Source organism: Allobosea sp. GW821-FHT03A12, assembly GCF_058986765.1.
In genome coordinates this window covers 1-57,671 of the sequence record NZ_JBYSVZ010000001.1, presented here as the reverse complement: position 1 = coordinate 57,671, position 57,671 = coordinate 1, and the positions used below count along the sequence as shown (strand labels likewise).

The 57,671-nt window shown below is 66.5% G+C and carries 50 protein-coding genes, 1 tRNA gene and 1 pseudogene (1 of these 52 running past the window's edge); 37 read left to right on the top strand and 15 right to left on the bottom strand.

Features of this window, described 5'->3' with window-relative positions:
• The 5 genes from AC3WLC_RS00260 to AC3WLC_RS00240 form a co-directional block, all read right to left on the bottom strand.
• A protein-coding gene (locus AC3WLC_RS00260; protein WP_493681952.1) for an efflux RND transporter permease subunit crosses the window boundary here: on the bottom strand, positions 1–1,998 show its 5' portion. The gene continues 1,077 nt to the left of window position 1, outside the view; 1,998 of the gene's 3,075 nt are visible here — the first part of the coding sequence; the start codon lies at positions 1,996–1,998; its stop codon lies beyond the left edge, outside the window.
• The gene (locus AC3WLC_RS00255) at positions 1,995–3,095 is read right to left on the bottom strand and encodes an efflux RND transporter periplasmic adaptor subunit (RefSeq protein WP_493681951.1); all 1,101 of its coding nucleotides are present in this window, start codon (positions 3,093–3,095) and stop codon (positions 1,995–1,997) included. Before AC3WLC_RS00255 ends, AC3WLC_RS00260 begins: the two co-directional genes overlap by 4 nt.
• Positions 3,096–3,301: 206 nt before the next feature.
• Entirely contained in the window at positions 3,302–4,516 is a 1,215-nt protein-coding gene (locus tag AC3WLC_RS00250) for an MFS transporter (protein ID WP_493681950.1), read from the bottom strand.
• A 79-nt stretch (positions 4,517–4,595) separates the two neighbouring features.
• Entirely contained in the window at positions 4,596–5,540 is a 945-nt protein-coding gene (locus AC3WLC_RS00245; protein WP_493681949.1) for a helix-turn-helix transcriptional regulator, read from the bottom strand.
• Between the two features lie 234 nt (positions 5,541–5,774).
• Entirely contained in the window at positions 5,775–6,944 is a 1,170-nt protein-coding gene (locus tag AC3WLC_RS00240; RefSeq protein ID WP_493681948.1) for an alpha/beta hydrolase, read from the bottom strand.
• A gap of 353 nt (positions 6,945–7,297) precedes the next feature.
• On the opposite strand from AC3WLC_RS00240, the gene AC3WLC_RS00235 reads away from it, so the two are divergent.
• Together AC3WLC_RS00235 and AC3WLC_RS00230 are read left to right on the top strand one after the other, a co-directional pair.
• Positions 7,298–8,731: a metal-dependent hydrolase family protein gene (locus AC3WLC_RS00235; RefSeq protein ID WP_493681947.1), complete on the top strand. Its 1,434-nt coding sequence runs from the start codon at positions 7,298–7,300 to the stop codon at positions 8,729–8,731.
• Between the two features lie 45 nt (positions 8,732–8,776).
• Positions 8,777–9,124 carry a hypothetical protein gene (locus AC3WLC_RS00230; RefSeq protein ID WP_493681946.1) on the top strand — a complete coding sequence of 116 codons (348 nt, stop codon included), beginning with the start codon at positions 8,777–8,779 and terminating at the stop codon, positions 9,122–9,124.
• A gap of 61 nt (positions 9,125–9,185) precedes the next feature.
• On the opposite strand, the gene AC3WLC_RS00225 is transcribed toward AC3WLC_RS00230, so the two are convergent.
• The 4 genes from AC3WLC_RS00225 to AC3WLC_RS00210 form a co-directional block, all read right to left on the bottom strand.
• A complete protein-coding gene (locus AC3WLC_RS00225; RefSeq protein WP_493681945.1) occupies positions 9,186–10,211 on the bottom strand; it encodes an amino acid ABC transporter substrate-binding protein in 1,026 nt (341 codons plus the stop codon).
• 44 nt (positions 10,212–10,255) lie between these two features.
• On the bottom strand, positions 10,256–10,894 hold the full coding sequence (locus AC3WLC_RS00220) for a L,D-transpeptidase (RefSeq protein ID WP_493681944.1): 639 nt from the start codon (positions 10,892–10,894) through the stop codon (positions 10,256–10,258).
• A gap of 14 nt (positions 10,895–10,908) precedes the next feature.
• Positions 10,909–11,415, bottom strand: coding sequence for a hypothetical protein (locus AC3WLC_RS00215; protein ID WP_493681943.1), 507 nt, complete (start codon positions 11,413–11,415; stop codon positions 10,909–10,911).
• A 380-nt stretch (positions 11,416–11,795) separates the two neighbouring features.
• A complete protein-coding gene (locus AC3WLC_RS00210; RefSeq protein ID WP_493681942.1) occupies positions 11,796–12,062 on the bottom strand; it encodes a YMGG-like glycine zipper-containing protein in 267 nt (88 codons plus the stop codon).
• An 898-nt stretch (positions 12,063–12,960) separates the two neighbouring features.
• On the opposite strand from AC3WLC_RS00210, the gene AC3WLC_RS00205 reads away from it, so the two are divergent.
• From AC3WLC_RS00205 to AC3WLC_RS00150, 12 genes are all read left to right on the top strand, one after another.
• Positions 12,961–14,388 (top strand): FAD-binding oxidoreductase, encoded by a 1,428-nt coding sequence (locus AC3WLC_RS00205; RefSeq protein WP_493681941.1) that lies wholly within the window; start codon positions 12,961–12,963, stop codon positions 14,386–14,388.
• Positions 14,389–14,456: 68 nt separating this feature from the next.
• On the top strand, positions 14,457–15,839 hold the full coding sequence (locus tag AC3WLC_RS00200) for an L-serine ammonia-lyase (RefSeq protein WP_493681940.1): 1,383 nt from the start codon (positions 14,457–14,459) through the stop codon (positions 15,837–15,839).
• 88 nt (positions 15,840–15,927) lie between these two features.
• Positions 15,928–16,947: an ABC transporter substrate-binding protein gene (locus tag AC3WLC_RS00195; protein WP_493681939.1), complete on the top strand. Its 1,020-nt coding sequence runs from the start codon at positions 15,928–15,930 to the stop codon at positions 16,945–16,947.
• A complete protein-coding gene (locus AC3WLC_RS00190) occupies positions 16,947–17,750 on the top strand; it encodes an ABC transporter ATP-binding protein (protein WP_493681938.1) in 804 nt (267 codons plus the stop codon). The genes AC3WLC_RS00195 and AC3WLC_RS00190 overlap by 1 nt, the downstream gene beginning before the upstream one ends.
• A gap of 1 nt (position 17,751) precedes the next feature.
• Positions 17,752–18,567, top strand: coding sequence for an ABC transporter permease (locus tag AC3WLC_RS00185; protein WP_493681937.1), 816 nt, complete (start codon positions 17,752–17,754; stop codon positions 18,565–18,567).
• A gap of 13 nt (positions 18,568–18,580) precedes the next feature.
• Positions 18,581–19,300: a GntR family transcriptional regulator gene (locus AC3WLC_RS00180; protein ID WP_493681936.1), complete on the top strand. Its 720-nt coding sequence runs from the start codon at positions 18,581–18,583 to the stop codon at positions 19,298–19,300.
• Positions 19,297–20,211: an Ldh family oxidoreductase gene (locus tag AC3WLC_RS00175; protein WP_493681935.1), complete on the top strand. Its 915-nt coding sequence runs from the start codon at positions 19,297–19,299 to the stop codon at positions 20,209–20,211. The genes AC3WLC_RS00180 and AC3WLC_RS00175 overlap by 4 nt, the downstream gene beginning before the upstream one ends.
• Before the next feature lie 20 nt (positions 20,212–20,231).
• A complete protein-coding gene (locus tag AC3WLC_RS00170; RefSeq protein ID WP_493681934.1) occupies positions 20,232–21,542 on the top strand; it encodes an acyl-CoA thioesterase/BAAT N-terminal domain-containing protein in 1,311 nt (436 codons plus the stop codon).
• Positions 21,543–21,591: 49 nt separating this feature from the next.
• Positions 21,592–22,482, top strand: a complete 891-nt coding sequence (locus tag AC3WLC_RS00165) for a DUF1684 domain-containing protein (RefSeq protein ID WP_493681933.1) — start codon at positions 21,592–21,594, stop codon at positions 22,480–22,482.
• Positions 22,483–22,662: 180 nt separating this feature from the next.
• Positions 22,663–23,469, top strand: coding sequence for a YggS family pyridoxal phosphate-dependent enzyme (locus AC3WLC_RS00160; protein ID WP_493681932.1), 807 nt, complete (start codon positions 22,663–22,665; stop codon positions 23,467–23,469).
• Positions 23,470–23,595: 126 nt separating this feature from the next.
• Positions 23,596–23,727, top strand: a complete 132-nt coding sequence (locus AC3WLC_RS00155; protein ID WP_493681931.1) for a hypothetical protein — start codon at positions 23,596–23,598, stop codon at positions 23,725–23,727.
• Between the two features lie 7 nt (positions 23,728–23,734).
• Positions 23,735–23,938, top strand: coding sequence for a hypothetical protein (locus tag AC3WLC_RS00150; protein ID WP_493681930.1), 204 nt, complete (start codon positions 23,735–23,737; stop codon positions 23,936–23,938).
• Between the two features lie 6 nt (positions 23,939–23,944).
• Here the strand turns inward: AC3WLC_RS00150 and AC3WLC_RS00145 are convergent, their stop codons facing one another.
• Entirely contained in the window at positions 23,945–25,246 is a 1,302-nt protein-coding gene (locus AC3WLC_RS00145; protein WP_493681929.1) for a class I SAM-dependent methyltransferase, read from the bottom strand.
• Positions 25,247–25,489: 243 nt separating this feature from the next.
• Here AC3WLC_RS00145 and AC3WLC_RS00140 point away from each other — a divergent pair, with 243 nt between their 5' ends.
• Positions 25,490–27,004: a methyl-accepting chemotaxis protein gene (locus tag AC3WLC_RS00140; RefSeq protein ID WP_493681928.1), complete on the top strand. Its 1,515-nt coding sequence runs from the start codon at positions 25,490–25,492 to the stop codon at positions 27,002–27,004.
• 128 nt (positions 27,005–27,132) lie between these two features.
• On the opposite strand, the gene AC3WLC_RS00135 is transcribed toward AC3WLC_RS00140, so the two are convergent.
• Positions 27,133–27,354: a DUF1674 domain-containing protein gene (locus tag AC3WLC_RS00135; protein ID WP_493683106.1), complete on the bottom strand. Its 222-nt coding sequence runs from the start codon at positions 27,352–27,354 to the stop codon at positions 27,133–27,135.
• Between the two features lie 233 nt (positions 27,355–27,587).
• Between AC3WLC_RS00135 and htpX the strand changes: the two genes are divergently transcribed.
• The 6 genes from htpX (at position 27,588) to AC3WLC_RS00105 (ending at position 34,133) form a co-directional block, all read left to right on the top strand.
• Positions 27,588–28,511, top strand: a complete 924-nt coding sequence (gene htpX / locus AC3WLC_RS00130; RefSeq protein ID WP_493681927.1) for a zinc metalloprotease HtpX — start codon at positions 27,588–27,590, stop codon at positions 28,509–28,511.
• Position 28,512: 1 nt separating this feature from the next.
• Entirely contained in the window at positions 28,513–29,844 is a 1,332-nt protein-coding gene (locus tag AC3WLC_RS00125) for an RsmB/NOP family class I SAM-dependent RNA methyltransferase (RefSeq protein ID WP_493681926.1), read from the top strand.
• Positions 29,845–29,902: 58 nt separating this feature from the next.
• Positions 29,903–31,645: a heparinase II/III family protein gene (locus tag AC3WLC_RS00120; protein ID WP_493681925.1), complete on the top strand. Its 1,743-nt coding sequence runs from the start codon at positions 29,903–29,905 to the stop codon at positions 31,643–31,645.
• Between the two features lie 116 nt (positions 31,646–31,761).
• Positions 31,762–33,354 carry a bifunctional phosphoribosylaminoimidazolecarboxamide formyltransferase/IMP cyclohydrolase gene (gene purH, locus AC3WLC_RS00115; RefSeq protein WP_493681924.1) on the top strand — a complete coding sequence of 531 codons (1,593 nt, stop codon included), beginning with the start codon at positions 31,762–31,764 and terminating at the stop codon, positions 33,352–33,354.
• An 18-nt stretch (positions 33,355–33,372) separates the two neighbouring features.
• Positions 33,373–33,651 (top strand): hypothetical protein, encoded by a 279-nt coding sequence (locus AC3WLC_RS00110; RefSeq protein WP_493681923.1) that lies wholly within the window; start codon positions 33,373–33,375, stop codon positions 33,649–33,651.
• Positions 33,648–34,133 carry a YbaK/EbsC family protein gene (locus AC3WLC_RS00105; RefSeq protein WP_493681922.1) on the top strand — a complete coding sequence of 162 codons (486 nt, stop codon included), beginning with the start codon at positions 33,648–33,650 and terminating at the stop codon, positions 34,131–34,133. Before AC3WLC_RS00110 ends, AC3WLC_RS00105 begins: the two co-directional genes overlap by 4 nt.
• Before the next feature lie 3 nt (positions 34,134–34,136).
• Here AC3WLC_RS00105 and AC3WLC_RS00100 read toward each other — a convergent pair whose 3' ends face one another.
• From AC3WLC_RS00100 to AC3WLC_RS00090, 3 genes are all read right to left on the bottom strand, one after another.
• Positions 34,137–34,940, bottom strand: coding sequence for a DUF72 domain-containing protein (locus AC3WLC_RS00100; protein ID WP_493681921.1), 804 nt, complete (start codon positions 34,938–34,940; stop codon positions 34,137–34,139).
• Positions 34,941–35,126: 186 nt separating this feature from the next.
• Positions 35,127–38,252, bottom strand: a complete 3,126-nt coding sequence (locus AC3WLC_RS00095; RefSeq protein WP_493681920.1) for an efflux RND transporter permease subunit — start codon at positions 38,250–38,252, stop codon at positions 35,127–35,129.
• Positions 38,249–39,382, bottom strand: a complete 1,134-nt coding sequence (locus tag AC3WLC_RS00090) for an efflux RND transporter periplasmic adaptor subunit (RefSeq protein WP_493681919.1) — start codon at positions 39,380–39,382, stop codon at positions 38,249–38,251. Before AC3WLC_RS00090 ends, AC3WLC_RS00095 begins: the two co-directional genes overlap by 4 nt.
• 440 nt (positions 39,383–39,822) lie before the next feature.
• On the opposite strand from AC3WLC_RS00090, the gene AC3WLC_RS00085 reads away from it, so the two are divergent.
• The 16 genes and pseudogenes from AC3WLC_RS00085 to AC3WLC_RS00010 all read left to right on the top strand — a co-directional run bounded on the left by AC3WLC_RS00085 (position 39,823) and on the right by AC3WLC_RS00010 (position 57,237).
• On the top strand, positions 39,823–40,224 hold the full coding sequence (locus tag AC3WLC_RS00085; RefSeq protein ID WP_493681918.1) for a helix-turn-helix domain-containing protein: 402 nt from the start codon (positions 39,823–39,825) through the stop codon (positions 40,222–40,224).
• A gap of 84 nt (positions 40,225–40,308) precedes the next feature.
• A pseudogene (locus AC3WLC_RS00080) lies at positions 40,309–40,585 on the top strand (IS630 family transposase); the annotation flags it as partial.
• Between the two features lie 137 nt (positions 40,586–40,722).
• Positions 40,723–41,115 carry a helix-turn-helix domain-containing protein gene (locus tag AC3WLC_RS00075; protein ID WP_493681917.1) on the top strand — a complete coding sequence of 131 codons (393 nt, stop codon included), beginning with the start codon at positions 40,723–40,725 and terminating at the stop codon, positions 41,113–41,115.
• A 681-nt stretch (positions 41,116–41,796) separates the two neighbouring features.
• Entirely contained in the window at positions 41,797–42,951 is a 1,155-nt protein-coding gene (locus AC3WLC_RS00070; protein ID WP_493681916.1) for a transporter substrate-binding domain-containing protein, read from the top strand.
• A 17-nt stretch (positions 42,952–42,968) separates the two neighbouring features.
• The gene (locus AC3WLC_RS00065; protein WP_493681915.1) at positions 42,969–43,658 is read left to right on the top strand and encodes an ANTAR domain-containing response regulator; all 690 of its coding nucleotides are present in this window, start codon (positions 42,969–42,971) and stop codon (positions 43,656–43,658) included.
• A gap of 237 nt (positions 43,659–43,895) precedes the next feature.
• On the top strand, positions 43,896–45,143 hold the full coding sequence (locus tag AC3WLC_RS00060; RefSeq protein ID WP_493681914.1) for a transporter substrate-binding domain-containing protein: 1,248 nt from the start codon (positions 43,896–43,898) through the stop codon (positions 45,141–45,143).
• A 63-nt stretch (positions 45,144–45,206) separates the two neighbouring features.
• Positions 45,207–46,076, top strand: a complete 870-nt coding sequence (urtB, locus tag AC3WLC_RS00055) for an urea ABC transporter permease subunit UrtB (RefSeq protein ID WP_493681913.1) — start codon at positions 45,207–45,209, stop codon at positions 46,074–46,076.
• 25 nt (positions 46,077–46,101) lie between these two features.
• Positions 46,102–47,220: an urea ABC transporter permease subunit UrtC gene (urtC, locus tag AC3WLC_RS00050; RefSeq protein WP_493681912.1), complete on the top strand. Its 1,119-nt coding sequence runs from the start codon at positions 46,102–46,104 to the stop codon at positions 47,218–47,220.
• Complete coding sequence (gene urtD, locus AC3WLC_RS00045) at positions 47,217–47,981, top strand: urea ABC transporter ATP-binding protein UrtD (RefSeq protein WP_493681911.1); 765 nt, start codon at positions 47,217–47,219, stop codon at positions 47,979–47,981. Before urtC ends, urtD begins: the two co-directional genes overlap by 4 nt.
• Positions 47,974–48,669 carry an urea ABC transporter ATP-binding subunit UrtE gene (gene urtE, locus AC3WLC_RS00040; protein ID WP_493681910.1) on the top strand — a complete coding sequence of 232 codons (696 nt, stop codon included), beginning with the start codon at positions 47,974–47,976 and terminating at the stop codon, positions 48,667–48,669. The genes urtD and urtE overlap by 8 nt, the downstream gene beginning before the upstream one ends.
• A 26-nt stretch (positions 48,670–48,695) precedes the next feature.
• Positions 48,696–49,730, top strand: coding sequence for an aliphatic amidase (locus tag AC3WLC_RS00035; protein WP_493681909.1), 1,035 nt, complete (start codon positions 48,696–48,698; stop codon positions 49,728–49,730).
• Positions 49,731–49,807: 77 nt separating this feature from the next.
• The gene (locus tag AC3WLC_RS00030; protein WP_493681908.1) at positions 49,808–51,139 is read left to right on the top strand and encodes a purine-cytosine permease family protein; all 1,332 of its coding nucleotides are present in this window, start codon (positions 49,808–49,810) and stop codon (positions 51,137–51,139) included.
• Positions 51,140–51,181: 42 nt separating this feature from the next.
• Positions 51,182–52,201, top strand: a complete 1,020-nt coding sequence (locus tag AC3WLC_RS00025) for an alpha/beta fold hydrolase (RefSeq protein WP_493681907.1) — start codon at positions 51,182–51,184, stop codon at positions 52,199–52,201.
• A 59-nt stretch (positions 52,202–52,260) separates the two neighbouring features.
• On the top strand, positions 52,261–53,061 hold the full coding sequence (locus AC3WLC_RS00020; RefSeq protein ID WP_493681906.1) for a CbbQ/NirQ/NorQ/GpvN family protein: 801 nt from the start codon (positions 52,261–52,263) through the stop codon (positions 53,059–53,061).
• Between the two features lie 4 nt (positions 53,062–53,065).
• Positions 53,066–55,276: a nitric oxide reductase activation protein NorD gene (locus tag AC3WLC_RS00015; RefSeq protein ID WP_493681905.1), complete on the top strand. Its 2,211-nt coding sequence runs from the start codon at positions 53,066–53,068 to the stop codon at positions 55,274–55,276.
• Positions 55,277–56,134: 858 nt separating this feature from the next.
• Positions 56,135–57,237 (top strand): IS3 family transposase gene (locus tag AC3WLC_RS00010; RefSeq protein ID WP_493681904.1). Its coding sequence is split into 2 segments (ribosomal slippage): positions 56,135–56,396 and positions 56,396–57,237, totalling 1,104 coding nucleotides; the frame shifts between segments, so codons are not numbered across the junction.
• Between the two features lie 357 nt (positions 57,238–57,594).
• On the opposite strand, the gene AC3WLC_RS00005 is transcribed toward AC3WLC_RS00010, so the two are convergent.
• A tRNA-Met gene (locus AC3WLC_RS00005) sits at positions 57,595–57,671 on the bottom strand.

Here is a 57,671-nt window from a genome sequence, read left to right as displayed (position 1 = left end):
CACCCGGTATTGCACCGGCCAGCCGACTGGCGGGCCGAGCTCGAGCGGCGAGACGCGCCCGACCACGTTCGGAAAATCCTTGGCGAGCAACGCTTCCAGCTTCTTCTGCAGCCGCTCGCGCGCCGGCACGTCCCTGGCGACGATCACCGCCTGGCTGAAGAAGTCGTTCGGCAGTCGCGCGTCGAGCGGCAGGTAGAAGCGGATCGCACCGCGGCCGACATAGGTGCTCCAGCGCTCGACGTCGGGGTCGCCCTTGAGCGAGGCTTCGACGCGGTTGACGAGGTCCTCGCTGGCATAGATCGAGGCGTTCTGCGGCAAGGTGAGGTCGACCAACAATTCAGGCCGGTCCGAGGCCGGAAAGAACTGCCGCGGCACCAGCGGCAGCGCCAGGATCGCGGCCGCGAACAGGCCAAGCGTCACCGCGATGGTGATCCAGCGCAGCCGGATCGCGCCCGAAAGCAGCGAACGGAAGCCGCGCTCGACGCGGCCCGGCCCCTTGGCCTGCCCCGAGGCCTCGGGCGCCTTCAGCATGGCGACGCCGAGCACCGGCGCGAACAGGACGGCCACGAACCAGGAGACGACCAGCGCGATCGTCACCACCGCGAAGAGCGAGAAGGTGTATTCGCCGGCCGAGCTCGCGGCGAAGCCGATCGGCACGAAGCCGGCGATCGTCACCAGCGTGCCGGCCAGCATCGCGGTCGCGTATTTGTCGAAGGCGAAGGTCGCCGCCTTCAGCTTCTGCTCGCCCGCGGCGAGCCGCGTGACCATGGCGTCGGTCGTGGTCATGGCGTCGTCGACGAGAAGGGCCAGCGCGATGATCAGGGCGCCGAGCGAGATGCGCTGCATGTCGATGCCGGCCACCAGCATGCAGGCGAAGACGATGGCGAGCGTCAGCGGGATGGCGAGCGCAACGACCAGCCCCGGCCGCACACCGAGGCTAATGAAGCTGACGACCATGATGATGCCGACGGCCTGCCAGAGCGACATCATGAAATCGTCGATCGCATGCGAGACCGTGACGGCCTGGTCAGCGACCAGATGCGGCTCGATCCCGAGCGGCAGACCGGCGGTGACCGTGGCCATCGCCGTCTTGATGTTGCGGCCGAGCGCCAGGATGTCGCCGCCGTCGCGCATGGCGATGCCGAGGCCAATCGCCTCGCGCCCGTTGACGCGGAACATCGGCGTCGGCGGATCGACCTGACCGCGCCTGATGCTGGCAATGTCGGCGAGCCGCACCATCCGGTCACCGACCGGGAAGTTGATGTTCAGGAGGTCGGCCTCGGACTGGAAGGCGCCGGAGACGCGCACCGAGAAGGTCTCGTCCTGCGTCTGGATCTGGCCTGCCGGCCGAACCACGTTCTGGGCCTGCAGGGCCGCGAGCAGCGATGCGCGGTCGAGACCGAGATTGGCGAGCTCCCGCACCGAGAACTCGATGAAGATGCGCTCGTCCTGCGCGCCGACGATCTCGATCTTCGAGACGTCGGGCACGAGCAGCAGCCGCGACCGGATCGTCTCGACCTGGTCGCGCAGCTCGCGATTGGTGAAGCCGTCCGAGGTGAAGCCGTAGATGATGCCGAAGGTATCGCCGAACCGGTCGTTGAAGAACGGCCCGAGCGTGCCTGTCGGCAGCGTATGACGCATGTCGGCGATCAGGTTGCGCACCCTGTACCAGGTGTCCTGGACCTGGCGGCCGGGCACCTCGCCCTTGAGGTTGACGAAGATCGTCGTCACGCCGGGCCGGGTGAAGCTGCGCACGCTGTCGAGGCCGGGCGTCTCCTCGATCTGCCGCTCGAGGCGCTCCGTCACCTGGCTCAGCGTCTCCTCCATGCTGGCCCCGGGCCAGACCGCGGAGACCACCATCGTCTTGATGACGAAGGCCGGATCTTCGTTGCGGCCGAGCCTGATGAAGGCGAAGACGCCGGCGACGACCGCCATCACCATCAGGTAGATCACGACCGAGCGGCTCTTCAGCGCCCATTCCGACAGGTTGAAGTTCATCGCGATTCGGCTCCGATCAGGCGCACCTGCTGGCCTTCGCGGAGAAGCCCGGCGCCGGCCGTGACGACGATGTCGCCGACCTGCAATCCCTTGGCGATCTCGGCGGTCGCCGGATCCGTGTTCGCGAGATCGAGCCTGCGCAGCGAGACGGTCAGGCTCTTGGGATCGACCACCCAGGCGCCGACGGCGCCGTCGCGCCGTGCCAGGGCCGTCGCCGGGATAGCGATCGCCCCGCTGCCCTCGGCCCGGACCGAGCCGGAGACGGCCGCGCCCAGCCGGAAGGCCGGCGCCGGATCGCTGAGCCCGACCCTGATCCGGAAGGTCCGGGTGACCGAATCGGCTTGCGGCGCGATCTCGCGCACCCGGCCGGCCGCTTCCGCGCCCGCCTCCCCGCTCAGCGCGACCCGCACCGGCATGCCGGGCGCCAGCCGGCGCGCCAGCTCCGCCGGGATCTCGAACACCGCGTCGCGGCCGTCCCGCCGCGCCAGCTGCAGGATCATCCGGCCGGCGGCGACGACCTCGCCGGGCTCCGCGCCGACGCGGGTGACGATGCCCGGGGCATCGGCCTTCAGCGTGGTGAAGCCGACAACGTCCTGCGCCGAGCGGACGCGTGCCTGCGCCGCCTCGACCTGCGCGCGGGCGGCCGTCAGCGCCTGTTGCGCGCTCTCGAAATCCGCCTGCGTGGTGATGTGGCGCTGGAGCAGATGGCGCTGCCGCTCGAACTGGTTCTCCGCCTTGCGGAGGGCGCCCTGCGCCGCACTCGCCGCCGCCTGGGCCGAGCGCAGATCATTGAGCTCGTTCTCGGGATCGAGCCGCGCGACGACCTGGCCCTCGCGGACGCTCGCGCCCACCCCGACCAGGCGCTCGGACAGGCGGCCACCGATGCGGAACGCCAGTGCAGCCTGGTCCTGAGCCTCGACATGGCCGGTGAAGCTGAGATCGGGCGCCTGGCGCGGCGGCTCGACGGTCACGGTGCGCACGAAACGCACCGGTGGCGGCGGCGCCTGTTCCTCGCTGCTGCAGGAGGCGAGGACGAGCGCGATCACCCCCGCGGCCACGAGGCGGCCCGGGCCGGATGAAGCTCCATCGCGCTTCATGCCCGCTCCCCGGCAGCCTCCCGCTCCTGCGGTGGCGCATCCTGGCGCCAGAAGCCTCGCCGCTGCATCGTATTCTCCCCCTGGGCAGTCACGTCCCGAATGTCCGCAAGCGCGCTCGCGGACTACGAAACCGTCCGGGACGACATCCCGACGCTAGCAACACCAGCTGGGACACGGATCAGCTCAGAATCCCAACTCTGGACCGATCATCCCATTGTTGGGGAACCGCCTCGCCGCGATGGCGGCTCTCCGGCCGTCATGCGGCTCAGCCCGAAAGCGACCAGCACCAGGAGCACCAGCCCAGTCGCAGCCACTGCGGTCATGACGAGATAGATTTGTTCGCCCCAGCTCTCGTAGAGCTGGCCGGACAGCGTCGTCAGCAGAGCCATGACACCGGCCCAGCCGCCGGCGAGCCAGGCCTGGGCGCTGGCCTGCATCCGGCCCGGCGCCAGCCGCGACAAAAGGAAGATGCTGCCGAGATGGGTGGCGCCGAACGTCACGCCATGCAGCAGCTGCAGGCCGATCAGGGCCGCGGAGCCCGGATCCTGCGACATCCCCGCCCAGCGCAGGGTCGCGGTCCCTGCCGCCGCTACCAGCAGCCAGGCCGCGCTGGCCGCGCCGCTCATCCGGTAGCCGAGGAAGGCGAACAGGGCGACCTCGGAGAGGACGCCGAGCGCCCATAGCCCGCCCATGGCCGCACCGGACATGCCAGCCGCCTGCCAATGCAGCGTGCCGAAGCCGTAGAATGCCCCATGGCTCGCCTGCACGAGCGCAGCACCGGCGATCGTGCCGACCAGGAGCAAAGCGGGCGCCGGCCACGCTTCGTCGTTCTCGCCCTCGACGACGACCGAACGATTCGGCACCGCCGCCATGCAGCCGGCAGCCGCGACCGCTGTGAAGATCGCCGAGATCAGCAGCAGCACGATCACGAAATTGGCGGAGAACCATTCCAGCGACCAGCCGGCCGCGAGGTTGGCGGCGGCAAAGCCGAGCGAGCCCCACAGCCGGACGCGCCCATAGATCAGCTCGGAGCGCTCGGCTTCGGCAAGGCGCCCCAGCGTCATGGCGTCGGCCAGCGCAATCAACGGCCCTTGCGCCATGGCGATGGTGACGACGACGAGAAGAATGGCCCACAGGCCGTTCGCGACAGCCAGGAGCCCGGTGCCCGCGGCGACCAGAAGCGCGCACGCCGTGAGGACGAGGGAAATGCGGCCGCTCCGATCGGCGAGCGCCCCGACCATGGGATTCGCCAGGATCCGGGTCAACAGGGGAACCGCCACGACGATGCCGATCGCGCTGCTATCGAGGGACTGCGCCTTCAGCCAGATCGGGAAGAACGGCAGATTGACCCCGAGTTCGAAGAACAGGCAGGCATAGAGCAGCGCCAGCCGGACGACAGGTACGCCGGGCGTGGACGTCACCGGGACTTGGAGCGAAACGGATGCGATCCTGGCCAGCCCGCCGGCCCGCTTCCGGACAAATGCGCAGAATGCCACGAAGTCAGCCCGAGACCGGCTCCTCGGCGACCAATCGGACGAATCCGCGCTCGCGCGCTTCCGTCGGGCTGCAGCCGAATTCCCGCCGGAAAGCCCGGCTGAACGTGGAATGGTCGGCAAAACCGACCTCGTTGCCGATGGCGTGGATGGACAGGGCGGACCGATACGAACTCAGCTGGAGATGCGCCTCGCGCAGGCGCTCCTTGTTGATGAAATGGGCGACGCCGCCGCTGCTCTCGAACAGCCGATACAGTTTCGAGCGCGACATCGCCAGCAGCCGGGCGAGGCGTTCCGGCCCGAAATCCGGGGAGGCCATGTTCTGACGCACCAGGGCGCGCGCCCTGTCGATCAGCACCGAACTCGGAAGGTGCTGCGTCAGCTCCCGGCCGGACGGATGGGACGCGACGCAGGCGGCGACGAGGGCCTTGGTCGGCATCTCCAGACTGGCGGCGTATTCGGGCGAGACATAGCGCAATTGCCGGACAAGATTGTCCATGTAGCCGCTGAGCAAGGGCGCGAGCTCGCGCCTCGGCTCGAGGCCATGGGCTTCGTCGAAGCGCTGCTGGTCGGCGGCGCCACTGTCGCGTGGCAGATAGAGCGTGATGACCTCGGTGTCCCGGGCCTGCCCCTCGAAGGGCAGCGCCAGCGAGCGGAAGCTCAGGTGCTGGGACGAGCTGCCGTCAGCCGCGGTCGTCCGCGCCAGCACCACGCACCAATGGTCGAGATAGGACTTAGGGCGGTGCCGCCATTGCCGGCCCGGCGCCCCTTCATAGACCACATGCGTCAGGATGAGCTCGCCCAGGGTCCAGGATGAAAACTCGGCGACGAATCCCGTCGATCGCTCGTCCGACGGAAAAAGTTCGATCGTGTTCTTGTGCAGGGAACGCCAGGCATCGAACTGATCGCTCGCCTGCAGTCCCGCTGTACAAAAATGCGTCACGGCAAACATGCTGACATTCCTCTTCTCCCCGCCACAAGAGAACGTCGGCACAAAGTGCTCCGATCGCCCGTAGTTTGCGATTCCGGCGCAATTGCGGAACGAATCTTACCGCTGATCAGATCAGGAAACCTTGTCCTAGATCAAACGGCTCCCGAAAAACAATATTGCTAAAAATATACTTGAAACTTCAAACAGTTGTCAGAGTATCACCCTAGACGCCTCCAGCGTCAACCCTAGGGATGGCTAAGGTGTCGCCGCGTCGAAGACGCGAATCGGCGCAGTGACCAGGAGGCTCGCGGCAGAGCCGATCACCCCTGCCGCCGCAAGCGGCGCCGGGACGTCCGAATCGGTGATCACCTGCCCCTGCAGCAGCCTGCCGCCAATTAGGCGCACCGCATCCGGGCTCGCCGCGAAGAGATCGTGGTTCAAGCGGTCACCGGCATTGATCGCCGAGAGGTCGATCACCGTGATCCCGGACAGCCCGGCGAACTGGCTGCGATATTCCTCGCGCGTCGGATCGATGCCGCCGAGCCGCGTCGCGCCGCGCGCGATGAAGCGAGAGACCTGCAAGGCGCGGTCGTGCTGCGCAGTGAACAGGGTGATCTGCGGCCGCTTAGACCCCATCTCCTCGACCTGACGCCGGAAGACCCCGGTATCGAGATCCGGCGAGGCCAGGATGAGGTTGCTGATCTTGCTGGGCACGCCGCCATCCCTCAGCGCGATCTGCCTGACGGCCTCGACGGCAGGCCAGCTTCCCATCGAATGCGCCAGGATCACGATCTCGCGAACCGAGGGCGCCGCGACGGCCATCCTGAGCAGGTCCGCCAGGTCGGAGCGCGAATAGGAGGCGTTGTCGAAGTCGCGGCTATAGTCGAGCAGGTAGCCGCGCGAGGGCCAGGAGAACAGGACCGGGGCGGCGTGGGCATCGGCGTCGTGCGCCAGCTGCGCGAAGCGGAAGACTGCGCGGTCGAACGGCGTGTTGAAGCCATGCACGAACACGAAGACCCGCTTCGAACGACCGCTCGTCGACCTGAACCAGTCGGCAATCCGTGCCTTCGGCAGCGGCGTCGAGGCGGTGACGACGAAATCCGTCGCGGGATTGCCCGGAACCGAGCGCGGCAGTTGGACGGTGCCGATCTCGCGCTCGCGCGGGATCGACACGACGATATTCCTGAATGAAACGCCCTCGCCCCGCTCGCCGCTGAACAGCACCCCGGGATCGGCCGAGGGCGCGCGCGTCGTGGCCGCCAGCATGTTGACGCTATCCGTACCAGGAGCCGGGGCCACCGGCTGCAGCAGTCCCTGCGGCGTCGAGCAGGCCGCCAAAATGGCCGTGAGCACGAGAGCCAGGATCGTGGCCGAACGGGCGCGGACCGGGCGTGGGCACCGTGCCGACCGCTTCTGATCGCTCATCGCGAAGCTCCCCGCCATTCTCCTCGCGCGATCACGCACCTCGATTCGCCCGGTCGGCGATGCCGAGAGTTCCATGCGCGGCGCGACCGTAGGAAACCGTCCCGATGGCGGCAAGTCCGGGCTCTCCATGTCGCGGCAACGGGCTCGTTTCCGGGACGCAAAGCCAAAGCCCGGGATTCTCAGTCAATGCCTTTGCGGCCCACGGCTCTAGGATGAGCCATCGCGCTTCGCGCTCCCGCCGGCGCGGAAAACCGCGCCAAACCGACGGGCGAACGCCTCGCCACCCGTGTTCGATTCGCAGCGCACCGGCCGGGCGCGCCTCGCATCGACGATCCGACGACCCGGAGGACAGCATGATCCGCGTGGGCAAGAAGTACCAGCACCTGACCCATGGCGCCCATTGCGCCTGCACCAGCGCCACGCTCGAGCAGGCTTCCCGCCGCCTCGATGCGTTCACCCGCCGGGGCCTTCTGGGAAGCGTGCTCGCCCTCGCCGGCGCCGCGGCCACGCCGACTCTGGCCCAGAGCCCGCCCGCCAAGGTCCTGTTCCGGCAGGTCAGGCTCTTCGACGGCAAGTCGAACGGCCTGGTGAACGCGCAGGTGCTGGTCGAGGGCAACCGCATCGCAGCGGTCGACACCGGCAATGCGGCCCCGCCCGCGGATGCGACGGTCATCGACTGCGCAGGCCGGATGCTGATGCCCGGCCTGATCGACATGCATTGGCATACGCTGTTCTGCGCCGTCCCGATCACGGCCCTGCTGTCGGGCGATCCCGCCGCCATGTTCACGAGCTCCACGGCCGAGGCCAACCGCACCCTGCAGCGCGGCTTCACCACCGTGCGGGACCTCGGCGGGCCGGTCTTCTCGTTCAAGCAGGCGATCGACAACGGCGTGATCCCGGGACCGCGCATCTTCCCGTCCGGGGCGATGATCACCACGACCGGCGGGCATGCCGACCTGCGCATGCCCAGCGACGTCCCGCGCGACCCGGCCCGCCTCAGCATGTTCGAGACTATCGGCGGGGCAATCACCGACAGCGTCGGCGAGATCAGGATGAGGGTCCGCGAGCAGCTCTTCCAGGGTGCCTCGCAGATCAAGCTGGTCGGCGGCGGCGGCGTTTCCTCGCCGCGCAGCCCGCTGGACATGACGACCTTCAGCGAGGACGACCTCAAGGCGGCCGTGGCCATCGCCCGCGACTGGAACACCTATGCCGCGGTCCACGCCTATGCGCCCGAAGCCATCCGGCGCGCCATCTCCGCCGGTGCCGCCTGCATCGAGCACGCTCACCTGATCGACGAGCAGACGGCGCAGCTCATGGCGGAGAAGGGTATCTGGCTCAGCACGCAGCCCTTCACGAGCGAAGCCGATTCCGCCCCCCTGACCGGGCCGAGTCGCGAGCGGATGCTTGAGGTCTTCGCCAATACGCCGAGGCTCTACGGGCTCGCCCGCAAGTACGGGCTGAAGACCGCCTGGGGCTCGGACCTGCTGTTCTCGCCGGCGATCACCCACCGCCAGGGCGTGATGCTGACCCATCTCACCCAGTGGTACAGCAATGCCGAGGCGCTGCGCATGGCGACCTCGGTCAATGCCGAGCTTCTCGCTTTGTCCGGCCCGCGCACGCCTTATCAGGGCAAGCTCGGCGTCATCGAGCCTGGCGCGCTGGCCGATATCCTGGTGGTCGACGGAAATCTGCTCGACGACATCAAGCTCATCGAGCAGCCCGGCAAGAACCTCGCCGTCATCATGAAGGACGGAGCGATCTACAAGAATGCGATCAGCCGTGGCTGAGCAGGCATCGGGCCGGCGGCATTCGCTTGCACCACGACAACAGGCATGATCATCGTGCCGCGGCGCCTCCTTGCGGCGCGGATGACGATGACGATACGTGACGGGATACAGATGGAACGCAGGGCTTTTTTGACCGCACTTCTCGGCGGGTTGCTGGCCGCCACCACAGCCGGCGCCGCATCGATCGATGAACGCCCCGCAGCGGCGACCGGCGCGCTCGACGCGCAGGATGCCGAGTTCATGCAGGGGCCGCCGCAGCCGAGGGCGCCGGGCGCTGCCACCGTCCCGGCTCGCCATGGCGCACCCAGGCCGGCGCGCCGGAAGAACTGGCATCGCTATCGCCAGCGCACCCGCCGGCCGCTGCCGCCGCCGCCCCGGCACCGCGGGCGCTGACGGCACCTGATTGAGCAGTCCCGCCGTTTTTTGGACCGCGGGACTGTCCGGAATGTCCGGTCTAGCGCAGCGGCGGCGCGTAGAGCACGCCGCCCATGCTCCAGAGCTGGTTGAGGCCGCGCGGGATGCCGAGCTTCGAGCCGGTACCGAGATTGCGCTCATAGATCTCGGCATAGTTCCCGCCCGCCTTGACGGCCCGGACCGCCCAGTCCGCCTCAAGGCCGAGCGCCTTGCCGAAGCCGCCCTCAGCCCCGGTGAAGCGGCGCACATCCGGCTTCTGCGACTTGAGCGCCTCGTCGAGATTCGCAGTGGAGATGCCGAGTTCCTCGGCATTGACCAGCGCGAAATTCACCCAGCGCACCATCGTGAACCAGGGGAAGTCGTCGCTGCGGACCACCGGCCCGAGCGGCTCCTTCGAGATCACATCCGGCAGCACGATCGCCTCGGCGGGCTTGGCCAGCCTGAGCCGCTCGCCATGCAGCGCCGACTGGTCGCGGGTCAGTGCGTCGCATTGCCCACCCTCGAAGGCGGCGAAGGCCTCGGCCGCGCTCGGATAGACCTTCTCCTCATAGGTCATCGAATTGGCCTTGAAGAAATCGGCGAGGTTGAGCTGCGTGGTCGTGCCGGCCTCGACGCAGATCTTCGCCTTGTCGAGCGACAGGGCCGTGTCGACCTTGAGCGCCCGCTTCGCCAGGAAGCCCTGGCCGTCATGATAGGTGATGCCCGCAAAGGCCAGGCCGAGCTCGGCCTCGCGTCCGAGCGTCCAGGTCGAGTTGCGCGCCAAGAGGTCGACCGTGCCGGCCTTCAGCGCATCGAAGCGCTGGCTCGCCGACAGCGGGGTGAAGGCGACCTTGCCGGCATCGCCGAGCACGACCGCCGCGACGGCGCGGCAGAAATCGACGTCGAAGCCGCGCCAGGCGCCCTGGGCATCCTTCTCCGAGAAGCCGATCACGCCTTCACTGACGCCGCATTGCAGCGTGCCGCGCTGCTTGACGGTATCGAGCGTGCCGGCGGCGGCTGGAAGGGCCAGGCCGATGAGGGCGGCAAGGCCGAGACCGCTGCGGGCAATCCAGGAAACCTTCGACATGTCTGTCCGTTCCTTCTGCAGGTCGGCGGAGGGGGCGGGGGCGGTCACAGCGTCGCCTTGTGGCGGATGATGACCTTGGTGCCGACCGGCACGCGCTCATAGAGGTCGGAGATGTCGCCATTGGCGAGCCGGAAGCAGCCCGACGAGATCGCCTGGCCGATCGTCTCCGGCTGGTTGGTGCCGTGGATGCGGAAGACGGTCGAGCCGAGATAGAGCGCGCGCGAGCCCATCGGATTGCCGGGGCCACCGGCCATGAAGCGCGGCAGATAGGGCTGGCGCTGCAGCATCTCCGGCGGCGGGCGCCAGTCCGGCCATTCCGCCTTGCGGCTGACCTGGACCTGGCCGGACCAGGTGAAGCCCTCGCGGCCGACGCCGATGCCGTAGCGCAGGGCACGGCCATTGCCCTGCACCACATAAAGGAAGCGCTCGCCCGAATGGATCACCACGGTGCCGGGCGCCTCATGCGAGCGAAACAGCACCATCTGGCGGGCGTAAGGGCCATCGGTAATGCTGACCTCCTCGGTCGAGACGCGGCCCGGCTCGTCGCCGATGTCCATCGTCTCCTGCAGCGCCGCCGGCGGGCGCGGCTGCGCCCCCGCGACGCCCTGCAAGGCGAGGACGGGCGCCAGCGCGAGACCGGAGAGGAGCAGCCCATGCAAGGCTGTGCGAATGATCTGGTTCATCTGATCGCCTCCGTTCAGCCGCAGCGGCTGTAGATGAAGGTGCCGTAGCGGGCATGCGCATCGGGATCGACGAAGCGCATCACCAGCTCCTTCGGCTTCACCGAGAGCAATTCGCGGTCCTGCGGATCGCCGGCCGGCGCCTCGAAGCCGACATAAGTCTTGCCGCCGGCGCCTGCCTTCAGCCTGAGCTCATAGGGCTTGGGATCGTCGGCGACATGCATCATGACCCCGTCGCCGGGGCCTTGCGTGATGACGTAGGGCTGCTTGCATTGCGAGCGCGCCTCCGCCTCGGTGCGCTTGCGGTCCTTCTCGGTATGGAAAGATGCGATGCCCCAACGCCCGACCAGGGCGTCGCGCGAGACCCCGGCCGGGGCGGGCGCACGCGCCGCGCTGCCCGAGGAGGAGGACAACCCCTCGCCGCCGCCGCAGCCGGCCAGCAGGAACGGCAGCGCGATGCCGCATGCCACGGCGCCCGCGGATCGCCACCGCGTGGTTTGAGCACGTCCGAGTTCGATCGTCATCGTTCCTCCTTGCAACCTGATAGTCTTTGCAGCGCTGCCTTCCCGGCCCCGCCATGCGCGTCCGTTCCCGGCTGGCGGGATACCCTGGATCGTCGGGACGGCCGGCCATCGCCGCGCCGATCATCCCGCCTTTCCGAGAGCAGTACGGGCAGCGCATGAGAGCCGCAAAGGCCGCCGCGATCAACCCGCCCGCGGCCAGCGCCGCCTCCGTCGGCTTTCGGACGAGCGCGATGAGGAGGAATCTCTGGTCCTTGGCGGAGAGGTGCACCCCTGTCCCGAAGTGCGCTCAGGCCAGGACAGGCCGAGCGAGTTCATCCGCCGATCGGCAAGACACCGCCGGCCTCGCACGACAGGCCGGAGGACGAACAGCTCATGGGAGGTCAGGGGCAGCGCGCCTCGAACACGCGCCCGTCGCGATCACGGTAGAGGCAGTTGTTGGGCGTGGTCGCCCGGCCGATCACGGCACCGGTGATGCCACCGACCGCCGCCCCGATCGCCGCGCCGCGGCCGCCTCCCGCGATACCGCCGATGACGGCGCCCGTTCCGGCACCGATAACCCCTCCGCCAAGCGTCCGTTGATCGGCCGAATCGGGATTGCATCCCGCAAGCGCCAAGCCGATGGCGAAGACCGCAAGTTTCCAGCGCATCCCGGTTGCCTCCTCCCGAAGCGAGGGCTCTCAAGTCGCGCAGGAATCGCGCCCGACGACGATGAACCGCCATCGCGTCGCCTCCCGAGGCCGCGGCGAGCGTAGATCGCGGAACCAAAAATACATCCTCCAGAAATCCCAGAATCTGTACTCACAATCCCAAACACAGAAAATCCGGACACCTGGAACAAATCGCCTCGCGTGCGCAAGCATCGAAGTGCCCGGACGCCGCCCTTGTCGATGATCTCATGCAACGAATGCGATGCGAATTGCTCTCACTACGATAGCTCGCCTAGTATCACCTATCCGCGGCGAGCAGGGGGCGCCTCGATTATGGACAGACGATCATTTTTGTTTGCGATGCTCGCAGCCGGATCCGGGCTCGCGGCAGGCCTGGTGGCGGCGGACGCTTCCGCCGCGACGCCAGCGGTCGCTTCGTCCCTGGACGACGTCATCGCGGCGCTTCCCGATAGCGCGCAGGCGGATTGGTCCCAGCACCGCGGCCGGCACCGGCATGGTCCTCCGCCCCATCATCGCAGGCACCATCGCCGCAGGCGCAGGGTCTGCCGCACGTTTCGGGACGGCTTCGGCCGGCGCGTCACGCGCTGCCATTGGGTCTGGGTCTGAACCCGTCCGATCTCGACGAGGCTGGCGCCGCAAGGCGCCAGCCATCCGGCGCTCGCATCTCCGGCATCCGGGCGATGCTTTCCCAACAGCGCTAGTTCACGCGCCCGTCGCCCCTCGCAACTGAACGGCTGGACCCTTTTCGTCGCGCGAACGAGTGTCCGCTTCGCGTGAAAATACTTTATTGCATCGGAGCCGTCGCGATCGCGCAGATCCGGCTGTTCCGCCATGTCCAACCCTAACGATTCCAGACGCAACGATCCCGGAGAGCGCTTTGCCTTCCTCCCCTCCTGCCGACCTCCTTGCCGAACTCGAAGCCATGATCGGTGCGGAGCATGTCCTCACCGCCGCCGAGGCGATCGCGCCCTATTGCGAGGACTGGCGCGGCCGGCGGCACGGCATAGCCCGCGCGGTGGTGCGGCCCGCCAGCGTGGAAGAGGTCGCGAAGATCGTCGACTGGAGCCGGCGCCATCGCGTGCCGCTCGTCCCGCAGGGCGGCAATACCGGGCTGGTCTATGGCGGCATTCCCGATGAGAGCGGGCAGGCGGTCGTCGTGCAGCTCGGCCGCATGAACCGCGTGCGCGCGCTCGACACCGCCGACGCCGTCGCCATCGTCGAAGCCGGCGTCATCCTGCAGACCCTGCAGCAGCGCGCGGCGGAGGCGGGCCTGTTCTTCCCCGTCAGCCTCGCCGCCGAAGGCAGCTGCCAGATCGGCGGCACCATCGCCACCAATGCCGGCGGCACCGCCGTGCTGCGCTATGGCAACATGCGCGACCAGGTGCTCGGCCTGGAGGTCGTCCTGCCGGACGGGCAAATCTGGAACGGGCTGCGCACCTTGCGCAAGGACAATACCGGCTACGACCTCAAGCATCTCTTCATCGGCTCGGAAGGCACACTCGGCATCGTCACCGCCGCCGCGCTCAAGCTGCATGCGGCGCCACGCTCGCGCGCCACGGCGCTGGCGAGCGTGCGCGACTTCGCCGCCGCGGTGCGCCTGTTCCAGCTCGCTCGCGAGCACGCGGCCGATGTCCTCTCCGGCTGCGAGTGCTTCACCGAGGCCTGCCGCGCGCTGGTCGAAACCCACGCCCCCCATGTCGCCCAGCCCGCCCTGCGCGGCGGCGTCTATGTCCTGCTGCAGCTCGATGCGGCCTCGCCCGAGATCCCGCTCGACGCCATCCTCGAAGGCATCCTCGCCGCCGGCTTCGAACAGGACATCGTCGATGATGGCGTCATCGCCCAGTCCCTGGCGCAGGCGGAGCAGCTCTGGGGCCTGCGCGAGAACATCACCGAGGCGCAGAAGCGCGCCGGGCCGAGCTTCAGCCACGACGTCTCGACGCCGATCAGCGCGATCCCGGATTTCGTCGAACGCTGCCTTGCCGCCTTGCAGGCGCTCGACCCCGGCCTGCGGCCGGTGGTGTTCGGCCATATCGGCGACGGCAACCTGCACTTCAACATCCTGGCGCCGGCCGGGCTCGACCCAAATCAGCGCGGCGCTCTCCAAAAGAAAGTCGAGACCGCGCTCTACGATCTGGTTGCCGCCTACAAGGGCAGCATCAGCGCCGAGCACGGCCTCGGCGAAATGAAGCGCGACCTGATCGAGCACTACCGCCCGAGCCTCGATTCCACGCTGATGCGCGCCGTCAAACGGCAATTCGACCCGTCGAACCTGATGAACCCCGGCAAGGCGGTTCGGCTGCCCTGACGCCGCGACGAGTCCCGATAGCCTCTCGGCGCCGAGCGTGTAGGATCGCGCTCGGCGGGAGGGGAATGATGTTCCTGAGTGTTTTCGACGTCTTCAAGATCGGCATCGGCCCGTCATCGTCGCATACGATGGGGCCGATGACGGCCGCGGCGCATTTCCTCGACCTCCTGCGCCGGCATCCTTCGCACAAGGAGGCGGTTGCGGTCGGCGCCACGCTCCACGGCTCGCTCGCCTTCACCGGAAAGGGCCACGCCACCGATCGCGCCGTGGCGCTCGGGCTGCTCGGCTGGACGCCGGCCGAGCTCGATCCGGACGAGGCGGAACGCCAGCTGGATACGCTTGGGAAAACTCATCTCCTGCGGCTCGACGGGCTGCCGCCGCTCGCCTTCGACCCGGCCGTCGACATCGTCTTCGATTACGGGCCGCCCTTGCCCGGCCATGCCAATGGGCTCGTCTTCCACGCTCGTGATTCCGCGGGGATCGAGTTCCTGTCCCAGACCTATTATTCGATCGGCGGCGGCTTCGTGGTGACGGCGCAGGAGCGCGAGGCGCCGACGCTCGCCGCTACCGCTACCTCCTCCTGGCCCTATCCGTTCGCGAATGCGGCGACGATGCTGCGCATGGCGCGCGAGAGCGGGCTCTCGATCGCGCAGATGAAGCGCGCCAACGAAATCCATCTCCAGCCGCCGGAGGAGGTCGAGCGCGGCCTCGCCCGCCTCTGGTCGGTGATGAACGGCTGCATCGAGCGGGGCCTGAGCCAGGAGGGCGAGTTGCCGGGCGGGCTGCGCGTGCGCCGGCGGGCCGCCAAGATCCATCGGCAGCTCGTGGCCGAGCGGCAGAGCAATCGCGCCCAGCCCCATGCGACCTCGGACTGGCTCAGCGTCTATGCCATGGCCGTGAACGAGGAGAACGCCGCCGGCGGCCGGGTGGTGACCTCGCCGACCAATGGCGCCGCCGGCGTCGTGCCTGCGGTGCTGCGTTATTATCTCGATCACTGCATCGGGGCCGAGCCCGAGAGGATCGCCGATTTCCTGCTGACCGCCGCGGCGATCGGCGGGCTGATCAAGCACAATGCCTCGATCTCCGGCGCCGAGGCCGGCTGCCAGGGCGAGGTCGGCTCTGCCGCGGCGATGGCAGCGGCAGGCTTCTGCGCGGTGCTGGGCGGATCGCCCGAGCAGGTCGAGAACGCCGCGGAAATCGCCCTCGAACACCATCTCGGCATGACCTGCGACCCCGCGGCGGGCCTAGTCCAGGTGCCCTGCATCGAGCGCAACGGCATCGGCGCGATCAAGGCGGTCGCGGCGGCCTCGCTCGCCTTGCGCGGCGACGGCTCGCATTTCATGCCGCTCGACAATTGCATCGAGGCGATGCGCCAGACCGGCGAGGCCATGAACGAGCGCTTCAAGGAAACCAGCCTCGGCGGCCTGGCCGTCAACCTGCCGGAGTGCTGAGCGCGGCACTAGAAATATCAGATTGCACCTCTGATGCATCAGTTGTAAGCACCTATCCAGGGCCACACTGGCTTATGGAGCCGCGCGCATGCCTTCAGTCAGCCGTCGTGATCTCATGACCGCCGCGGCAGCCGCCGCCCTTGCTCCCGCATTCGTCTCGGCGGCCCGGGCCCAGAAGCTGCCCAAGGTCGAGTTCCTCTATTCACCCTTCGCCGATTACGCGCCGTTCTTCGTCGCCAAGGAGCTCGGCTTCTTCAGGGAATTCGGCGTCGAGGTGACGCTACAGCCGAAGGGCGGCACGGCCGAGACCATCCAGCTGCTCGCCTCCGGCAACACCGAGGCAGGCGCGGCGACCTGGGGCGCCGGCCTGTTCAACGCGCTCGACCGCGGCGCCACCGTCGCGATCATTGCGACCTCGGCCCGGATGCCGGCGACGGTTCCGTCGCCCTCGCCCTTCATGATCTCGCAGAAGGCCTGGGACGCTGGCATCCGCACGGTCGCCGGCCTCAAGGGCAAGCGCGTCGGCATTCCCGGGCCGAGCGGCTTCGGCATGTTCTCGGTCGCCAAGGCGCTGGAGAAGGGCGGGCTGAGGATCGAAGACGTCGAGCCGGTCTATCTGCCGCCACCGGCCACCGCCGCCGCCTTCGCCAATGGTGGTCTGGAAGCCGGCTGGAGCATCGAGCCCTTCGCCCAGCAGCTCGAGAAGCAGGGCCTCGGCCGCCGGCTGGTCGAGGACCACACCTTCGGCACCGAGCTCGGCCTGATCGCCTTCAACCAGGACTTCGTCGCCAGGAACGAGGATGCGGTAGTCCGCTTCATGGCGGGCTATCTCAAGGCCGCGCGCCTGCTCGACAAGGGTGGCTGGCAGGACGACAAGGTCCTCGACATCGTCGCCAAATACACCGGGACCGAGCGCGATGCCCTGCGCGGCATCCCCTATACCGTCCGCTCCGAAGACGGCGCCATCGACATGGCCTCGGTGCGCGAGCAGGAGGAGTTCTTCCGCAAGCGCGGCGCGCTCGAATACAAGGGCCCGGCCAAGATCGACGCTGTCTACCGCCTCGATCTCTTGAAGCGCGCCAACGAGCTCGTCGCGAGCAAGCCCTGATGGCGCCGGCGCTCAAGCTCGTGAGCCCTGCTCCCTCCGAGGCGGCCCGGCCTGCCATCGAGGTCGCCCATCTGACCAAGGCCTTCTACGACAGCGAGAGCGACCGGGTAACCGTCGCCGTCTCCGATGTCAGCTTTTCCGTGGCACCAGGCGAGTTCGTCTGCATCGTCGGGCCGAGCGGCTGCGGCAAGACCACGGTGCTGCGCATCCTCGCCGATCTCGAGCAGACGCTCAGCGGCACGATCAAGCTGCATAGTCGGACCCCGCCGGCCATGGTCTTCCAGGAAGCCTCCGTCCTGCCCTGGCTGACCGTCTCGGAGAACATCGCCTTTCCGCTCAGCCTCAAGGGCGTTTCCCGAGCCGAGCAGGACAAGCGGGTCGCCGAGCTGCTGGCGCTCACCGGCCTCACCGATTTCGCAGGGGCCCGGCCACACCAGCTCTCCGGCGGCATGAAGCAGCGCGTCTCGGTGGCGCGGGCTCTGGTCGACAACCGCGACATCCTCTTGATGGACGAGCCCTTCGGCGCGCTCGACGAGCAGACCCGCCTGACGCTGCAGCAAGAGCTGCTGCGCATCTGGGAGACGACCGGCAAGACCGTGGTCTTCATCACCCATAGCGTCGACGAGGCGCTGACGCTGGCCGACCGCGTGCTGGTGATGTCGCCGCGCCCCGGCACGCTGGTCGCCGACCTCAAAGTGCCGTTCGAGCGCCCGCGCGACGTCGTCGAGATGCGGCGCGACAAGCGCTTCTGGGATCTGACCTACGAGGTCTGGCATCTGCTGGCCTCCCCGGCGAGGGCATGAGATGAGCGCCATCCCTGCGACCTTGACGGAAGACGAGCTGCGCCGGCTGAAAGCGCCGGCCCGGCGCGAGCGCTGGTTCCGGCTCGCCTCCTATTTCAGCCCGCTGCTCCTGCTACTGCTCTGGGAAGCGTCCAGCCAGCTCAACCTGATCGACCGGCGCTTCTTCCCGGCACCGAGCGCGATCGCTGAGACCGCCTGGCGGATGGTGCTGAGCTTCGAGCTGTTCGACCATATCGGCGCGACTTTGCGGCGTGTCGGCATCGGCTACGCCATGGGTGCGGTACCGGGCATCGTCATGGGGCTGATCCTCGGCCTGTCGCGGCCGACTCGTCGTATCCTCGGGCCGATCTTCTCGGCGCTCTATCCCGTGCCGAAGATCGCCATCCTGCCACTGATCCTGCTGATCTTCGGCGTCGGCGACGCATCCAAGTTCGTGGTCATCGCCATCGGCGTCTTCTTCCTCATGCTCTACAACACCATGAGCGGGGTGATGCAGACGCCGCAGATCTACATGGACGTCGCCAAGAATGCCGGCGCGAGCCGCCTGCAGACCTTCCGGCGCATCGCCTTCCCCGCCGCCTTGCCGAGCATCTTCACCGGGCTGAAGCTCGCCGCCGGCTCCTCCTACATCATCATCGCCGCGGCCGAGTTCCTGGGTGCGCGCAGCGGCGTCGGCTTCTTCATCTGGGCGTCCTGGCAGACCTTCGCAGTCTCCAGGATGTTCGTCGGCATCGTCGTGATCTCGGCCATGGGCTACCTCACCATCCTCGCGCTGGAGGCGCTGGAGCGGCGCTTCGTGCCCTGGGCGAAGCACTGAGGGGCGCTGGATCATGAGCCTCGACGCCAGCCCGGCCGCCACCGCCCATACGCCCGTTTCGGAGCGCATCTATCACGCGCTCCGGCGCGAGATCATGCGCTGCGAGATCGCGCCGGGAACGACGCTCGACGCCGCCGCCATCGCCGATCGCTACGAGGTCTCGAAGACGCCGGTGCGCGACGCCATGCAGAAGCTCGCCGCCGACGGGCTGGTCGCGATCCTGCCGCGCAGCGGCTATCGCGTTGCCGCCATCACCTTCCAGGCGGTGCACGAGATCCTCGACCTGCGCGCCGCCATCGGACCGCATGCCGCCCGGCAAGCGGCGCGCTACGCCACCCCGACCGAGATCGCCGAACTGCGCGGGATCGTCGGGGAATACGCCGCGCCGCTCGATGTCGCCGCGATGCAGCAGGTGGCGCGGCGCTTCCATGTCGCCATCGCCCGCTGCGCCCGCAACAAGCGCGTCGTCGCTCTCTCCGAGAGCCTGTTCGACGAGCTCGAACGGCTCCTGCGCTTCGCCATCGATTTCACCGTCAAGGCCGGGCAGCACTCCGACGAGCACACCGCGCTGGTCGATGCGATCGAAGCCGGCGACGGCGAGCGCGCCGCCGCGATCGAGACCGCCCATATTCGGCATGCCCGGGAATTCCTGATCGAGCGCCTGATGACGCTGGGTTATCTCTCGGAAAGCGAGATCAGGATCGGCAGCGCGGCGCGGAGCACCGGCCCATGATCGCGGTCCCCGCAGCCGTGGCAAAACTGTCGGCCGCGCTCGGCGGCGGCGTAGCGGCGAGGCTCGCCGCCTCGGCGCTGGTCGAAGCCGATGCGCTCGGCCTGCCGCGCTTCGGCATCGCGATGCTCGACGAGTGGACCGCCGAGGCCGCGCCTTTTCCGGCGACGCGCGAACCACAGGCGATAAGCTGGTGCGACTGCTCCGCCTGCTTCGCGCCGCTCGCCATCGCCTCAGCCACGCTCGACCTTGAAGCCGCCGCCCGGCAATTCGGCCTTGCCGCCGTCTTCCTGCGCGGTGTCCGGGGCTTTGGCCGGCTCGCGCCCTTCGTCCGCCATCTCGCCGATGCCGGGCTCGTCGGCCTCGCAGGCGCCGAGGGCCCGCCCTTCGTCGCGCCGCATGGCGGCACCAAGGCCGTGATCGGCACCAATCCGCTCGCCATCGCCATGGGCCGGGGCGAGGAGCGCGTCGTCATCGACGTCGCCAGCAGCAGCGCCACCATGGCCGATATCCGCACCGCCCGCACGACGGGGCAGCCGTTGCCGGACGGAATCGCGTTCGACGCCGAGGGCAGGCCGACCAGCATCGCCGCCGAGGTCGCGGCGCTGCTGCCGCGCGGTGGCCAAATCGGCTCGCTGCTCGGCCTCGTGGTCGAGCTCTTGGCCGGGATCGCCGGCGGCGGCCGCGGCGATCCGAAAGGTCGCGGCGTGTTCCTTCTCGCCTTCGATCCCGCGGCGGCAGGAGAGCAAATCGACTGGCAGGCCAGGCTCGCCGGGCTGAAAAGCGACTGGACCGGCGGTGGCGGCCACTGGCCGCGCGGCGGCGGACTGCCGACCGAGGCGACGCTGGACACCGACTTCGCCCAGCGTCTCGATGCCTATCTCGACCGCATGACAGACCGGGGAAACCGGTGATGCAACGGACAAGCCCCTAGATGACGACGCCCTCTGCCTCCCGGCCGGTTCTCACGGTCACGCCTGCCGACGGCCAGATCGACGAGCCGCGCCAGATCATTGTCACCGGCCTCGCTCGCGACGAACTCGTCGCCATCTCCGCCCGGACGCTGCGCTCGCGCGAGGTCGTCTGGGACAGCCAGGCGACCTTCATGGCCGACGCCGACGGTGTGGTCGACCTCACGCGCGATGCGCCCGTCGGCGGCGACTATGCCGAGGTCGCGGCGATGGGCCTGCTCTGGGGCCAGCATCCGGACGGCGGCACCAGCCAGGAACTCTTCGCCGACGACGTCATGCAGCCCTTGTGGACCGCGCTGACCGCCGAGACGGCTGACGGCGCCCGCGCCGAGGCCGAGCTGCTCCAGCGCTTCGCCGCGCCGGGGGTGACTCGGCGCGAGGTCCGCGAAGAAGGCCTCGTCGGCACGGTGTTCACACCTGCCGGCTCGGGCCCGCACCCGGTCGTGGTCGTGCTCAACGGCTCGGGCGGCGGCATCAACGAGCCGCGCGGCGCGCTCTACGCCTCGCATGGCTATCAGGCCTTCGCGCTCGGCTATTTCAAGGCCCCCGGCCTTTCGCCCTTTATCACCGAAACCCCGCTCGAATATCTCGAGGCCGGCCTGCGCTGGGCCCACCGCGAACTCGAGCCGCAAAGCGGCTTCGTCGCGGTCAGCGGCCAGTCGCGCGGCGGCGAGCTCGCTTTGCTGCTCGGAGCGACGTTCCCCGATCTGGTCTCGGCCGTGATCGCCTATGTGCCCGGCGCCATGGTCCATGGCGCCCAGGGCGCCGGCGATCCGGCGCGCGGCGGCTGGCAGGGCGTGACCTGGACCAGGGACGGCGTGCCCCTGCCCCATCTCTGGCAGGACAATGCCGCCGTGCACTGGCATCCCTGGGCCGGCGACGCCCCGCCCAGCCGGCACCATTCGGTCTTCTTCGAGGGGCTGAAGGATCGTGCGCTGGCGGAGCGGGCGCGCATCCCGGTCGAGAGGATCGCCGGGCCGGTGCTGCTGGTCTCCGGCCGCGACGACCGCGCCTGGCCCTCCAGCCTCTACTCCCGCATGGTCGTCTCGACCCTGAGCCGGCACGGCCATCCGCATCTCGTGCGCCATCTCGACTTCGACGATGCCGGCCACGCCATCAACCTGCCTTTCGTGCCGACGACGCAGCTCAGCCGCGAGCACCCGGTCTCGAAGGTGCCCTACACCAGCGGCGGCACGCCGTCCGGCAATGCCAGGGCCGATGACGGCTCCTGGCGCGGCGTCCTCGCCTTCCTGGCCGAGGTCACCGGCCGCTAGGCCGGGGCGCTCGCAAGCAGACATTCCGAGCCTTCGAAGGACAACGACCATGCCGACGCGAGAACATCTGGAAGGCCAGTGGCGCGAATGGCGCCATGCCCATGTCGCCACCATGTTCCGCCCCTATGGCTGGACCGCGCTCGTCGCCCAGTACTGGCTTGAAGACAGCGACCGCGATGTCGCGTTCGAGCTGCTTCCCGGCCGCTGGTCGGTCGCGGACGGCCAAGTCATCTTTACACCGCCGGCTTCGGGGCCGACCCTGTCGGTGAACGGCGAATACCCGGCTGGCCCGGTCGAGATCATCCCCGGCCGCAACCAGACCTATGGCCACGGCAGGAGCGTGCCGGTTTATTTCGGCGTGAACGAGGTCGAGACCATCGTGCGCACCAAGCATGACGGCAGCCGGCTCTACGGCGTGCGCGTGCGCGATCCGCGCCAGGCGACACGCCTGGAGGATGCCGGCGTCACCGCCTTCGACTACGATCCGGCCTGGCGCATCCCCGGCGTCTACACCCCGGCGGAGCGCGTCGAGTTCGAGGCCGAGACCGTCGAGGCAGGCGTGCGCGAGACGACGCCGCGCATGGGCACCTTCACCTTCGAGGTCGACGGCAGGAGCTATACCGTCGTGCTCATCGGCAAGGACACGCCGACCGGCGTGCAGCCCGTCGCCCATGTCCGCGACAAGACCAGCGGCCCGATCACCTACGGCGCCGGCCGGGTCATCGAGCTGCAGTTCGCTGATGCGACGAACACCCGCATCGACTGGATCGACTTCAACTATGCGGTCGCCCTGCCGTGCGCCTTCACCAACTTCGTCACCTGCCCGCTGGTCCCGCCCGAAAACCATCTCGATTTCGAAGTGTTGGCCGGCGAGAAGCGCCCGGCGCAGAGCGTGGCGCGGACGATGACTTATCAGCCGCAGGCCAGCGTCGCCGGCTAGAACAGCTTTGAGCCAAGGCGCGTGCCTGAAACTGGCCCATCGCGATAGCGTCTAACTGGACGTTCTGTCAGGACCAGTCCTATGCGCAGGTTACGACTGGACCAGCCGTCCGCAGAGAGGATGACGCTCCGCCGTGGCAGTTTCGGGCTGCCGCGACGGGCGCCGACGGGGATTCGAACCTTGACTGCTGCAGATATCGACCAGCCCCCGGCCGACACATCGCTCTCCGCCGCCGATATCGAGCGCTTCGGCTCTGACCCGGTCGGCACGTTCCGCGCTAATCTCGCCGCGGTGGAGGAACGCATCGCTCGGGCCTGCGCGCGCGCCGGGCGGGACCGCGCCTCGGTGCGGCTGCTGCCGATCACCAAGACCGTGCCGGCGCAGGTCCTGCGCTGCGCCTTTGCGGCGGGGATCACCGCCTTCGGCGAAAACAAGATCCAGGAGGCGATGGGCAAGCGCGAGGCGCTGGCTGACCTTGCCATCGACTGGAGCATCGTCGGCCATCTCCAGAGCAACAAGGTCAAGTATCTCACCCGCTTCGCCGGGGAGTTCCATGCGCTCGACAGTCTGAAGCTCGCCGAATTGCTCGACCGGCGGCTGGAACGCGATGGCCGCAGCCTCGATGTCTATGTGCAGGTTAACACCTCAAACGAGGACAGCAAGTTCGGCCTGCATCCGGATGCGCTGCTGCCCTTCGTCGACCGACTGGGCGAATTCCCGCGGCTGAAGCCGCGCGGCCTGATGACGCTCGCTCTGTTCAGCTCCGACATGGCGCGGGTGCGCCCCTGCTTTGCCCTGCTGCGCCGCCTGCGTGACGAAGCCGCCGCGCGCCATCCCGGCCTGACCGGCCTGTCCATGGGCATGACCGGCGATTTCGAGGAGGCGATCGCGGAAGGGGCGACGGTGGTCCGGGTCGGCCAGGCGATCTTCGGCAAGCGTCCCACCCCGGACGGGCATTACTGGCCGGGCTTCGTGAAGCCCGGCTGAGCGCCAGCGAAACAGGGCTCTCACCGACGAGAGCGCTGGCGCCGGCGGCAATCATGACACTGGCAGCGAAAGCCGCGCAGAGCGCCACAAGACCGGAACATCAATGCTCCGCCCTTGGGGGTTTCGATGTTCACGCTGTCCCGCTCGGTCCTCTCCGGCCACGCCCAGACGCTCTTCACCGTTGCCGAAGCCAGCTTCGCCTCGATGATCGTCTTCGGCGCGGGCCTCGCCTTCGGCGCCACCATCGGTTTCTTTTGAGGCGGTCATGCCGACCGTCGCCACCTCGACCGCCCGTCCGCATTTCAAGATCGGACGCGACCGCGAGGGCCACTGGATCGCGGTCGAGACACATGGCCGCGGCGGCGGTTACTTCCGCAGCCGGGACGATGCCCTGCATTACGCCCGCGCCGAGGCCGGCGCCGGTTCCGTGACGGTCAGCGCTCGGCCGCTGGCGCTGCGCCTCTCCTGACCCTGCTCAACGATAGAGATCGACCCGCGTCAACGGCAGGCCGGACGGTCCCTTGCGCCGCTTCGACACCAGCGTCTGGTTGATCAGCGCCCCGCCGCGCTCGAAGGCGAGCGAACAGCCGGCGAGATAGATCAGCCACATCCGCGTCCGCTCCGGCCCGACTTCCGCTTCGGCCGCCGTCTTGTTCGCGTTCAGCCGCTCGAACCAGAGCTGCGTCGTGCGCTGATAATGCTCACGCCAGCCCTCGACGTCATGCACCTCGAAGCCGTAGCGCTCGAGATTGGCGATCGACATGCCCAAATGGTCGAGCTCGCCGCCCGGAAAGATGTAGCGCACCAGCGCCCGGTACTCGGCCGGCATCTTGTTGAAGGCCTTTTCGGTCTTCTTAGCGCGCCGCGAGATCGAGTGGTGTAGATAGAGCCCGCGCGGCTTGAGCAGCCGGTTCACCGCCTGGAAGTATGTCGGGTGGTTGCGGATGCCGACATGCTCGAACATGCCGATCGACGAGATCTTGTCGAACTGCCCCTCCATCTGGGTGAAATCCTTGAGATGGAGCGTGACCTTGTCCTGAAGCCCGAGCGCCTCGATCTTCTCCCGCGCCAGCTTGAGCTGCTCCTCGGCCAGCGTCACGCCATGCGCCTCGACGCCGTAATGCTGGGCCGCATAGCAGACCAGCGCCCCCCAGCCGCAGCCGATGTCGAGCAGCTTGTCGCCAGGCTTCAGGCGCAGCTTGCGGCAGATCATCTCGAGCTTGTCGGTCTGCGCCCTCTCGATATCGTCATGATCCTCGGTGAAGTAGGCGCAGGTGTAGACCATGCGCTCGTCGAGGAAGAGCTTATAGAAAGCGTTCGAGACGTCGTAATGGTGAGCGATATTGGCCTTGTTGGTCGCCGGCTTGCCGTCGCGGGCGATCTCGTCGCCCTTGATGTGCTGAACCGCCTGCGGGGCCTGCCCCGGCGCGAAGAGGAAGTGCCTGACCACATCGAAGGCCGCCGTCTTGGAGATACCGCGCGCCAGCCGGCCGACCTTGCCGTCGGGCCTTGCCGCGGCGAGATCGAAGATCGTGCCGTTCTCGATCGCGATGCGGTCGGAGACGTGCAGATGCAGCAGCGTGTCGAGCTTGGGCTTGCGCAGCAGCGCAGCGACGACGCCGGCATCGCGGATCGCGATCATCAGCCCGTCCACCGGCCAGTCGGCCGGTACGCGCGAACCGTCCCAGAGCGAGAAGCCGAGCTTGAGTCCGAGCTTCTGATACGCCTCGGTCAGGAGCCGCCGCAGCGCCTCGATCCTCTTGCCGTCGCTGCTCATGCCTTGCCCATTCCAACCATCATGCGAACCCCTCTTAGCGTGGTTTGCGGCGGATCGGAATCCGGGCCGTTGTGGCACAGACCGGGGCAGGCGCATCGCAGTTGGCGGCAATGGCTTCCACCGAGATACGCGCAAAACGTGTAAAGTGCCGACTAAGCAACCATTGTCCGTTTCTTAACCATACTCTGGTTTCATTCCAAAGTGGCCAAAGGGCGCCGCGCAACACGGTTGGGGAACCGCATCATGTCGTCAGGAGATCAGCTCGGCAGGCGGCTAGATTTCATGCAGCTCGACGGCGAGGCGCGTGGCCGCATCGCCGGGATGGAAAAGAGTATCCTCGGCGCCCTGCCCGGCGCCCTCGACGCCTTCTACGCCCAGGTCTCCGCCTTCCCCGAGACCAAGGCCTTCTTCAGCAATGCCGCCCATATGGAAGGCGCGAAGAACCGCCAGATCTCGCACTGGAACCGCATCGCCAAGGGCCTGTTCGACCAGGACTATGTCCGCGCCGTCACCACCGTCGGCCAGATCCACGCCAAGATCGGGCTGGAGCCGCGCTGGTATATCGGTGGCTATGCCCTGTTGCTTGAGAACCTGCTCGCCAAGGTGCTGGAGGAGCGCTGGCCGAAGAGCCGCTTCGGCGGCAAGCTCCCCGGCGCCGCCGAGCGCGGCGCCGAGATCGGCGCCATCGTCAAGGCCGCCCTGCTCGACATGGACTACGCCATCTCGGTCTATCTCGAAGCGTCCGAGGCGGCTCGCCTGAAGGTCGAAGCCGAAGCCCGCTCCGTCGAGGAGGCCAAGGCCAAGGAACGCGACAAGGCGATCGGTTATGTCGGCAACGGCATGGCGGCCCTTGCCCGCGGCGACCTGACCCATCGCATGGCCGACGACATGCCGGCCGAATACGCCAGCATCCGCGACCACTTCAACGACGCCATGATCAAGCTCGGCGAGATGGTCGCGAGCATCAAGACCAGCTCCTCCGCCATCGCCGCCTCCTCGCAGGAGATCAACAGCGGCGCCAATGACCTGTCCTCCCGCACCGAGCAGCAGGCCTCGGCCCTGCAGCAGACTGCGGCGACGACCGAGGAGCTCACCGCCTCGGTCAAGAGCTCGGCCCAGTCCTCGCGCCAGTCGGTGACGCTGGCCGACAATGCCTCGGCCGTGGCCCGCACCGGCGGCGAGATCGTCAAGGACGCGATCGAGGCGATGGCGCGCATCGAAGGCGCCTCCAAGAAAATCTCCGAGATCACCAGCGTGATCGACGGCATCGCTTTCCAGACCAATCTCCTGGCCTTGAACGCGGCTGTCGAGGCAGCCCGCGCCGGCGATGCCGGGCGAGGCTTTGCCGTCGTCGCCGCCGAGGTGCGCGCCCTCGCGCAACGTTCGGCCGAGGCCGCCAAGGACATCACTGCGCTGATCGGCTCCTCCGACACCGAGGTCGTCGAGGGCGTGCGCCTGGTCCGGCAAGCCGGCGAGACGCTGGAGAAGATCGTCGAGGCCTCGATGCAGGTCTCGGCCACCGTCAACGAGATCGCCGCCGCCGCCGGCGAGCAGGCCAATGGCATCGACGAGATGGCGCGCACCGTCAGCCATATGGACGAGATGACCCAGAGCAACGCCGCTTTGGCCGAGGAGAGCGCCGCGTCCGCTCGCGCTTTGCTCGATCAGATCGAACGCCTGAACCGCTTCGTCAGCACCTTCCGCACCGCGGAGGGGCAGGGGGCGGCGGTACCGGCGCGGCGAGCTCGGGCGGCATAACTCCAATCGTCATTGCGAGCGTAGCGAAGCAATCCAGGAGCGGCCGTGCCCTACGTCCTTCTGGATTGCTTCGTCGCTGCGCTCCTCGCAATGACGGTTTCGGCGCTCCACACTCGTCGCAAGACGCCCTAGAAGTCGCTGGCGATGCCCTTCACTTCCCAGTCGTCATAGCGCACCGGCTCCAGTCCGCCGCGACCGTCAACTTCCTTCTGCTGCTTGAGCTCAGCTGCCTTGGCGTCGATCGCTGCGCGGCGCGCTTCAGCCTCCGCGAGCGCACGTTGGGCGGCCGGCGACAGCTCCTTCGCAGGGACCGGCGGCGCGGCTTCATCCGTCTTCGTCTGCGACGTCATGATCGGCCATTCTCTTGCAGGATCGGCATCATCCCCACCACATAGAGCAGGATGCGAAAAAGTGGGAACCGGTTTTTCGCTGTGATCCTGCTCTAACTCTTTGATGAGAGACGGATTCAGATCTCGGATGGAACCGACTTGCAGTTCCATCCGAGATCATCCGGCTCTAGGGACGAAACCGCGTTCCGGCGAGCCTTTCCGTGCCGGGCAGCGACGCAAGAAGGGGTTCCTGCATGAACTATGTCCGTACCGGCATGCTGATGGCGGCGCTCACCGCGCTGTTCGGCGTGGTCGGCTATCTGCTCGCCGGCGCCGGCGGCATGCTGATCGCGCTCGGCATCGCGGTCGCGACCAATTTGTTCAGCTACTGGAACTCGGACAAGCTGGCGCTGTCCGCCTACAACGCCCAGCAGGTCGATGCTGCGACCGCGCCCGAGCTCTACGGCATGGTCCGCGACCTCGCCCAGCGTGCAAACATGCCGATGCCGCGCGTCTACATCATCCAGGAAGATCAGCCGAACGCCTTCGCCACCGGCCGTAATCCGCAGAACGCCGCCGTCGCTGCGACGACCGGCATCATCCGCACGCTGAGCTATGATGAGCTTGCCGGCGTGATGGCGCACGAGCTCGCCCACATCAAGAACCACGACACGCTGACCATGACGATCAGCGCCACCATGGCCGGCGCGATCTCGACGCTGGCCTCCTTCGGCATGTTCTTCGGCGGCTCGCGCGACAATCGCCCCAATGCCGTCGTCCAGATCGCGCTGATGATCCTCGCCCCGCTGGCGGCGAGCATCGTCCAGATGGCGATCTCGCGCTCACGCGAATACGAGGCCGACCGCATCGGCGGCGAGATCTGCGGCAATCCGGTGGCGCTCGCCGACGCTCTCGCCAAGATCGCCGGCGGCGTTTCCCACATCCCGAACGAGACGGCCGAGGCGAAGCCTGCTACGGCGCACATGTTCATCATCAACCCGCTCTCAGGCCGCGGCATGGATTCACTGTTCTCGACCCACCCCGACACCGGCAACCGCATCGCCGCACTGATGGAGCAGGCGCGCGCCATGGGCGTCGGCGCAAGCCGCGGCGGGTTCACGAGCGGCGCGAGCCAGAACCCGTTCGCCGGCGGGCGCGAGCCGGGGCCCTGGGGCTGAGATGGTGAAGGTACAGAGCCACGCCTATGGCGACGATGTCCCCGGCCTCGCTGCGCGCCGCCTTGCCGCAACGCTGATCGACGAGATCCTGCGCGCCGGCACGGCGCTCGACGAGACCTTCGAACGGATGGCGCAGACGGCAGGGCTGGAGCCGGCCGATGCCGGGCTGGCGCGCGCGATCGCGACCGTCGCCTTCCGCCGCCTCGGCACGATCCGCGCGGTGATCGACGCCCGGCTGGAGCGCGGCAGCCCGCGCAAGTCCGGCCCGTTCGAGCCGATCATGGTCGCCGCAGCCGCGCAGCTGCTCTTTCTGGACGTGCCCGATCACGCCGCCGTCGACCTCGCCATCCGCCAATTGCACGAAGATGCTCGTTCCTCGCGCTACGCCTCGCTCGGCAATGCCGTGCTGCGCCGGCTGGCGCGCGAGCGCGAGGCGATCCTGGCCGATCTCGATCCGCTGACCGATACGCCCGACTGGCTGCGCGAAAGCTGGATCGAGACCTATGGCGCCGATGTCGCCAAGGCGATCGCCGCCGCGCATGCCGAGGAACCGCCGCTCGACCTGACCGTCAAATCCGATCCGGCCGGCTGGGCCGGCAAGCTCGACGGCATCGTCCTGCCGACCGGCTCGGTGCGCCTGCGCGGGCGCGAGGCGGTCACCGGCCTGCCGGGCTTCACCGAGGGTGAATGGTGGGTGCAGGACGCCGCCGCCGCCCTTCCCGCCCAGTTACTCAATGTCCAACCAGGCGAGCGCGTCGCCGATCTCTGCGCCGCGCCCGGCGGCAAGACCGTCCAGCTCGCACAGGCGGGCGCCGAGATCGTCGCGGTCGACCGCTCCGGCCCGCGCCTGCGCCGGCTCAAGACCAATCTCGAACGGCTCGGGCTGAGCGCCGAGGTCGTCACCGCCGATGTCACGGCCTTCGAGGCCGAGCCCTTCGACGCCGTGCTGCTCGACGCGCCCTGCAGCGCCACCGGCACGATCCGCCGCCATCCCGACGTCGCCTGGACCAAACGACCCGAGGATGTCGACAAGCTCGCCGCCTTGCAGGCGCGCCTCCTCGACCAGGCGGCGCGGCTCACCAAGCAAGGCGGGCGTCTGATCTACTGCACCTGCTCGTTGGAGCGTGCGGAAGGCGAGGCGCAGATCGAGGCCTTCCTGGCCCGAAACGACGGCTTCGCTCGCGATCCGATCAAGCCCGAGGAGATCGGCGGCCAGGCTGAGGCGCTGACGGCTGAGGGCGAATTGCGCACGCTACCGCACCAGCTCGCCGGCGAGACGCCCCGTCTCTCAGGATGGGCGGGATTTTACGCTTGTCGCCTGATAAGATCATGACTCGATCGGGGATTCGCCTTCGCAGGGAGGCGGTGGGACGGCGAGGCAGCAGACTTCATTGAACGGCTGGTCGGAGCGCGGAGGCCTTGCACGGGCAGCCATCGGCAGGGCGGCGCGACGCACGCGCGGCCAGGTTGCCGGTGCCAAACGTGCGCTCTGGCCCTTCGGCCGCCTGCGCGCCAGCCGGTTGCTCTTCGCTCCTCACGACCTGCGCACCGCCGACCCGATCACGGCAAGCGATATCTACGCCGGCTATTTCGCCCTCTCCGGCCGCACCGTGAACTGCCATGGCGAATCGCCCTTCCTGGTCGCGCCGCCGAGCGAGGCCTGGGCCGAGGCGCTGCACGGCTTCGTCTGGCTGCGTCACCTGCGGGCCGCCGACACCGCGATCGCCCGCGCCAATGCCCGCGCCCTCGTTGACGAGTTCATCGCCCGCCGGCATGACCGCGACGAGATCGCCCGCCGCCCGGCCGTGATCGCCCGCCGGCTGATGTCGTTCCTGTCGCATTCGCCGCTCCTGCTCGAAGGCGCCGACCATGCCTTCTACGAGCGCTTCATCCGCCATGTCGCGCAGACGACCGAGCGGCTGCAGCTCGCGCTCGCCGGCGCCGTCGAAGGTGCGGCGCGGCTGCAATGCCTGATCGCGATCTGTTTCGCCGCCATCTGCCTCGACGGCCAGGAGCGGCGCCTGCGCCGCTACGAGATCGCACTTTCCGACGAGCTGGAGCAGCAAATCCTGCCGGATGGCGGCCATCTCAGTCGCAATCCCCGCATCCTCATCGATCTCCTGCTCGATCTCCTGCCGCTGCGCGAGACCTTCACCGCACGCGGGCTGGAGCCGCCCCGGGCGGTCATCATGGCGATCGACCGGATGATGCCGCATCTCAAGCTGTTCCGGCACGGCGACGGCGCGCTCGCTCTGTTCAACGGCATGAACGCGACGCCGCCCGACCTGATGGCCACGCTCGCCGCCTATGACGACGTCCGCGCCCGGCCGATCGAGCATGCCGCCTATTCCGGCTACGACCGGCTCAGCGCCGGCACCAGCATCGTCGTGGTCGAGGCCGGGCCGCCGCCGCGCGGCGCCAACTCGATCGAGGCTCATGCCGGCTGCCTCTCCTTCGAATTGTCGACCGGCTCGCAGCGCATCGTGGTGAATTGCGGCGCCAGCCGCTTCGGCACGCCCGAGCTCAAGCTCGCCGCCCGCGCCACCGCCGCCCATTCGACGGTGACCCTGGACGACCGCTCCAGCGCCATCTTCGGCCTGGTACTCGGCGAGCGGCGGATCACCGCCGGCCCGGCCGATGTCCGCGTCGCCCGTCAGGACGGTGAGGACGGGCATGAATGGGTCGCCAGCCATGACGGCTACCGACGCGCCTTCGGCACCGTCCATACCCGCCGCCTGCTGCTCTCCCGCAACGGCAGCGAGCTCGTCGGCGAGGATGCGCTGAGCCCGCCCGCAGCGCTGGCGAGCTTGCCGGCTGCCGCGCGCTTCCATTTGCATCCCAACGTCAAGCCGAGCCTGATCCGCGACGGCGAAGGCGCGCTGCTGGCGCTGCCCTCGGGCGAGATCTGGGCTTTCGAGGCTTCCGGCCTCAGGGTCGCGCTGGAAGAGAGCATCTTCTTCGCCGCCGCCGATGGCCGCCACAAGACGGCGCAGCTCGTCGTCGAGTTCGACGCCGTGGCGACGCCGCAGCTCATCTGGCGCTTCGCCCGCCTCGGCACGCCGGCACAACGCAAGACCAGGGCCGAAGAGGCCCGGCAGGAGCAGGCCGAAGCCGAGCCCGATCTGCCGCTCTGACCTCTCCGCAGGGCAAGGCTGCGGAGTCTTGTGCTTTGCAGCAAAGCCCGGGCGTGATAGGGCGCGCGCGAGCATTTCCGCGGCCGCGCCGCTATTAACCCGGACCTCATCCTCTCATGCCGAACGAACTCCGCCGCGTCGAACGCGCGCTGCTTTCCGTTTCCGACAAGACCGGGCTGATCGACTTCGCCCGCGCCCTCTCCCGCATGGGCATCGCCCTGGTCTCGACCGGCGGCACCGCCAAGGCGATCGCCGAGGCCGGCCTTGCCGTCACCGACGTCTCCGACCTGACCGGTTTCCCCGAGATGATGGACGGCCGCGTCAAGACGCTGCATCCCAAGGTGCATGGCGGCCTGCTCGCCATCCGCTCGCACCCCGAGCACCAGGCCTCGATGCTCGGCCACGGCATCGCGCCGATCGACCTGCTCGTCGTCAACCTCTACCCGTTCGAGGAGACGGTCGCCGCCGGCAAGCCCTATGACGACTGCATCGAGAACATCGATATCGGCGGACCCGCGATGATCCGCGCCGCCGCCAAGAACCACAACGATGTCGCCGTCGTGGTCGAGGCCGCCGACTATGCCGCCGTGCTGGCCGATCTCGAGACGCACAAGGGCGCGACCACGCTGACTTTGCGCCGCAAGCTGGCCCAGAAGGCCTATTCGCGCACCGCCGCCTATGACGCCGCGATCTCGAACTGGTTTGCGAACGAGCTCGGCGATACCTCGCCGGCCTTCCGCGCGCTCGGCGGCAACCTTGCTGAGACCATGCGCTATGGCGAGAACCCGCATCAATGGGCCGCCTTCTACCGCACGCCGGAGCAGCGCCCGGGCGTCGCCACCGCGCGCCAGGTCCAGGGCAAGCAGCTCTCCTACAACAACATCAACGACACCGACGCCGCCTTCGAATGCGTCGCCGAATTCGATCCCGCTTGCACCGCCGCCTGCGTCATCGTCAAGCATGCCAATCCCTGCGGCGTCGCCGAGGGCGCTTCGCTGCTCGAGGCCTATGAACGGGCCCTCGCCTGCGACCCGGTCTCGGCCTTCGGCGGCATCGTCGCGCTGAACCGCAAGCTCGATGCGGAAGCGGCCAGGAAGATCGTCGAGATCTTCACCGAGGTGATCATCGCTCCCGACGCCGACGAGGAGGCGATCGCGCTCGTTGCCGCCAAGAAGAATCTGCGCCTGCTGCTGACTGGCGGCCTGCCGGATGTGCGCAAGGCCGGCCTGTCGCTGCGCACCGTCGCCGGCGGCTTCCTGGCCCAGGCGCGCGACAACGCCGTGGTCGACGACATGGAGCTCAAGGTCGTGACCAAGCGCCAGCCGAGCGAGGCCGAGCTCGCCGATCTGCGCTTCGCCTTCCGCGTCGCCAAGCACGTCAAGTCGAACGCGATCGTCTATGCCAAGGGCCTCGCCACAGTCGGTGTCGGCGCCGGCCAGATGAGCCGCGTCGATTCCTCGCGCATCGCCGCCTGGAAGGCTGGCGAAGCCGCCAAGGCGGCCGGCGCAGCGGAGAGCCTGGCCAAGGGCGCGGTCGTCGCTTCCGACGCCTTCTTCCCCTTCGCCGACGGCCTGCTTGCCGCGGCCGAGGCCGGCGCCACCGCGGTGATCCAGCCCGGCGGCTCGATGCGCGACGACGAGGTGATCAAGGCCGCCGACGAGGCCGGCCTCGCCATGGTCTTCACCGGCCATCGCCATTTCCGGCACTGAGGCGAAGGAGAAGCCGGCATGCACACCGTCAAGGTCATCGCCGCCGGCTTCGCCCTGCTCGGCATCCTGCTTCTGATCGCGCCACGGCTGAACACAGGCGGACGACACCCGATCGTCTTCGCGATGAAGCTGTTCATCCCGCTCTGGTTCGCCGTCTCGGTGATCAATCTGATCATCGGCATCACCCGGGCCGGCTACAGCTTCCTGCAGGAGGCCCCGATCCTGCTCGTCGTTTTCGGCGTGCCGGCGCTGGTGGCATCCCTGATCTGGTGGCGCTTTGGAAGGAAAGTGTCGTGAGCCTTGAATCCGTCCGCGCTTTCTTCGCCGAGCATGCTCCCGAGATCGCCATCCTCGAAACCGACGGCAGCAGCGCCACGGTGACGCTGGCGGCGCAAGCGTTCGGCGTCGAGCCGGCGCGCATCGCCAAGACCCTGTCCTTCCGCCTCGGCGAGCGCGTCGTCCTGCTGGTGACGCGCGGCGATGCCCGCCTCGACAACAAGAAGACCAAGGCCGCCTTCGGTGCCAAGCCGCGCATGCTCGATCTCGACGAAGTCGTCGCCCTCACCGGCCACCCGGTCGGCGGTGTCTGCCCGTTCGGGCTCCCGACCCCGCTGCCGGTCTATTGCGACGTCTCACTGAAGGTCTTCGACGAAGTCGTGCCCGCGGCCGGCTCGACACAGACGGCGGTGCGCATCAGCCCGGAGCGGATGGCTGCGCTCACCGGCGCAGAATGGGTCGATGTCTGCCAAGAGCCCGCGGCCCGGGAGGCCGCGCAGTGAGCCTCAGCCGCCGACGCGCTCGATCAGCGCCATCGCCGCGGCGGGATTGCGGACCTTGTCGCCGCTGATGACATAGAGGAAGACGTCGCGCGGCGTCTTCTCCGCAGCCGGCGCGACCAGCTCCAGATCATCCGGCGAACCACCTTTCGCCCATGCCTGGGCACGGCCGGCCCAGGCGTCGAGCTGCTTGCCGGGATAGCCCTGCGCCTCCGCCTCCTTGGTGCCCATGATCCGCGCGTAGACGAAGGGCGCGGTAATGTCGGCGATCTGCGGGAAGTCGGAATCGCCCGAGGTGATCGCCGCGACGCCGTATTCGCGCAGCAGCGCGACGAAGTCCGGCGAACGGAAACTCGGATGGCGGACCTCGACGGCATGCCGCAGCCTGACGCCGTCGACATCCTTGGGCAGAAGCTTGAGGAAGGCCTCGAAATCGGCGGGATCGAAGGCTTTGGTCGCCATGAACTGCCAGTTGATCGGGCCGAGCTTCTCCTTGAGCTCGCTGAGGCCGGAGGTCACGAACTTCTCGACCGAGGGACCGGCTTCAGCCAGCACGCGGCGATTGGTGCAGAAGCGCGAGCCCTTCAGCGCGAAGACGAATCCGTCAGGCGTCTCCGCCCGCCATCTGGCGAAGCTCTCCGGCTTCTGCGAGCCGTAATAGGTGCCGTTGATCTCGATCGAGGTCAGCTTGCTCGACGCATATTCGAGCTCGCGCTTCTGCGAGAGCTTGTCGGGATAGAAGGTGCCGCGCCAGGGTTCGAACACCCAGCCGCCGATGCCGATATGGATCTGTCCGGCTGTGGTCGTCATGGGCTGATCTCCGAGCGGTCGCATCGAGCCTAGCATAGGCAACGCCGCTGCTATGGTTTGTCAGGAACTCCGCCCTGTGCATTGCACCGAGCAGGACGGGTTGAACTGCGCGAGGTCGCCCACCGTGGGTCGTTGAACGGCAAGGAAATTATTTGATTTGATCGACCGGCACGCAGCCAAGCCCGTTCATACTGGTTCTTCCTTCGCCTTGCCGTTCGTGCGTTCGCGCATCCACTGGAAGACGACGTAGAGCATCGGGACCAGGAAGATGCCGAAGAGCGAGGCGAAGAGCATGCCGCCGAAGACCGGCGTGCCGACCGCGCGGCGGCTGAGCGCACCGGCACCGGCGGCGATGACGAGGGGCAGCAGCCCGAGGATGAAGGCGAAACTCGTCATCATCACCGGGCGGAAACGCAGTCTTGCGCCGGAAATGGCGGATTCCTGGATCGACTCGCCCTTGGCGCGCTGCTCGAGGGCGAACTCGACGATCAGGATGCCGTTCTTGGCCGCGAGCGCGATCAGGACCACCAGGCCGATCTGCGCGTAGACGCCGAGACTGACGCCGCTGATCGCGATCGCGGCGACGGCCCCCATGATCGCGACCGTGACCGAGAGCAGGACCGCGACCGGCACATTCCAGCTCTCGTAGAGCGCGACGAGGAAAAGATAGGCGAAGAGCACGGCGAGCGCGAGCACGATCGCGGTCCCGCCGCTCGCCGCCTTCTCCTGCAAGGCGGTGCCGGTCCACTCGAAGCCGTAGCCGGGCGGCAGCGTCGTGGCGGAAATGCGCTCCATCGCGGTCAAGGCTTCGCCCGAGCTGACGCCCGGCTTCTGCGAGCCGTTGATGATCACTGCGCGATAGCCGTTATAGCGCGTCAGGGCCTGCGGACCGGTGACGAGCCGCACTTGCGCGACCGCGTTGATCGGCACCATCGTGCCGGCGCTGTTGCGCACATAGATCTTGCCGATGTCGGTGACGGCACGGCGGAAAGGCGTCTCGGCCTGGATATTGACCTGCCAGGTCCGCCCGAAAATGTTGAAGTCGTTGACGTAATAGCCGCCCAGCGTGGCCTGCAGGGCGTTGAAGACGTCGGAAATCCTGATGCCGAGCACCTGCGCCTTGTCACGATCGATGTCGAGATAGATCTGCGGCGTATCGGCGGCGAAGGTGCTGAACACCGCCGCGAGCTCGGGCTGCTGGTTGGCGGCGACGAGCAAGGCGCGCATCGTCGCGGCGATATCGGTCGGCGACTGGCCTTGCAGCGCCTCGAGCACATATTGGAAGCCGCCGGTGCTGCCGAGGCCGATGATGGGCGGCAGGTTGAAGGGGAAGACGGTCGCCTGCTGCACGGCGGCGAGCCGCGGCTGCAGGGTGCGGATGATGGCTCCGGCGCTCTGGGCCGGATCCGTGCGCTCCTCGAACGGCTTCAGCCGCACGACGAAGAAAGCCTGGTTCGACGAGGCCAGGCCGTCGATGAAGTTGAAGCCGACGACCGAAAGCACGCCTTCGACCCCGGCGATCGGCCGCACGATGCTCTCGACCTGTTCGACCACGGCCGCCGTCCGGTTCACCGAGGCGCCCTCGGGCAGGCGCATGGCGATGAAGAAGGCGCCCTGATCCTCCTCCGGCAGGAAGCTCTGCGGGGTGGTGACGAACAGCCAGCCGGTCGTGGCCACGATGCCTGCCAGCAGCAGGACGACGACGACCGCCACCCTGACGAGGCGCCTGACGATCGAGGCGTAGCCGTCGCGGACCTTGTCGATGCCGCTCATCACGTAGCGCATCGGGCCGCCGCTGCCATGGCTGCGCGTGATCAGGATCGAGCAGAGCGCCGGGCTCAGCGTCAGGGCGTTGACCGCCGAGATCAGCATCGCGACCGAGACGGCGACGGCGAACTGCCGGAAGAGCTGGCCGCTGATGCCTGGGATGAAGGCGACCGGCACGAACACGGCGAGCAGCACGAAGGTGATGGCGATGATCGGGCCGGTGATCTCGGCCATCGCCTTCTTCGTCGCCTCGGCGATGGTGAGCTGCGGCTCCTCCTCGACGACGCGCTCGACATTCTCGATGACCACGATGGCATCGTCCACGACAATGCCGATGGCGAGCACCAGAGCGAGCAGCGACACCGTATTGGCGGTGTAGCCGATCATCAGCATCACCGCGAAGGTGCCGACGATCGAGACCGGCACCGCGATCAGCGGGATGATCGTCGTCCGAAGCTTGCCGAGGAAGAGAAAGACGACGATGCCGACCAGAACGAAAGCTTCCAGCAGCGTCTTGATGACCTCGTCGATCGTCGCGCTCACGAAGACGGTGGTGTCGAAGAAGACGCTGTAGGCGAGATCGTCCGGGAAACGCTTGGACAGAGTCTCCATGGTCGCCCGCACCTTCTTGGCGACGTCGATGGCGTTCGCGCCAGGCGATTGGTAGATGCCCATCGCCGCGCCCGGCGCGCCATTGAAGCGGCTGTAGCGGTCGGCCGTGCGGGCGCCCAGCTCGACCCGCGCGACATCCCTGACGCGGACGACCGACCCGCCGGGATTGGTCCGCAGGACGATGTTGCCGAACTCCTCGGGCTTTGTCAGGCGGCCCTGGGTCTTGACGGTGAGCTGGTATTGCTGGTCGCTGCTGACGGGCGCAGCGCCGATGCGGCCGAGCGCCGCCTGCACGTTCTGACCCTGCACCGCGTTGATGATGTCGTTCGGCGTCAGGTTCAGCGCGGTCAGCTTCGTCGGATCGATCCAGACCCTGAGCGAATAGTCGAGCGGTCCGAACAGGCTGACCTGACCGACGCCGGGGATGCGGGCGAGCGCGTCGACGATGTTGATGGTGGCGTAATTGCTCAGATAGAGCGAATCGAAGCTGTGCTTGGGCGAATGGACCGTGACCACCTGCAGCAGGGCTGCCGATTTCTTGCGTATCGTCAAACCCTGGCGCGACACCTCGGACGGCAATTGCGGCGTGGCGAGCGAGGCACGGTTCTGGACGTTAACGGTGTTGATGTCCGGGTTGGTGCCGAGCGCGAAGGTGATGTTGAGCGAATAGCTGCCGTCGGCGCCGCTGGTCGACTGGTAGTAGAGCGCGTTGTCGACACCGTTGATCTGCTGCTCGATCGGCTGCGCGACAGTGGTCTCGACCACCTCCGCATCTGCGCCCGGATAGCTCGCCGTCAGCGAGACCTGTGGTGGGACGATATCGGGAAACTGCGCCACCGGGATCGAGAAAATGGCGAGAATGCCCGCCAGCGTGATCACGATCGAGATGACGAAGGCAAGCCGCGGCCGGTCGACGAAGACAGACGAGATCACGTCCTGCTCCCGCTGGCCGGAGCGATCGGCGTGGGATTGACGGTCAGCCCCGGGCGCACCTTGAGGATGCCGTCGACGATGACGTTCTCGCCTTCGGCGAGCCCGGATTCGACGACGATATCGGCATCCTGCTGCGGCCCCAGCTTGATCCGTCGCTGCTGGACCTTGTTGTCCTTGTCGACGATCAGGACGTAGCTGCCGGCCTGATCGACCTGGACCGCGGCTTGCGGCACGACGACGCGTGCCTGCGCGCTGCGCTCGCGCACCTCGACCGAGACGAACTCGCCGTCGATGAGCCGGCGCTCGGGATTGGGCAAGGTCGCGCGCATGGTCACCGTATCGGTGGTCTGGTCGACCTGGGGATCGGTATAGTTCCAGACGCCGGGGTGGTCGTATTCCTTGCCGGACGGCAAGCGCACGACGATCGCGATCTTCGACTGGCCGCCATCCTCCTGCTTGCGCTGCTCCCGGATGTCTTCAAGCTGACGCACGCTGACCTGGAACAGGACATACATCGGGTCCTGGCTGACGATAGTGGCGAGCGTGCCGCTACTGGGGCCGACGAGGTTGCCCTGCGTATAGGCCGTGCGGCCGATGCGGCCGGCGATCGGCGAGATGAGATCGGTATAGCCGAGATTTTCCTTGGCCTGGGTCAGGGCAGCCTGGCTCTGCAGCACCTGGGCATGGGCGATATCGAGATTGGCGCGATTGGTGTCGAGCGTCGCCTGGGACACGGCCTGGGTCTTCACCAGGTCCAGCGAGCGGTTGTAGGTGAGCTGCGCGTTGAGCTCGGCCGCCTTGGCGGAGGCCACATTGGCTTCGGCCTGAGCGAGCGCCGCCTGGTACTGCACCTTCTCGATCTGGTAGAGCCGGTCCCCGGCTTTGACGTCCTGCCCTTCGGTGAACTCCACCTTGTCGAGGAAGCCCTGGACGCGGGCTATCAGCGCCACGCTTTCCGGGGCCTTGATCCGGCCGACGAAGGAATAGGTCCAGCTCACGCCTTTCTTGCTGGCGGGAGCCACGCTCACCGCGGGTGGCGGCGGAGCCTGGGGCGCAGCGGCCTGCCGCTCATTGCAGGCGCCGAGCGATAACGCCAAGCCGACGACCGATGCCAGAACCTGCCATCTCATGTGCCGAGCCCTCGCGACCAGACGGGCCGATCGTCAGGGCAGCATCGTGGCAAATTTCCCGTCGGTTGAACAAGAGGAGCAGCAGCCGGTTAGTCGATCACGATAAGATGAGGTGAGCGCCGGCATGAGCGCTGCGAATGGCTCCTCGTACAGTGTCGCTTGCTGCGCCGCACCGCGTCGGCCTCCAGATCGTCAAGGGAGATGGCTCCGGTGACGCCGGGACAGCTCTTTCGCGCGACCATCCCCGCCGGGACTACGACAGGCCGCACATCCCTGGGAACTGATGTGAATGCTCTGACTTCAACCTCAGGTTGCTCAGATTTCCTCACGCGACCTGCAATTCGTTGTTCGGCTCATTTTGGAAACGCTCCCTTCAAGCCGTCAGCGGTTCCGGGGGGAGCATGCCGAGGGCGAGGAAAGGGCCTTCCAATGAATGCGCGATGGCCTTCTTGAAGGCCTGCCGCAAAGCGCTGAGGTTGACACAGATTCGCCTTGCTGGCTCTACCAGCGTCAGCCAGCAGCAAATTTCCAAATATGAGACGGGAAAGGACCTGATTCCTCTTTGGTTCGTGAGAGCGATTGAAGTGCTTTGGGGAACGAGTTTTGAGAGCTTCGAGCGATCAACCAGCGCACCTGTCTCCCCGGAGCGCAGCTTGGCGATGCCCCCGCAAGCTACTTACATAGCAGACATGGCAGAGGCCTCGCCCGAGATCGCGAGAGGTTCCAACGACCAGCAGACTGAAGCGGTGATACTTGACCTCAGATCGATTGAAGATCCAGCAGATCGGCAAAGAATCCGCGATCTCTACCTGACGCTGCTTCACAAGGGAGGCCGCGTGTAGGGCATGTTCGGCCATATTTGAATCCACCGTGAAGTGATGAGGGGTCATCAGGCCGCTTCAACTTGACCGTTGATGAAGCGGGCGATGGCACGAGCATTGAGCGATGATCTGCGTGGACGCGTTTTGAAGGCTTCGGACGAGGGGCTATCGGCCCGGCAGGGAGCGGTCCGTTTCGGTGTCGGGATCGTGACGGCGATCCGATGGATCGCACGGGCCCAGTTCGGTGAGACAACGGCGCGGGTGAGAAGCCGGCAGCGCGCTTTCGCGCCTCGATGCGCATGAAGTCTTCATTGCGGGGCTGATCGAGGAGCGGCGGAACACCACACTGAACGCAATGATGCCACGCTTGTCGGACGAGCGGTCGGCCGATGGTATTTCGATCAGTCAGTTGTGCCGCTGTTGACATGAGGCAGGATGATAGGCGCAGCCGCAAGGCACAGCTATTGACTGCACCAAATCTTATCATGCACGCTACAAGTGTGGAGCTGAGGACTCCGGATGGATCGTAGCTGGATAGAGCAGGTCAACCGTATAGTCGGGCGCCGGATGCGGCGTTGCCGGCTCGCGTTTGGGCTTGGCCGGGGCGAGATGGCACGCGCGCTCGGATTGAGTGCGGAGCAGTACGCTCTCTATGAAAGCGGCTCACAACGCCAGAGCTCCGAAACGCTGAAGCGGTTCGCCAGTATCTTGGGCTTGCGGCAAGGAACGCTCACGACCGGGATGGGGCAGCCGATAGAGGCGGCTGGCTTCAAGGATGCCGAGCAGGAGCGGTACAGGACGGGGCCAGCAGCGGCGCTGCGGGCCCGCATCGTGCAAGCCGCCGATGACATTGACGATCCGGAGAAGCTGGTCTTCGTCGCGCAGTTGGCAGAGTTTTTAGGCAAGCGCTGACCGTGCGCCTTGAACGCGAAAACCCCGCCGCGGATGCGACGGGGTTTTTCTCTGGATATTGGTTGCGGGGGCCTGAAACCACCGAGGGCATTTGCGAAAAGGTTCCGCTACTAGCCCTTAACGGGCTTTCGGAATGTCCGCTCTCGGGCGATCTGGTTCGCGAACCCTACCGAGTCGCCGGCGAGCTCGATGCGCTTATCCCCTTCGCGGCCGTGGCTCATGGTCGTCAGCGACAACGGCACCGAACTGACCCTACTTGCGACATGCAAAAGCAGGAAGAGCAATGCAGCGGGGGCTGCATCGCATCGGGCCGACAACCTCCTTCCGCAGCCCGTGTTGCCAGACCGGAACTTTTTAGTTCCGAGCGGACGGGGAACCGGAAGCAGGCCAACTGATACGCCTGTACGTCGAGCAAGGTGCAGTGAGCCCCGGGCATCTCGTTGACATGCCCGGTGTCCTGCAACTAGCATCTGCCTAACTACCGTTTCAGACGCAGCAATGAAGCTGCGGAAACATAACAGGCGATGCTGCCTCCATCGATCGGACTCCGTCCGGTCGTGGGGGCATTTTTGTTTGGCGGAAGAACGGCCGGAGGGGGCTGTCTAGGGGATTACTCAGGGCGAGCGCAAAAAACGAGATGCCGCCCGACGCGTTGAGGGACGCGGGAGGAGAAAAGAATCGATGGGAAAAGCGATTCGTTGCGCAGAGCGGACCTCCGCTCCGTGGCGTGTGGGCGTGTTGTTTTCGCGGACCGGCTTCATGTCGGTCATCGAAGAGACGCAGCTGCGCGGAACTTTGATCGCGATCGACGAGATCAACGATCGCGGTGGTATTCACGGCCGGCCGATCGAGCCGGTTATCTACGATCCTGGCTCGGATGCCCGCTCCTATGGGCAATATGCCAAGCGGCTGATGGTCGAGGACGGGGTCAGCACGATCTTCGGCTGCTACACCTCTTCAAGTCGCAAGGCCGTCCTGCCCGTGGTCGAGCGGCTCGACGGCTTGCTCTGGTACCCGACGCTTTACGAGGGCTTCGAGTTTTCGCCCAACGTCATCTACACGGGCGCGACGCCGAACCAGAATTCCGTGCAGCTCTGCCGCGCGCTGATGCAGCAATTTGGTACCCGCTTCTTCTTCATTGGGTCCGACTACATCTACCCGCGCGAATCCAACCGGGTGATGCGCGATCTCGTCCGCAACAATGGCGGCACGGTCGTCGGCGAGCAGTATTTGCGGCTGGAAGCGGACCGCAGCGAGTTCGTACCCCTGCTGCGCGAGATCAAGCGCGCCCAGCCCGACGTCATCTTCTCGACCGTCGTCGGCGAGTCCACCACCTTCCTTTATCAGGCCTATCACGACCTCGGCCTCAACCCGAAGACGGTCCCGATCGCCAGCCTGACCACGACCGAGGCCGAGATCCGGGCGATGGGTCACGATGTCGGCGAGGGCCACTACACCGCGGCGGCCTATTTCCAATGCGTCGAGAACGAGCGCAATTCGAACTTCGTCGCCCAGTATCACAAGCGCTACGGCGACGACGAGCCGACGAACATGTGCCTGGAAGCGTCCTACTTCCAGGTCAATGTCTTCGCGAAGTCGCTCGAAGCAACGAACTCGCTGGATACGCGCTGCTTGCGTTCCTGGGTGATGGGTGCCGAATTCGACGCGCCGCAAGGCTGCGTCTCGATCAATCCGGTCTGGGGGCACGCCGATGTCTGGACGCGGATCGGACGCGCCAACCGCAACGGACAGTTCGATATCGTCTTCCAGTCCGCCACAAGCGTGAAGTCGGACCCCTATCTGATGGGGCAAGGCCGCGCGCTCGAGCTGTGCTGACCAGACGGGAATGGCCAATGGCCGCGACGGGGAAAGAGGCGACCAGCTTCATGGCGATGTCAGGGTACGCATACGAACGTGCTGGCGGGTCGCATCCCGCCGATCCACGCACCGCCGTTTCCGAACGGCCGGCGCGGCAGGGTTCCGTCGAACCGGAGCTCAATATCGCCGTGATGGTCGAGCGCGACGATCATGGCGAGTTCCTCATCCGCGAGCTGCAACGCCAGCGCGTCACGGTGCGGCATATCTGGCCGCTGCCGTCCCAGATTCCGCTGCAATACGACGCCATCTTTTGCGCGCTCTCCGCGGACCTGCCGCAGCGCATCCCGTGGGTTCCGGGCGAGCCTTCCTCGGCGCTGATCCTGGTCGACGACGGCAAGGCGCCGCTGAATCTCAAGCTCATCCACAATTGCGCCGCGCACGGCCTGCTGCATTATCCGGCCTCGTCGCGGGCGATCCAATCAGTGCTGATGCTGGCGCGCGAGCATTTTCAGTACGAGCGTCGCCTGCGCGGACGGATCGACAAGCTCGACGAGAATCTGCGCACGATGCGGGTCGTCGAGCGCGCCAAGGTGCTCTTGATCCGGCTCAAGAACCTGACCGAGGACGAGGCCTATAACTTCCTGCGCAAGCAGGCCATGGAGAAGCGCGTCACCATCGCGGCCGTCGCCACGGCCGTGATTGACTCGCATGATCTGCTCAGTTAGCGTCGTTACAGTTTCAAGACGGCAAGGACGCCGTCGGCACATAACGGGTCATGACGCCCCCACGCAGTCGCGGAAGCGCAGCGTGGGGTTTTTTGTTTTCTAGGCCCAGTTCGATACGCGTTTGCGCGGCGAAGCTGCCGCATTCCACATTCCGAGGCGAAGAAGCCCCGAACGACTCCGCCCATCCGGGCGGCGCCGCTCGGGGCTTTTTCTTTTGCAAGAAAAAAGGGGAAGAGGGTGAAAAACGACAGGCGCACATTCATCAAACACGCTACCGCGGCGGGTGCTTTCACCGCCGCAGGATTCCCGCATATCTGGTCGAAGAACGCTTCGCTGGCCTATGCCCAGAGCGGGCAGATCAAGGTCGGCGTCCTCTTCTCTCTGACCGGCACCACCGCCATCATCGAGGAGTCGCTAAACAAGGCGACGATCATGGCAATCGAGGAGATCAACGCTGCCGGCGGCGTCAACGGCATGAAGATCGTGCCGGTCGTCGAGGATCCGGCATCCGACCCTGCGACCTTCGCCGAGAAGGCCCGCAAGCTCGTGCTCAGCGACAAATGCGTGTCGGTGTTCGGGTCCTACACCTCTGCCAGCCGCAAGGCGGTCCTGCCGGTCTTCGAGAGGCAGGCGAACCTGTTTTTCTACCCGACGCTCTATGAGGGCCGCGAGTGCTCGAAGAACGTCATCTATACCGGCGCCGTCCCCAATCAGCAGCAGGACGACTTCGTGCCCTGGCTGGTCGAGAAGTTCGGCAAGCGCTGGTACATGATCGGCTCGAACTACATCTACCCGAAGGAAGAGAACAACTACTGCAAGAAGCTGCTGAAGAGCCTCGGCGCCGAGGTGATCGCCGAGGAATACGTCCCGCTCGGCCATTCCGAATTCTCGTCGGTGATCAACAAGTTCCGCTCCGAGAAGCCGAACGTGATCTTCTCCACCGTGGTCGGAGATTCGGTCGTGGCGCTGCACCGGCAATACCGCGCCGCCGGCCTCGACCCGGCGACGATGCCGATGGCGAGCCTGACCACCTCGGAAAACGAGGTTGCGGCGATGGGCGGTGATGCGGCCGCCGGCCACTTCACCTCGGCACCCTATTTCATGGTGCACGAATCCCCCGAGAACAGGCGGTTCGTCGAGGCCTATCGGAAGCGCTGGGGCGCCGACAAGGTCACGCATTTCGTGTCTGAATCGTCCTATTTCCAGGTCCATCTGTTCAAGCAGGCTGTGGCGAAGCTGAAGGCGGGCGACATCAACCCGCTCACCATCCGCGAGGCCCTGAAGGGCGAGCAGTTCCAGGCGCCCCAGGGGTTGGTCAAGGTCGAGCCCGAGAACCTGCATTGCTGGCTGCATCCCAAGATCGGCCAATGCCAGTCGGATGGGCAGTTCAAGATCCTGAAGCAATCAGCGAACTGGCTCGAGCCGAACCCCTACAGCGCCTATCCGAACCAGAAGTGCACGGCCGAAGGGCTGAAGGAAATCTGATCTTTCGATTTCGCCGGTGGCCGCCTCAGGCGGCCACCCTGCACGCCTCCGGACAGGTTCGTCATGGATTTCGTCGTTTCTCAGCTGCTGACCGGGCTCAGCCTGTCGTCGATCCTGCTGCTCGTCGCGCTCGGTCTTGCCATCATCTACGGCGTCACCGGCGTCATCAACCTCGCCCATGGCGAGTTCGTGATGCTCGGGGCTTATTGCGCCTGGTTGTTGCAGACCCAGCTCGGCTGGGGCCTGCTGCCCAGCCTGATCCCGATATTCATCGCGGTGGCGTTGCTGGGCCTCGCCATCGAATATCTGGTCATCCGGCATCTCTACGACCGGCCGCTCGACACCATCCTCGCGACCTGGGGGCTCGGCGTCATGGCCCAGCAGATCGTGCGCCTGCTGGCGGGCGGAGAATTGCGCTATGTCCAGATGCCGGCGGCGCTCTCCGGAAGCATCAACATTCTCGGCGCCACCGATTCCGCCTATCGCCTATTCGTGCTGGGGGTCGCCCTCGGGCTGTTCGCCCTGACCTGGTATGTCTACCGCCATACCTCGATCGGCCTGCAATTGCGGGCAATCACCCAGAACCGCCAGATCGCCTCGAGCTTCGGCATCAATGCCGGCCGCGCCTATCGGCTGACCTTCGCCTACGGCGCCGGCATCGCCGGGCTGGCCGGGGCGCTGATCTCGCCGCTCAAGAGCGTCTCGCCGGAGATGGGCACGGGCTATGTCGTCGACGCCTTCATGGTCGTCGTAGTCGGCGGCGTCCAGAGCCTGTTCGGCACGGTCGTCAGCTCCGGCCTGCTCGGAGAGCTCACCGGCGCGCTCGCCTATCTCAGCAACGACACCATCGCCAAGGCGCTCGTGCTCGCCGCGGTTGTCGTCATCATCCGCTTCCGGCCGCAGGGGCTCTTCACGCCCCGCATCCGCGCCTGACACCTTCATGAAACGAAGCTTGCCGATGTCAAACAAACCGATCCTGCAGCTGTCGATCTATGGAGCCGTCTGCCTGGCACTCCTCCTGGTCCCGGCCTTCATCGACGACGCCTTCCTGCTCAACAAGTTCGCGCGCTACCTGATCTTCGGCATGCTCGCCGTCGCGCTGAGCCTGTCCTGGGGCTATGCCGGCATCCTCAACCTCGGTCAGGCGACGACCTTCGGCCTCGGCTCCTATTGCATGGCGATGGCGCTGAAGCTGAAGACCGTGCCGATCCATACCGGCGCAGAGGGACTGCCGGACTTCATGGTCTGGAACAACGTCACCGAACTGCCCTGGATCTGGTGGCCGTTCCAGTCGCTGCCTTTCGCCGTCGCGGCTGGCGTCCTCGTTCCCGCCGCCTTTGCCGCGCTGCTCGGCTGGTTCATGTTCGGAGGACGTGTCACCGGCGTCTATTCGGCGATCATCACCCTGGCCGCGATGGTCGTGGTCAACCTGATCATCATCGACCAGCAGAGCTACACCGGCGGCTTCAACGGCATCACCGACCTCGCACGCTTCGAGGTGCTGGGGATCACCTTCGACGCCTATGCGCGCTCGACTTATTTCCTGGTCGCGGGCAGCCTGACGCTGGCGCTCTTCACCGCGCTCGCGGTGACGCGCTCGAAGACCGGGCTGATCCTGCAGGCGATCCGCGATCAGGAGGAGCGCGTCCGCTTCTTCGGCTATGACGTCGCCCGCTACAAGACCTTCGTCTTTGCGGCCTCCGCCGCGATCGCTGGCCTGGCCGGCATGCTCTACACGATCGTGATGGAGTTTGCCTCGCCGACCTTTCTCGGCGTGCCGCTCAGCCTGTCCATCGTCATCTGGGCCGCGGTCGGTGGCCGCCAGAGCCTGCTCGGCGCCATGCTCGGCGCGCTCCTGGTGACGGGCGTGCAGGGGAGCCTGTCGGAATCGGAGACCTTCCTCAGCACCTGGACGCTGGTAATGGGCGGGTTGTTCGTCCTGATCGTGCTGTTCATGCCGCGCGGACTGGCCGGCATCGTCTCCGGCCTGCGCCGCCGCGATACAGCCCAGAAGGCCGCGGCGCAGCCGCCCCACCCCGTCGGTGCCGCCGGTGCTCCCGCAGGGAGGACGGCATGACCGGCGCGGCACAGGCGCAGCTCGCTCTGCGCAACGTCACCGTATCCTTCGGGGGCTTTGTCGCCGTGGCTGGCCTCGACCTCTCGGTCAACCGGGGTGAGCTGCGCTGCCTGATCGGCCCCAACGGCGCCGGCAAGACCACGACGCTCGATCTGATCTGCGGTCGTTCGCGGATCTCGTCCGGCGCGATCGTCTTCGACGGCAGGGAGATCCACCAGCTCAGCGAATTCGAGATCGCCCGGACCGGCATCGGCCGCAAGTTCCAGGTACCGAGCGTCTTCCGCGAGCTCAGCGTGCGGGACAATCTCGAGATCGGCAGCTCACGCCAATACGGCGTCCTGCGCAATCTCGGCAAATTCGGCGGAGCGGCTGATCGTGAACGCCTCGAGCGCCTGGCCGAGCTCGTCGGCCTCTCGGACGATCTCGACAAGCAGGCGGCGCAGCTCTCGCACGGCCAGACGCAATGGCTCGAGATCGCGCTGATCCTGGCGCAGGACCCGCCGCTCATCCTGATGGACGAGCCGACCGCGGGTATGACCGCTCACGAGACCGAGAAGACGGCCCAGCTCTTCAACACGCTGCGCGGCAAGCACACGCTGATCGTGGTCGAGCACGACATGGGCTTCGTGCGCGACATCGCCGAGACGATCTCGGTGATGCACCAAGGCAGGCTGCTGGCGCAGGGCACGGCCGACGAGGTCTCCGACGATCCGCAGGTTCGCGAGGCCTATCTCGGCTCGGGAGGCATCGGCCATGCTTGAGCTCACCAATGTCGATGGCTTCTACGGCCGCAGCCGCGCCCTGCAATCGGTCTCGCTGAGCGTGGGCAAGGGCGAGTTCGTCAGCGTGCTCGGGCGCAACGGCGTCGGCAAGACGACGCTGCTGCGCACGATTCTCGGCCTGATGTCGAAAACCTCGGGCTCGATCCGGCTCGACGGCAGCGAGATCGGCGAGCTGCCGACGCATCGCCGCGCCAAGGCCGGACTGGGGTACGTGCCGCAAGGCCGGGGCATCCTGCCCGATTTCACCGTGCGCGAGAACCTGCTGCTGGGAACCTACGCCGCCGAGACCTCGGAACGGCGGATCCAGGATTACGTCTTCGAGCTCTTCCCGATCCTGCGGGACTTCCTTGGCCGGCGCGGCGGCAATCTGTCCGGCGGCCAGCAGCAGCAACTCGCCATCGCCCGCGCGCTATTGTCCCAACCCAAGATCCTGCTGCTCGACGAGCCGACGGAGGGCATCCAGCCCAACATCGTCGAGCAGATCGAGGACATCCTGATCGACCTCAACCGCAAGCGCGGCCTGTCGATCATCCTCGTCGAGCAGAACATCACCTTCGCGCGTCGCGCATCGCACCGTTTTGCGATGCTCAACCGGGGCAGCGTTGCGGTCAGCGACCGCATCGAAGCGCTCTCCGAAGATCTCATCCATCGCTACCTCGTCGTCTGAGACGGGCAACCCAAGGAGGCCAGACCATGTATCACGGCGATATTACGAGCAGTAAGGACACCGTCGGCGTCGCCGTCGTGAACTACAAGATGCCGCGCCTGCATACCAAGCAGGAGGTGCTCGCCAATGCGCGCAATATCGCTGCGGTGATCGAGGGCATGAAGGTCGGCTTGCCGGGCATGGATCTGGTGATCTTCCCGGAATATTCGACGCATGGAATCATGTACGATTCCAAGGAGATGTATGAGACCGCCTCGCAGATTCCGGGTGAGGAGACGGAGATTTTCGCCGCCGCCTGCCGGAAGGCGAATGTCTGGGGCGTGTTCTCGCTGACCGGCGAGCGCCATGAGGAGCATCCCAACAAGGCGCCCTACAACACGCTCATCCTGATGAACAACAAGGGCGAGATCGTCCAGAGATATCGCAAGATCATGCCCTGGGTCCCGATCGAGGGCTGGTATCCCGGCGACTGCACCTATGTCTCGGAAGGGCCGAAGGGCCTGAAGATCAGCCTGATCATCTGCGACGACGGCAACTACCCCGAGATCTGGCGCGACTGCGCCATGCGCGGCGCCGAGCTGATCATCCGCTGCCAAGGCTACATGTACCCGGCCAAGGAGCAGCAGGTGCAGATCTCGAAATCGATGGCCTGGGCGAACAACGTCTATGTCGCGGTTGCGAACGCTTCGGGCTTCGACGGCGTCTATTCCTATTTCGGCCATTCGGCGATCGTCGGCTTCGACGGCCGCACGCTCGGCGAGTGCGGCACCGAGGAGAACGGCATCCAGTACGCCCAGCTCTCGGTATCGGCGATCCGCGATGCCCGCAAGAACGGCCAGTCGCAGAACCATCTCTTCAAGCTGCTGCACCGGGGCTACACCGGCATGATCAACTCCGGCGACGGCGACAAGGGCACTGCGGCCTGCCCCTACAACTTCTACGCCAAATGGATCAACGATCCCGAAGGCACGCGCGAGATGGTCGAGGCGATGACGCGCACGACCGTCGGCACCGACGAGTGTCCGATCGACGGCATTCCGAACACATCAGCCCATCGCTGAACCGAACGAGACGCGCCCGGCGCGCCGGCGCCGGGCGGCGCGACCAAACATCCGACAACGAAAAAGGGGGATTCGCGGTGTCCACACATTCCGCAGGACCGGGCGCGGCTGCGCCGTCCGACGCCGATCACGTGCTCGGCGAGGAATACGAGCACGAGCCGGTACCAATGGCGGCCCGGCGCAGCCTGTTCTCGATGGTGATGGTCTGGGCCGGGTTCCCGATGATCATCACCGGCGCCATGACCGGTTCGCTGCTGGTTCTGGGCATGGGCTTCTCCCGTGCGCTCGTCGCCATGATCATCGGCAACCTGATCATGCTCTCCTATGTCGGCGCGCTCGGCCTGTCGGCGACCCGCAGCGGCATGAACTTCGCGCTGATCGCTTCGCGTGTCTTCGGCACGAAGGGCTATGCGCTCGCCTCCGGCCTGCTTTCGACCCTGCTGCTCGGCTGGTTCGCCGTCCAGACCGGCATCACCGGCGCGCTCGTCGCCAGCACTTACGGGCTGAACTATGTCGCGATGACCATCGTCGCGGGGCTGCTCTATATCGGGATCACCTTCGTCGGCGTGCGCGGCCTGCATCTGATCGGCATGGTCTCCGTCCCGCTGTTCTTCGTGCTCGGCCTCTTCGTTGTCGTGCACGCCGCCGGTACCACCAGCTTCGAGGCGATCTGGGCCTATGCCGGCAACAACGGCGTCGCGACGATGTCGATGGGCGTCGGCCTGACCGTCGTGATCGCGCTCTTCATCGACGCTGGCACCGTGACCGCCGACTTCAACAGATGGTCGAAGACCGGCAGCCATTCGCTGATCGCGACGTTCTCGGCCTTCCCGGTCTCGAACCTCGTCGCGATGCTCGTCGGCGGCATCATGACGGCTGCGCTCGCCGTGCCGAACGCCAACCCGTTCGGCGCCGACAACATGTTCGGCTACATGAACAAGCTGCAGATCGGCTGGCTCGGTGCCCTCGCCTTCCTGTTCCTCTACATCAATCTCGGCTCCGTCTGCTCGCACTGCCTCTACAACGCCGCGACCGGCTGGTCGCGCATCCTGCGCTCGAAGATGCGCCTGATGGCCGTCATCCTCGGCCTCGTCGGCATCGCCATCGCCGCCGGCAATGTCTGGGCCTTCTTCATTCAGTGGCTGTCGCTGCTCGGGATCATCGTGCCGCCGATCGGCATGATCCTGCTCGTCGAGGCCTATGTTTTGAAGCACGGATCGGTGGTGCAGAGGGAATGGCGCTCGCTGCCGTTCGTCTCCTGGGCGATCGGCGCGGCGGTGGGCTTCATCGTCGAGTTCTATGCGCCCCAGCTCTCGACGGCGATCAGCGCCGGCGTCGTCGCCGCCATCGCCCATCTCGTCCTGACCTCCTTCGCGGCCGGACGAGCTGCGGACCGCGCTCCGGCCTGACCGGGCCGTTCCATCGACATCCCAATTTGAGAGACTATCGCGATGACGACCGATTACGAGATCTTCGAGCTGGGCGATCATGCCCTTCAGCGCGGCGCGACGCTGCGCAATGCTAGGCTGGCCTACAAGACCTTTGGCTCGCTCAACGCGGCCAAGGACAATGCCATCGTCTACCCGACCTGGTATTCCGGCCAGCACTACGACAATGAATGGCTGGTCGGGCGCGGCATGGCGCTCGACCCCGACAAGTACTTCATCATCATCCCCAACATGTTCGGCAACGGGCTGTCCTCGTCGCCGAGCAACACGCCCGAACCCTATAACGCCGCCCGTTTTCCGAGGGTGACGGCCTATGACAACGTCCGCGCGCAGCACCGGCTGGTGACCGAGCATTTCGGGATCGAGCATCTGCGGCTCGTCACCGGCTGGTCGATGGGCGGGCTGCAGACCTTCCATTGGGGCGCGCTCTATCCCGACATGATGGATCTGCTCGCGCCGTTCTGCGGCTCGGCGAAATGCTCCCGCCACAACATCGTCTTCCTCGAAGGCGTGAAGGCGGCGTTGACCGCGGACGATGCCTTCCGCGACGGCTGGTATGTCGACAAACCCCACAAGGGCCTGCGCGCAGCGGCGCGGGTCTATGCCGGCTGGGGCTTCTCGCAGGCCTTCTATCGCGAGGAGCTGGACATCAGGACACTGGGATACAGCTCGCTCGAGGACTTCCTGGTCGCCTTCTGGGAGGGCTTCTTCCTCGACCGGGATCCCAACAACCTGTTGGCCATGCTGTGGACCTGGCAGAACGGCGATATCTCGGCCAACGAACTCTACAACGGCGACTACAAGGCCGCGCTCGGCGCGATCAAGGCGAAGACCTACGTCATGCCCGGCCAGACGGATCTGTATTTCCCGCCGGAGGATAGCCGCAACGAGGTCGACAACATGCCGAATGCGCGCTTCGTCCCCATTCCCTCGATCTGGGGGCATTTCGCCGGCGGCCCAGGCACCAATCCGGTCGATATCAAGTTTCTCGACGACAAGCTCAAGGAACTCCTCGCATCCTGACGCAGCGCGCGCGGCGGTGCGTGTGACAGCCGCCACGCGACCATCGAGGGCCTGACGACGTGACGAATCTGGACGCCTACCGCATCGCCAAGGAACCGTTCTACCGCTCGGTCGGAGGCGAAGTCGGACTGTTCGAGGCTGCCTATCGCAGCCGGATGCCAGTGATGCTGAAAGGGCCGACCGGCTGCGGCAAGACCCGCTTTGTCGAGCACATGGCCTGGCGCCTTGGCCGGCCGCTGGTCACCGTGTCGTGCCATGAGGACATGACCGCCTCGGACCTCGTCGGGCGCTATCTGCTCGATGCCGAGGGCACCGTCTGGCATGACGGGCCGCTGACGCTGGCGGTGCGCCAGGGCGCGATCTGCTATCTCGACGAGATCGTCGAGGCGCGGCAGGACACCACCGTGGTCATCCACTCGCTCACGGACGACCGGCGCATCCTTCCGCTGGAGAAGAAGAACGAGGTGGTGAAGGCCCATCCCGACTTCCAGGTCGTGATCTCCTACAACCCCGGGTACCAGAGCGTTCTCAAGGACCTCAAGGAATCGACCAAGCAGCGCTTCGCAGCCATCCCCTTCGACTATCCTGAAGCGGCCGGCGAAGCCGAGATCGTGATGCGAGAGGCCGGCTCCGACAAGCGCACCGCCGAGACGCTGGTGCGCATCGGCGCGCGCTCACGCAACCTCAAGGGCTGCGGGCTGGACGAAGGCGCCTCGACAAGGATGCTCGTCAACGCCGCCCTGCTGGTCGCCGCCGGCGTCCCGATCATGGAGGCCTGCCAGGTCGCGCTCGTGATCCCGATCACCGACGATGACGATCTGCGCGATGCGTTGACGGGTGCCATCGCGGCCTGCGTCTGATGCCATGACGACCACCGAGGGCCGAAAGGAGACGGTACGAGCGTTTCCGGCCGAATGGCAGGGGCGCTGGAGCGCAGCCCATGCGCGCATCGACCACGCCGGCTATGGCGACCTCGTGGCCAGCGCCTATCGCAGCGCCGGGCCGATCGTCGCGACGAGGTCGGGGCCGGCCGAGGCGATCCGGCTCGGCGAAACCGTCTCGCTCGTCGCAATTCGCGCCGGCCGCCGGGCGGCCTGCCTGCTGGTGGACGCGGCGTTGCATGCCGCCACGGTTGCTCGTGATCCATCCGAGCTCATAGCGTGGCTCGAGCTGATCGACGACATCGCGAGGCGTGCTCCGAAGATGCTGAGCGCCTTCCTGCAAAACGGCTCTCAGGTTCTCGACCTGCTCGGCTTCACGGGTCTTGCGGCCTTTGCACGCATGGGACTCGATCTTGCCCGCGACGACGCTCGCCGGCTGGCCTTCTTTTCGCTGCAGAGCCCAGAAGCGCGCCAACTGCTCGAACGACAGCATCCGTCTGCTTCGCTGCCGGAATTGCTGCCCGGGCTCAAGCCCTATCTCCGCGCGGTTTGGGCCATCTCGCCGCCGATCGTCGAAACGCCAGGTGGCGCTCCCGAAGCGATGCGCCGGCGCGCCGGCTTCGGTGGGGGCGGCATCCGTCTGCCGCCATCCTATGCCGGTTTTCCGGCGAGCGATCAGAAACAGCTTCATCGCGCGACGCTGGCCCATATCGGCGCGCATCACTGCTTTACCAGCAAGAAGTTCTTGGCCACCGGCCTGAAGCCGCTGCAGCTCGCGCTGGTTTCGCTGATCGAGGATGCGCGGGTCGAGCGGCTGGCCATGCGTGAGATGCCGGGGCTGTTCGCCCTTTGGCGGGGCTTTCACGTGGCACGGCCAGAGGGCGCACCGGTTGCCATCACGCTGATGGCACGGCTGGCGCGGTCCCTGCTCGATCCGTCCTACGAGGACCCGCATGGCTGGGTGAGCAAGGGCCGGGCACTCTTCGAGGAGGCTGCCGCAATCGACATCGGCTCCCAGCAGCTCAGCCGCCATATCGGCGGGCTCCTGGGCAATGACATCGGCCAGATGCGGCTGCAGTTCGACGCTAAGAGCTATGTCGTGCAGCCAGCCTATCGCGACGACAACATGGGCATCTGGGATTTCGGAGACGACAATCCCGAAGTTCCCTACGAGATGCAGGCGCCTGCCGAGGGCGCCCGCCTCGAGCAACGCGACGGCGACGACGGCCGCCCCGAGCCAGACCCTATCCCCGACGATTCGAGCGGCCGCGCAGCGATGGTCGAGGCGAACGAGGATGTCGCCATCGCGCGTTATCCGGAGTTCGATTATGTGACCGGGCGCGAACGGCCGGACTGGTGCACGGTCCGTGAGCCGCCCGTTCCTATGGCATCGCCTGCCGCGCTGCATCGCGCCATCGAGCAACGCGCCGATCTCGCCAACCGCCTGACCGCCATCATCAGGTCGTCGAAGGTCAGCCGTCAGCAGCAGGTTCACCGGCAAGCGGAAGGCGAATTCCTCGACATGGACGCGGCAATCGAGGCCGTGATTGCACAGCGCTCCGGCCAGATGCCTGAGGAACGTCTCTATGGGCGCTATGAGCGCCGCCACCGCGATCTCGCCACCCTCGTGCTCATCGATAGCTCCGCCTCCACCGGGGAACGCATCAGTGGTCGCGGCGAGACGGTGCTGGAGACTGAACGCCTTTCCGTGGCCCTGCTGGCGCGGGCGATGGTGGAGCTCGGCGATCCTTTCGCGCTTGCGGCATTCTCCTCCAACACACGCGATGATATCGGCTATCAGCGGATCAAGGATTTCGCGGGCCGCTATGACATGGCGGCCGAGGGCCGGCTGGCAGGCTTGCAAAGCCACCATTCCACGCGGCTCGGAGCGGTGATACGGCATGCCGGCAAGGACTTGAAACGGCAGCTGAACTACCGCCGGCTTCTCCTGATCATCACCGATGGCGAGCCGCACGACATCGACGTCGATGACCGACGCTATCTGGTCGAGGATGCGCGCGCGGCCGTCCACCAGCTACGCAATGACGGGATCGATGTGTTCTCAATCATCCTCGATTCGGACGCCGAATCCTATGCAATCCGCATTTTCAGACGCCAGAATTGCGTTCAGTTGAAGTCGATCGAGACCTTGCCCGAAAAATTGCCTGGCTTGCTGCTGCGGTTGGCAATGTAGTGGGATCATGCGTGATAAGCCGCTAAGGCCGACCGCATAGCCGAATTCCTGGATGAGGTCACGTCGCCGGCTGGGCAGAAATCGGTGCCTTCAGCATCGGCGAGCATTATCGTGTCGAATTCCTCGATTCCACGCTTGCGAGTATTCTCGCCGCGGCTTTGTGGAATCGACACGAAAGCGACAGCGCAAGCCGCGGCAACACATGAGTTTGCCGTGGTTCGCCATCAGCAGCCGATCCGGCTCCCGGACGGCACGCTCTGATCTTCGGCGGAGGCTGAACGTTCCGCTCGTGCTCGAAGGACGTCGCGCCCGAGTGCAGCACCTCCGAACCGTGTTCTGCGAGACGTACAACTCGCGGGCGATCCCCTCGATCGTCCTCCCTCGGACCAAGAACTCGCGTCGGATCGAGCAAGAAGGCAAGCCAGTCCATTGGGAACGTCAGCTTTCAGGAGGGGCCCTGATGTCCGGAAGTGGCGCAATCCAGAAGCGCACTTAACGGCCATTTGTAAGAGCAAAGGCCTTGATCGCTCGGTTCAACCCAACTTTGGAAGCCATGCCCACCAAGCCAGCGATAGCGACGCTGACGGGGATAGACATTACCCAGCACCATATTCCGATCGGTTGCCCAGGCAGCCCAAGTTGTACCGCCATATCGAAAAGAATGACGGGGACACCGATGATCAGAAGAGCACCGCTGATCCAAGTACTTAGGATGGCCAGCCATTCCGCTGGAATCGCTTTCGTAACGAGTCTGAAGGCTCCAGACAGCCCAACGCGTGATCCGAGCCCTTAAAACTGGACCGCTTTGAGCTAGAGTTTTCCGCGTCGCTTCCCATGGGCTGGGAGGAGCGGAAGACGATGAAGGATTCGAAGTTCTCGGACCCGCAGAAGGCGTTCATCCTGAAGCAGGGCGCGGACGGGTTTCCGGTGGCGGAGATCTGCCGGCGGGCCGGAATCAGCCAAGCAACCTACTTTAACTGGAAGAAGAAGTACGAGGGTCTGCTGCCGGCCGAGATGCGCCGGTTGAAGCAACTCGAGAACGAGAACGCGAAGCTGCGCAAGCTCGTCGCCGACCTCGCACTGGACCGTGAGATGCTGCAGGACGTCATCCGCCGAAAGCTCTGAGGCCTGGTCGCAAGCGCGAGCTCGTCGGCCTGGTCTGTGGCGAGTGGCAGGTGTCGATCCGGCGGGCCTGTGCGGTCCTTGAGTTCGACACGTCGAGCTACCACTACAAACCGTGCCGGCCCGACCAGGCCCCCTTGGCAGCCCGGATCAAGGCGATCTGCGAAACCCGCGTTCGCTACGGCTATCGCCGTGTCGACGTGCTGCTGCGGCGCGAGGGCTGGCATGTCAATCAGAAGCGGATTCGAAGGATCTACAATGAGTTAGGCTTGCAGCTCCGGAACAAGACGCCCAAGCGCCGGGTCAAGGCGAAGCTGCGCGAGGACCGCGCGCCGGCGACGCGGCCCAACGATGTCTGGGCGATGGACTTCGTCCATGACCAGCTCGCCACCGGCCGCAAGATCCGGGTTCTTACGGTGGTCGACACCTTCTCGCGCTTCTCGCCGGCCGTCGATCCGCGCTTCAGCTACCGGGCGGAGAACGTCGTCGCCACGCTCGAAAGGGTCTGTGCGAAACTGAGCTATCCGAGGACGATCCGGGTCAATCAGGGCTCCGAGTTCGTCAGCCGCGACCTCGACCTGTGGGCCTATGCCAAGGGCGTCACCCTGGACTTCTCACGGCCAGGGAAGCCGACCAACAATGCCTTCATCGAGGCGTTCAACGGCCGCTTTCGCAGCGAGTGCCTGAACACGCACTGGTTCCTGACCCTTGCGGATGCGGCCGAAAAGATGGAGGCTTGGCTCAGATACTATAACGAGGATCGGCCGCACGGGGCCATCGGCAACAAGCCTACGATCCTGCTGCAAAATCCCGGCGGCATGCACAGCTCACCGCTGTGATCGAAGGCCGGAAACTCCAACCTCCGGCGATCCAGCAAATGGTCTCGGATCACGAGAAGCGGCTGTTGAGCGCCGAGCTATCTGATCCCGCGGAACGCCCTGCGGTCCTGGTCCATCCCAACTTGGCGGAAGCCTACCGCCGTCGCGTGGCAGAGCTGGAGAGCCTGCTGGAGGATCCGGAGCTGCGGGCTGAAGTGATCGAGGCGCTCCACTCGATGATCGAACAAATTGTGGTCGCTCCGCGCGACACCGGCGGCGTGACGCGTGAGTTGCACGGCGATCTGGCGAGAATCCTGAGCTTGTGCTCCGAACAAACGAAAGCCCTGTCTCAGGGAGAGACAGGGCTTTCATTCTCAGTGGTTGCGGGGGCCAGATTTGAACTGACGACCTTCAGGTTATGAGCCTGACGAGCTACCGGGCTGCTCCACCCCGCG

Bases quoted from the DNA above. Each gene is read 5' to 3' on its own strand.
- AC3WLC_RS00220 (WP_493681944.1), bottom strand. From the start codon at position 10,894: ATGAACCAGATCATTCGCACAGCCTTGCATGGGCTGCTCCTCTCCGGT.
- AC3WLC_RS00145 (WP_493681929.1), bottom strand. From the start codon at position 25,246: ATGAGCAGCGACGGCAAGAGGATCGAGGCGCTGCGGCGGCTCCTGACC.
- htpX (WP_493681927.1), top strand. From the start codon at position 27,588: ATGAACTATGTCCGTACCGGCATGCTGATGGCGGCGCTCACCGCGCTG.
- AC3WLC_RS00125 (WP_493681926.1), top strand. From the start codon at position 28,513: ATGGTGAAGGTACAGAGCCACGCCTATGGCGACGATGTCCCCGGCCTC.
- AC3WLC_RS00140 (WP_493681928.1), top strand. From the start codon at position 25,490: ATGTCGTCAGGAGATCAGCTCGGCAGGCGGCTAGATTTCATGCAGCTC.
- AC3WLC_RS00165 (WP_493681933.1), top strand. From the start codon at position 21,592: ATGCCGACGCGAGAACATCTGGAAGGCCAGTGGCGCGAATGGCGCCAT.
- AC3WLC_RS00240 (WP_493681948.1), bottom strand. From the start codon at position 6,944: ATGAGCGATCAGAAGCGGTCGGCACGGTGCCCACGCCCGGTCCGCGCC.
- AC3WLC_RS00110 (WP_493681923.1), top strand. From the start codon at position 33,373: ATGCACACCGTCAAGGTCATCGCCGCCGGCTTCGCCCTGCTCGGCATC.
- AC3WLC_RS00155 (WP_493681931.1), top strand. From the start codon at position 23,596: ATGTTCACGCTGTCCCGCTCGGTCCTCTCCGGCCACGCCCAGACGCTC.
- AC3WLC_RS00245 (WP_493681949.1), bottom strand. From the start codon at position 5,540: ATGTTTGCCGTGACGCATTTTTGTACAGCGGGACTGCAGGCGAGCGAT.
- AC3WLC_RS00070 (WP_493681916.1), top strand. From the start codon at position 41,797: ATGGGAAAAGCGATTCGTTGCGCAGAGCGGACCTCCGCTCCGTGGCGT.
- purH (WP_493681924.1), top strand. From the start codon at position 31,762: ATGCCGAACGAACTCCGCCGCGTCGAACGCGCGCTGCTTTCCGTTTCC.
- AC3WLC_RS00025 (WP_493681907.1), top strand. From the start codon at position 51,182: ATGACGACCGATTACGAGATCTTCGAGCTGGGCGATCATGCCCTTCAG.
- AC3WLC_RS00035 (WP_493681909.1), top strand. From the start codon at position 48,696: ATGTATCACGGCGATATTACGAGCAGTAAGGACACCGTCGGCGTCGCC.
- AC3WLC_RS00170 (WP_493681934.1), top strand. From the start codon at position 20,232: ATGACGACGCCCTCTGCCTCCCGGCCGGTTCTCACGGTCACGCCTGCC.
- AC3WLC_RS00185 (WP_493681937.1), top strand. From the start codon at position 17,752: ATGAGCGCCATCCCTGCGACCTTGACGGAAGACGAGCTGCGCCGGCTG.
- AC3WLC_RS00175 (WP_493681935.1), top strand. From the start codon at position 19,297: ATGATCGCGGTCCCCGCAGCCGTGGCAAAACTGTCGGCCGCGCTCGGC.
- AC3WLC_RS00200 (WP_493681940.1), top strand. From the start codon at position 14,457: ATGTTCCTGAGTGTTTTCGACGTCTTCAAGATCGGCATCGGCCCGTCA.
- urtE (WP_493681910.1), top strand. From the start codon at position 47,974: ATGCTTGAGCTCACCAATGTCGATGGCTTCTACGGCCGCAGCCGCGCC.
- AC3WLC_RS00190 (WP_493681938.1), top strand. From the start codon at position 16,947: ATGGCGCCGGCGCTCAAGCTCGTGAGCCCTGCTCCCTCCGAGGCGGCC.
- AC3WLC_RS00065 (WP_493681915.1), top strand. From the start codon at position 42,969: ATGGCCGCGACGGGGAAAGAGGCGACCAGCTTCATGGCGATGTCAGGG.
- AC3WLC_RS00235 (WP_493681947.1), top strand. From the start codon at position 7,298: ATGATCCGCGTGGGCAAGAAGTACCAGCACCTGACCCATGGCGCCCAT.
- AC3WLC_RS00180 (WP_493681936.1), top strand. From the start codon at position 18,581: ATGAGCCTCGACGCCAGCCCGGCCGCCACCGCCCATACGCCCGTTTCG.
- urtD (WP_493681911.1), top strand. From the start codon at position 47,217: ATGACCGGCGCGGCACAGGCGCAGCTCGCTCTGCGCAACGTCACCGTA.
- AC3WLC_RS00090 (WP_493681919.1), bottom strand. From the start codon at position 39,382: ATGAGATGGCAGGTTCTGGCATCGGTCGTCGGCTTGGCGTTATCGCTC.
- AC3WLC_RS00075 (WP_493681917.1), top strand. From the start codon at position 40,723: ATGGATCGTAGCTGGATAGAGCAGGTCAACCGTATAGTCGGGCGCCGG.
- AC3WLC_RS00100 (WP_493681921.1), bottom strand. From the start codon at position 34,940: ATGACGACCACAGCCGGACAGATCCATATCGGCATCGGCGGCTGGGTG.
- urtB (WP_493681913.1), top strand. From the start codon at position 45,207: ATGGATTTCGTCGTTTCTCAGCTGCTGACCGGGCTCAGCCTGTCGTCG.
- urtC (WP_493681912.1), top strand. From the start codon at position 46,102: ATGTCAAACAAACCGATCCTGCAGCTGTCGATCTATGGAGCCGTCTGC.
- AC3WLC_RS00085 (WP_493681918.1), top strand. From the start codon at position 39,823: ATGGCCTTCTTGAAGGCCTGCCGCAAAGCGCTGAGGTTGACACAGATT.
- AC3WLC_RS00225 (WP_493681945.1), bottom strand. From the start codon at position 10,211: ATGTCGAAGGTTTCCTGGATTGCCCGCAGCGGTCTCGGCCTTGCCGCC.
- AC3WLC_RS00230 (WP_493681946.1), top strand. From the start codon at position 8,777: ATGATCATCGTGCCGCGGCGCCTCCTTGCGGCGCGGATGACGATGACG.
- AC3WLC_RS00135 (WP_493683106.1), bottom strand. From the start codon at position 27,354: ATGACGTCGCAGACGAAGACGGATGAAGCCGCGCCGCCGGTCCCTGCG.
- AC3WLC_RS00015 (WP_493681905.1), top strand. From the start codon at position 53,066: ATGACGACCACCGAGGGCCGAAAGGAGACGGTACGAGCGTTTCCGGCC.
- AC3WLC_RS00215 (WP_493681943.1), bottom strand. From the start codon at position 11,415: ATGACGATCGAACTCGGACGTGCTCAAACCACGCGGTGGCGATCCGCG.
- AC3WLC_RS00195 (WP_493681939.1), top strand. From the start codon at position 15,928: ATGCCTTCAGTCAGCCGTCGTGATCTCATGACCGCCGCGGCAGCCGCC.
- AC3WLC_RS00210 (WP_493681942.1), bottom strand. From the start codon at position 12,062: ATGCGCTGGAAACTTGCGGTCTTCGCCATCGGCTTGGCGCTTGCGGGA.
- AC3WLC_RS00255 (WP_493681951.1), bottom strand. From the start codon at position 3,095: ATGAAGCGCGATGGAGCTTCATCCGGCCCGGGCCGCCTCGTGGCCGCG.
- AC3WLC_RS00150 (WP_493681930.1), top strand. From the start codon at position 23,735: ATGCCGACCGTCGCCACCTCGACCGCCCGTCCGCATTTCAAGATCGGA.